This is a genomic window from Pseudomonas sp. FDAARGOS_380 (assembly GCF_002591235.1).
Taxonomy (GTDB): domain Bacteria; phylum Pseudomonadota; class Gammaproteobacteria; order Pseudomonadales; family Pseudomonadaceae; genus Aquipseudomonas; species Aquipseudomonas salmasensis.
This window is the reverse complement of the sequence record NZ_CP023969.1, coordinates 1368845-1426365: the sequence shown is the minus strand read 5'-3', so window position 1 is coordinate 1426365 and position 57521 is coordinate 1368845. Positions and strand designations below refer to the sequence as shown.

49 protein-coding genes, 1 tRNA gene and 1 pseudogene (2 of these 51 running past the window's edge) are annotated in these 57521 nt (G+C 60.2%); 34 read left to right on the top strand and 17 right to left on the bottom strand.

Annotated elements, in window-relative coordinates:
• Both CRN80_RS06810 and CRN80_RS06805 read left to right on the top strand, forming a co-directional pair.
• A protein-coding gene (locus CRN80_RS06810; protein WP_098949807.1) for an arsenic resistance protein crosses the window boundary here: on the top strand, nt 1–766 show its 3' portion. The gene continues 200 nt to the left of window position 1, outside the view; only the last 766 of its 966 coding nucleotides appear in the window; the start codon falls outside the window, past its left edge; it ends in the stop codon at nt 764–766.
• 87 nt (nt 767–853) lie between these two features.
• Nucleotides 854–2461: a glycosyltransferase family 39 protein gene (locus CRN80_RS06805; RefSeq protein ID WP_098949806.1), complete on the top strand. Its 1608-nt coding sequence runs from the start codon at nt 854–856 to the stop codon at nt 2459–2461.
• Nucleotides 2462–2497: 36 nt separating this feature from the next.
• On the opposite strand, the gene CRN80_RS06800 is transcribed toward CRN80_RS06805, so the two are convergent.
• Nucleotides 2498–3169 (bottom strand): hypothetical protein, encoded by a 672-nt coding sequence (locus tag CRN80_RS06800; protein ID WP_032894041.1) that lies wholly within the window; start codon nt 3167–3169, stop codon nt 2498–2500.
• A 163-nt stretch (nt 3170–3332) separates the two neighbouring features.
• Nucleotides 3333–4271 (bottom strand): LysR family transcriptional regulator, encoded by a 939-nt coding sequence (locus CRN80_RS06795; RefSeq protein WP_098949805.1) that lies wholly within the window; start codon nt 4269–4271, stop codon nt 3333–3335.
• A 101-nt stretch (nt 4272–4372) separates the two neighbouring features.
• On the opposite strand from CRN80_RS06795, the gene CRN80_RS06790 reads away from it, so the two are divergent.
• Genes CRN80_RS06790 through CRN80_RS06775 form a run of 4 tightly spaced genes read left to right on the top strand, consistent with a single transcriptional unit; the run spans nt 4373 to nt 9153 of the window.
• Complete coding sequence (locus CRN80_RS06790; protein ID WP_098949804.1) at nt 4373–5269, top strand: DMT family transporter; 897 nt, start codon at nt 4373–4375, stop codon at nt 5267–5269.
• Between the two features lie 58 nt (nt 5270–5327).
• Entirely contained in the window at nt 5328–5711 is a 384-nt protein-coding gene (locus CRN80_RS06785) for a cupin domain-containing protein (RefSeq protein ID WP_032894038.1), read from the top strand.
• A complete protein-coding gene (locus tag CRN80_RS06780) occupies nt 5708–7369 on the top strand; it encodes an acyl CoA:acetate/3-ketoacid CoA transferase (protein ID WP_098949803.1) in 1662 nt (553 codons plus the stop codon). Before CRN80_RS06785 ends, CRN80_RS06780 begins: the two co-directional genes overlap by 4 nt.
• Nucleotides 7370–7425: 56 nt before the next feature.
• Entirely contained in the window at nt 7426–9153 is a 1728-nt protein-coding gene (locus CRN80_RS06775) for an FAD/NAD(P)-binding protein (protein WP_098949802.1), read from the top strand.
• A 129-nt stretch (nt 9154–9282) separates the two neighbouring features.
• Here the strand turns inward: CRN80_RS06775 and CRN80_RS06770 are convergent.
• The 4 genes from CRN80_RS06770 to CRN80_RS06755 form a co-directional block, all read right to left on the bottom strand.
• Nucleotides 9283–9358: transfer RNA gene (locus CRN80_RS06770), tRNA-Phe, on the bottom strand.
• 103 nt (nt 9359–9461) lie between these two features.
• Entirely contained in the window at nt 9462–9734 is a 273-nt protein-coding gene (locus tag CRN80_RS06765; RefSeq protein ID WP_032894036.1) for an oxidative damage protection protein, read from the bottom strand.
• The gene (gene mutY / locus CRN80_RS06760) at nt 9731–10798 is read right to left on the bottom strand and encodes an A/G-specific adenine glycosylase (protein WP_098949801.1); all 1068 of its coding nucleotides are present in this window, start codon (nt 10796–10798) and stop codon (nt 9731–9733) included. Before mutY ends, CRN80_RS06765 begins: the two co-directional genes overlap by 4 nt.
• The gene (locus CRN80_RS06755) at nt 10795–13011 is read right to left on the bottom strand and encodes an AsmA family protein (RefSeq protein ID WP_098949800.1); all 2217 of its coding nucleotides are present in this window, start codon (nt 13009–13011) and stop codon (nt 10795–10797) included. The genes mutY and CRN80_RS06755 overlap by 4 nt, the downstream gene beginning before the upstream one ends.
• 326 nt (nt 13012–13337) lie before the next feature.
• Between CRN80_RS06755 and CRN80_RS06750 the strand changes: the two are divergent.
• From CRN80_RS06750 to CRN80_RS06720, 7 genes and pseudogenes are all read left to right on the top strand, one after another.
• Nucleotides 13338–14999 (top strand): annotated as a pseudogene (locus CRN80_RS06750) (OFA family MFS transporter).
• A 341-nt stretch (nt 15000–15340) separates the two neighbouring features.
• Nucleotides 15341–15937: an imidazoleglycerol-phosphate dehydratase HisB gene (gene hisB, locus CRN80_RS06745; RefSeq protein WP_003187781.1), complete on the top strand. Its 597-nt coding sequence runs from the start codon at nt 15341–15343 to the stop codon at nt 15935–15937.
• The gene (hisH, locus tag CRN80_RS06740; protein ID WP_003187782.1) at nt 15937–16575 is read left to right on the top strand and encodes an imidazole glycerol phosphate synthase subunit HisH; all 639 of its coding nucleotides are present in this window, start codon (nt 15937–15939) and stop codon (nt 16573–16575) included. The genes hisB and hisH overlap by 1 nt, the downstream gene beginning before the upstream one ends.
• Complete coding sequence (locus CRN80_RS06735) at nt 16576–16833, top strand: DUF2164 domain-containing protein (RefSeq protein ID WP_032900357.1); 258 nt, start codon at nt 16576–16578, stop codon at nt 16831–16833. It abuts the gene before it with no gap.
• A 39-nt stretch (nt 16834–16872) separates the two neighbouring features.
• Nucleotides 16873–17610 carry a 1-(5-phosphoribosyl)-5-[(5-phosphoribosylamino)methylideneamino]imidazole-4-carboxamide isomerase gene (gene hisA / locus CRN80_RS06730; protein ID WP_032894030.1) on the top strand — a complete coding sequence of 246 codons (738 nt, stop codon included), beginning with the start codon at nt 16873–16875 and terminating at the stop codon, nt 17608–17610.
• Between the two features lie 9 nt (nt 17611–17619).
• Entirely contained in the window at nt 17620–18390 is a 771-nt protein-coding gene (gene hisF / locus CRN80_RS06725; protein ID WP_003187786.1) for an imidazole glycerol phosphate synthase subunit HisF, read from the top strand.
• Between the two features lie 66 nt (nt 18391–18456).
• Nucleotides 18457–19212 (top strand): ABC transporter substrate-binding protein, encoded by a 756-nt coding sequence (locus tag CRN80_RS06720; RefSeq protein ID WP_098949799.1) that lies wholly within the window; start codon nt 18457–18459, stop codon nt 19210–19212.
• A gap of 103 nt (nt 19213–19315) precedes the next feature.
• Here CRN80_RS06720 and CRN80_RS06715 read toward each other — a convergent pair whose 3' ends face one another.
• The 4 genes from CRN80_RS06715 to gpmI form a co-directional block, all read right to left on the bottom strand.
• Nucleotides 19316–20089 carry a divergent polysaccharide deacetylase family protein gene (locus CRN80_RS06715; protein ID WP_098949798.1) on the bottom strand — a complete coding sequence of 258 codons (774 nt, stop codon included), beginning with the start codon at nt 20087–20089 and terminating at the stop codon, nt 19316–19318.
• 2 nt (nt 20090–20091) lie between these two features.
• Nucleotides 20092–21405, bottom strand: a complete 1314-nt coding sequence (locus tag CRN80_RS06710) for a S41 family peptidase (protein WP_032894023.1) — start codon at nt 21403–21405, stop codon at nt 20092–20094.
• A gap of 30 nt (nt 21406–21435) precedes the next feature.
• Nucleotides 21436–22731 (bottom strand): murein hydrolase activator EnvC, encoded by a 1296-nt coding sequence (locus tag CRN80_RS06705; protein WP_003187792.1) that lies wholly within the window; start codon nt 22729–22731, stop codon nt 21436–21438.
• A 258-nt stretch (nt 22732–22989) separates the two neighbouring features.
• The gene (gene gpmI, locus CRN80_RS06700; RefSeq protein WP_032894022.1) at nt 22990–24516 is read right to left on the bottom strand and encodes a 2,3-bisphosphoglycerate-independent phosphoglycerate mutase; all 1527 of its coding nucleotides are present in this window, start codon (nt 24514–24516) and stop codon (nt 22990–22992) included.
• A gap of 151 nt (nt 24517–24667) precedes the next feature.
• On the opposite strand from gpmI, the gene CRN80_RS06695 reads away from it, so the two are divergent.
• Genes CRN80_RS06695 through secB form a run of 3 tightly spaced genes read left to right on the top strand, consistent with a single transcriptional unit; the run spans nt 24668 to nt 25858 of the window.
• On the top strand, nt 24668–25081 hold the full coding sequence (locus CRN80_RS06695) for a rhodanese-like domain-containing protein (protein WP_098949797.1): 414 nt from the start codon (nt 24668–24670) through the stop codon (nt 25079–25081).
• Between the two features lies 1 nt (nt 25082).
• Nucleotides 25083–25337, top strand: coding sequence for a glutaredoxin 3 (gene grxC, locus CRN80_RS06690; protein ID WP_003187797.1), 255 nt, complete (start codon nt 25083–25085; stop codon nt 25335–25337).
• A 41-nt stretch (nt 25338–25378) separates the two neighbouring features.
• Entirely contained in the window at nt 25379–25858 is a 480-nt protein-coding gene (secB, locus tag CRN80_RS06685; RefSeq protein ID WP_032894017.1) for a protein-export chaperone SecB, read from the top strand.
• Nucleotides 25859–26030: 172 nt separating this feature from the next.
• Here the strand turns inward: secB and CRN80_RS06680 are convergent, their stop codons facing one another.
• Nucleotides 26031–26486 carry a tRNA (cytidine(34)-2'-O)-methyltransferase gene (locus tag CRN80_RS06680; protein WP_003171120.1) on the bottom strand — a complete coding sequence of 152 codons (456 nt, stop codon included), beginning with the start codon at nt 26484–26486 and terminating at the stop codon, nt 26031–26033.
• On the opposite strand from CRN80_RS06680, the gene CRN80_RS06675 reads away from it, so the two are divergent.
• The gene (locus CRN80_RS06675) at nt 26485–26925 is read left to right on the top strand and encodes a hypothetical protein (protein WP_098949796.1); all 441 of its coding nucleotides are present in this window, start codon (nt 26485–26487) and stop codon (nt 26923–26925) included. The two genes, CRN80_RS06680 and CRN80_RS06675, sit on opposite strands and share 2 nt — an antisense overlap.
• Nucleotides 26926–27370: 445 nt before the next feature.
• Here the strand turns inward: CRN80_RS06675 and ntrC are convergent, their stop codons facing one another.
• The 4 genes from ntrC to glnA all read right to left on the bottom strand — a co-directional run bounded on the left by ntrC (nt 27371) and on the right by glnA (nt 32392).
• Nucleotides 27371–28807 (bottom strand): nitrogen regulation protein NR(I), encoded by a 1437-nt coding sequence (gene ntrC, locus CRN80_RS06665; protein ID WP_003187806.1) that lies wholly within the window; start codon nt 28805–28807, stop codon nt 27371–27373.
• Nucleotides 28804–29889 carry a nitrogen regulation protein NR(II) gene (gene glnL, locus CRN80_RS06660; RefSeq protein ID WP_014716523.1) on the bottom strand — a complete coding sequence of 362 codons (1086 nt, stop codon included), beginning with the start codon at nt 29887–29889 and terminating at the stop codon, nt 28804–28806. The genes ntrC and glnL overlap by 4 nt, the downstream gene beginning before the upstream one ends.
• A gap of 361 nt (nt 29890–30250) precedes the next feature.
• Nucleotides 30251–30787 carry a chorismate mutase gene (locus tag CRN80_RS06655; protein ID WP_032894012.1) on the bottom strand — a complete coding sequence of 179 codons (537 nt, stop codon included), beginning with the start codon at nt 30785–30787 and terminating at the stop codon, nt 30251–30253.
• A 198-nt stretch (nt 30788–30985) separates the two neighbouring features.
• A complete protein-coding gene (gene glnA / locus CRN80_RS06650; protein ID WP_003187811.1) occupies nt 30986–32392 on the bottom strand; it encodes a type I glutamate--ammonia ligase in 1407 nt (468 codons plus the stop codon).
• A gap of 334 nt (nt 32393–32726) precedes the next feature.
• On the opposite strand from glnA, the gene thiI reads away from it, so the two are divergent.
• Together thiI and typA are read left to right on the top strand one after the other, a co-directional pair.
• Complete coding sequence (thiI, locus tag CRN80_RS06640; RefSeq protein WP_032894010.1) at nt 32727–34181, top strand: tRNA uracil 4-sulfurtransferase ThiI; 1455 nt, start codon at nt 32727–32729, stop codon at nt 34179–34181.
• Between the two features lie 139 nt (nt 34182–34320).
• On the top strand, nt 34321–36141 hold the full coding sequence (gene typA, locus CRN80_RS06635; protein WP_003187814.1) for a translational GTPase TypA: 1821 nt from the start codon (nt 34321–34323) through the stop codon (nt 36139–36141).
• Nucleotides 36142–36336: 195 nt separating this feature from the next.
• Here typA and CRN80_RS06630 read toward each other — a convergent pair whose 3' ends face one another.
• Nucleotides 36337–36771 carry a YkgJ family cysteine cluster protein gene (locus CRN80_RS06630; protein ID WP_003187815.1) on the bottom strand — a complete coding sequence of 145 codons (435 nt, stop codon included), beginning with the start codon at nt 36769–36771 and terminating at the stop codon, nt 36337–36339.
• A gap of 237 nt (nt 36772–37008) precedes the next feature.
• Between CRN80_RS06630 and CRN80_RS06625 the strand changes: the two genes are divergently transcribed.
• The 4 genes from CRN80_RS06625 to CRN80_RS06610 all read left to right on the top strand — a co-directional run bounded on the left by CRN80_RS06625 (nt 37009) and on the right by CRN80_RS06610 (nt 41790).
• Entirely contained in the window at nt 37009–39459 is a 2451-nt protein-coding gene (locus CRN80_RS06625) for a glycogen/starch/alpha-glucan phosphorylase (protein WP_032894008.1), read from the top strand.
• A gap of 245 nt (nt 39460–39704) precedes the next feature.
• Nucleotides 39705–40712: a class 1 fructose-bisphosphatase gene (locus CRN80_RS06620; RefSeq protein WP_032894007.1), complete on the top strand. Its 1008-nt coding sequence runs from the start codon at nt 39705–39707 to the stop codon at nt 40710–40712.
• A gap of 223 nt (nt 40713–40935) precedes the next feature.
• Nucleotides 40936–41190, top strand: coding sequence for a hypothetical protein (locus tag CRN80_RS06615; RefSeq protein WP_003187823.1), 255 nt, complete (start codon nt 40936–40938; stop codon nt 41188–41190).
• Between the two features lie 30 nt (nt 41191–41220).
• A complete protein-coding gene (locus tag CRN80_RS06610) occupies nt 41221–41790 on the top strand; it encodes a lipocalin family protein (protein ID WP_014716529.1) in 570 nt (189 codons plus the stop codon).
• Nucleotides 41791–41916: 126 nt separating this feature from the next.
• Here CRN80_RS06610 and CRN80_RS06605 read toward each other — a convergent pair whose 3' ends face one another.
• Entirely contained in the window at nt 41917–43281 is a 1365-nt protein-coding gene (locus CRN80_RS06605) for a formimidoylglutamate deiminase (protein ID WP_098949795.1), read from the bottom strand.
• Between the two features lie 147 nt (nt 43282–43428).
• On the opposite strand from CRN80_RS06605, the gene hutC reads away from it, so the two are divergent.
• The 11 genes from hutC to hutI form a co-directional block, all read left to right on the top strand.
• Complete coding sequence (hutC, locus tag CRN80_RS06600) at nt 43429–44139, top strand: histidine utilization repressor (protein WP_171905445.1); 711 nt, start codon at nt 43429–43431, stop codon at nt 44137–44139.
• Nucleotides 44136–44696 carry a HutD family protein gene (locus tag CRN80_RS06595; protein ID WP_098949794.1) on the top strand — a complete coding sequence of 187 codons (561 nt, stop codon included), beginning with the start codon at nt 44136–44138 and terminating at the stop codon, nt 44694–44696. The genes hutC and CRN80_RS06595 overlap by 4 nt, the downstream gene beginning before the upstream one ends.
• A gap of 937 nt (nt 44697–45633) precedes the next feature.
• Entirely contained in the window at nt 45634–47304 is a 1671-nt protein-coding gene (gene hutU, locus CRN80_RS06585; protein WP_014716533.1) for a urocanate hydratase, read from the top strand.
• Nucleotides 47305–47452: 148 nt separating this feature from the next.
• Nucleotides 47453–48898: a cytosine permease gene (locus tag CRN80_RS06580; RefSeq protein WP_032893998.1), complete on the top strand. Its 1446-nt coding sequence runs from the start codon at nt 47453–47455 to the stop codon at nt 48896–48898.
• A gap of 69 nt (nt 48899–48967) precedes the next feature.
• Nucleotides 48968–49933, top strand: coding sequence for an ABC transporter substrate-binding protein (locus CRN80_RS06575; protein ID WP_098949793.1), 966 nt, complete (start codon nt 48968–48970; stop codon nt 49931–49933).
• A gap of 71 nt (nt 49934–50004) precedes the next feature.
• Nucleotides 50005–50856: a proline/glycine betaine ABC transporter permease gene (locus CRN80_RS06570; RefSeq protein ID WP_003187838.1), complete on the top strand. Its 852-nt coding sequence runs from the start codon at nt 50005–50007 to the stop codon at nt 50854–50856.
• A complete protein-coding gene (locus CRN80_RS06565) occupies nt 50853–51677 on the top strand; it encodes a glycine betaine/L-proline ABC transporter ATP-binding protein (RefSeq protein WP_003187840.1) in 825 nt (274 codons plus the stop codon). Before CRN80_RS06570 ends, CRN80_RS06565 begins: the two co-directional genes overlap by 4 nt.
• A 137-nt stretch (nt 51678–51814) precedes the next feature.
• A complete protein-coding gene (gene hutH / locus CRN80_RS06560) occupies nt 51815–53323 on the top strand; it encodes a histidine ammonia-lyase (protein WP_098949792.1) in 1509 nt (502 codons plus the stop codon).
• A 26-nt stretch (nt 53324–53349) separates the two neighbouring features.
• Entirely contained in the window at nt 53350–54888 is a 1539-nt protein-coding gene (gene hutH, locus CRN80_RS06555) for a histidine ammonia-lyase (RefSeq protein ID WP_098949791.1), read from the top strand.
• Between the two features lie 162 nt (nt 54889–55050).
• Nucleotides 55051–56460: an amino acid permease gene (locus CRN80_RS06550; protein WP_014716540.1), complete on the top strand. Its 1410-nt coding sequence runs from the start codon at nt 55051–55053 to the stop codon at nt 56458–56460.
• A gap of 15 nt (nt 56461–56475) precedes the next feature.
• A protein-coding gene (gene hutI / locus CRN80_RS06545; protein ID WP_098949790.1) for an imidazolonepropionase crosses the window boundary here: on the top strand, nt 56476–57521 show its 5' portion. The gene runs 160 nt beyond the window's last position; the window shows 1046 of its 1206 coding nt (coding positions 1–1046); the start codon lies at nt 56476–56478; the stop codon falls past the right edge of the window.

The following is a 57521-nucleotide window of genomic DNA, read 5'->3' as shown; positions in this document are numbered from 1 at the left end:
TTTCCTGGCGGCCTTGCTGTTAGCCAATTTCATCCTGGTGCCCTTGCTGGTGTGGGGGTTGACCCGCGGCCTGGTGGAACGCCCGGCGTTGCTGGTGGGCGCTCTGCTGGTGTTGCTGACGCCCTGTATCGACTATGTGGTGGTGTTTACCCATATCGGCAAGGGCGATTCGCGGTCGATGCTGGCGGCAACACCGCTGCTGCTGTTGCTGCAACTGCTGTTGTTGCCGGTCTACCTGGGGCTGATGTTGGGCGAGCAATCCTCCGTGGTGGTGGCTGCAGGGCCTTTTGTCGAGGCGTTCGTGGGGTTGATTGTGGTGCCGATGCTTCTGGCGGTCCTGACCAGCGCTCTCGCGCGGCGTTCGAGCGCTATTGGACGTTGGAACAGTGCCTGGGCGTGGATGCCGGTGCCGGCAATGGCGTTGGTGTTGTTTGTAGTGCTGGCTTCGCACATCACGGCGGTGGTACGGGATATCAATTTGTTGCTGCCAGTCATTCCGGTCTACGTGGCCTTTGTGTTGCTGGCGCCGCTGATGGGCATTGTGGCTGCGCGGCTGTTCGCACTGCCAGCGTTGACGGCGCGGGCGGTGACCTTCAGTGCGTCGACCCGTAACTCGCTGGTGGTTTTGCCATTGGCGCTGGCCCTGCCGGAGGATGTGCGCGGCTTGGCCGCAACGGTGGTGATCCTGCAAACCCTGATCGAGTTGGTTGCCGAATTGCTCTACGTTCGCCTGATTCCGGCAGTGGTGTGGCCCACCAGTCGGTAACCGCGTGAATGTTCAGATCTGTTCAGGCGCCATTCAGGGGCGCGTTCGGCACCATACGCCAGCGCTTCCCACCTGACAGGTCACCCGATGGATCACCGCAACCGTTTTCGCCTGGAGTCACTGGGTATTTTCCTGGTCGCTCTCTTGTTATTCACAGTGGGCATCTGGGATCAGCAGCCCCAGGGTTTTGACGGGCGTTGGGCGCTGTTCATGCAGGAAATGTATCGCCATGGTGCGAGCCTTTTCCCCACCACCTACGGCCAGCCCTATGCGGATTACCCCGGCACCGCGACCTTCTTCAGTTATCTATTCGCCCGTTTGTTTGACGCGCCGAACCACTTGGCGAATGTGCTGCCCACGGCGCTCGCCTCGGCGGGGGTGATCGCGCTGATGTACCGCCTGCTGGCACCCTACAGCCGTGCCTGGGCGCTGCTGACGGTGCTGCTCACACTGCTCACCGCTCAGTTGCTCGAAAAGTCGCGCTCGGTGTGCCTGGACCAAATGGTCGCGTTGTTATGCGTGGGCAGTTTCTACCTGCTGCACACCGGCGAGCGCCTCGGGTCACGGCTGAGGCAACTGGCGGTGTTCCCGTTGTTCATCCTCGGGTTTGCGATACGTGGGCCGCTGGGGTTGATTGAGGTCTGCGCGGTGGTATGTGTGTATTGGGCGTTGGGCAAGCCGGGGGAGCGTGTCCGACAGGTGCTGACCCACGGCGTTATCGGCTTGGTGCTGCTCGCCGCGTGCTGGTGGCTACTGATGAAGCTTGCGCGGTTCAGCGGTGGTGATGCCTTTGCCGATGAAGTCTTCAAGATGCAAGTCGGTGGGCGTCTGGATGAGTCGGGTGAGCCGTTCTACTTCTATTTTCAACTGAGCTTGTACCGTTACTTTCCGGTGGTACCGCTGGCGTTTGCGACCCTGTTTGCGTTGCGCCATCGCTGGCCCGAGCGCTGGGCCAATGAGCACCTGCAATTGCTGGTGCGCCTTGGGGGCTGCGGCTTGATCATTCTGTTCGGCCTGTCGGTACCGCATTTCAAGCGTGCTTATTACATTCTGCCCATGGTGCCGATGTTCGCGGCGGTCGCCGCCTATGGGCTACTGCATGCGCAAGGCTGGCTGGTAGGCGTGCGCCGTGGCTACGAATGGCTGGTCGCGGCGCTGCCGACGTTGTGCGTGGTGGTGGTGTTTGTGTGTCGACACGCCTGGCACAAGCAGGGCTACTGGCCGCAGATTTCCTTGCCGTTGATGATCGGCGCGTTGGTGGTGCTGCAAGTTGCGGCGTTGCTGGCCTGGCGGCGAGCATGGCGGTTGGTGTGGCTCAGCCTGATCGCCCTGGCAGCACAATGGCTGTTGCTGGTGACGGTGATAGAGCCGGCCAAGGACCTGCAATTCGATACCCGGCGGTTTGTCAGCCAGGTGGAGGCGTTGCGCCAGGCGCAACCGGGCCCTTTGGTGTTTGTCGACCTGGCGCGAGATACCTGGGCGGTGCGCTACATGATGAACCTGGATCACGATGAACAGCCGCTGTTTGTCGGGCGTCACGAGCTTGAGAAACTGGCGGCGCTGCCCCGGCCCTCCTGGGTGATTGTGTCGCGCAAGGAGACTGCGCTGTTGAAGGGCTCGCCGGTGGAGCACTTGGCGCCGAGCTATCAGGGGCGCTTGAATGACAACCCGTTGATGGTGTTTTTGCTCAAGTAAGGTGGCCCTTTAGCAAAGGGCCCGCCGAGCAGATGATTATTTGCAGCGGAAGCTTTCAGGCATCGTGACCGTATAGTTGCGCTGCACACGGTCCTGGAAATTCAGGTTCTGCAAACCCTGCTGTACCAGAAAGGCTTCGACTTTGGCGGCTTGGCAATCGTCGTTATAGGACGACGCCCGTAGCAGGTAGACCGCACGCCTGCTCGCTTCATCGCGAGCCGTGACCCGGAAGGTAGTGAGCGTGGTGTAGCCGGTGCGCTCCGAGGTCCCTACCGGGCCGTAGGAGGTGTTTGGGGTGCTGGTGCAGGTCAGCTGGTCGGTCTTTTTCTTGTTCTTCTTGCATTGGGTGGTGGTGCTTTTTGCCACTTGCCCGTATTCGGTAGCGGTGTAGCGATACGTCACCTGCTTGCTGTCGACATCCAGGGTGACGGTCATTTTGATCGGCGCGTGGTTCTTGGGCAGCGTGGTATCGGTAAAGACATTGCGAAAGCCCTGGTCCTGCATGGCGCGGACCATATCGCGCAGGTAGTAGCGGGCATTGAGCGAGTTTTCATCGCTGCCGCCCGTGGAGGTCACCAACACGGTTGCCTGTCGGTCAAATTGATAATCGGGATCAGGCGTCGCGTTGATTGCTACGTCCAACTGCGTGGCACACCCACTGAGCAGGGCGGTCAGTATTAATAGGGTGCAAAGCAAGAAGCGGGTCATGAAAAAACCTTACAACTGAGAATTGGGTAAAGGCTGAACGATTGAACCCAGAGAAAAATAACCAGCACGGAGGATAAAAGCCTCATGGCTTTCCTCTGCCAATCGCAGGCACTAAGCCACTAAGGATACAGGGCCGCGGTCTTGGTCGTCATGGCACCCGTGGTTATTCAGCCTTCTGCGGGGCTGGCAACCATCCACCACCGTCTTCGAATTTCTCAATCAGGAAGTCCACAAAGACCCGCAACTTGGGCACGGCAAACTTGCTCGGCAAGAAAATCGCATGAATGCTGTCGCCGAAAGTGCCCTCTGCAATGTACTTGGGCAAAATCACGCTGAGGCTGCCCTTGCGCAGATCCTCGGCGATGGAGAACGTGGGCAGCAAGCCTATGCCCACACCTTCCATCACGGCCTGCCTCACAGATTCACTGCTGTTGACGCAGAAACGCCCTGATACGCGCACTTCGGTCACTTCGCCGTCGCGAATAAAACGCCAGGATGCTTCGCGCGCCAGACCATTGATCAAACAATTATGTGCGGCCAAATCACCGAGCGTGGCGATGGGGGAGTGGCTGCTTAAATAACCGGGTGTTGCACATAACACGTAGTCGAGTTTGGCTAAGCGTCGCGCTATAAAACTGTCAACGGGCGTACTGGTCAGACGTATCGCAATATCGAACCCTTCTTCGACAATATCCACATAGCGGTCGCTCAAAGAGAGCGTGACGCTGATATCGGGGTAGGCGTTGAGGAATTGCCCAACCAGGTTGCTCAAGTGGAGATTGCCAAAGGCAACCGATGTGGTGACCCGCAGGTGGCCTCGGGGCGCTGATTGCAAGCTCTCGACCGAGTTGAGTAATGCGCCGGTTTCCTCGGTAATCCGAACACCGTGCTGATAGGCAAGTTCTCCCGCTTCTGTGAGCGCAAGGCTTCGCGTGGTGCGGTTTAACAACTTGGCCCCGAGCGTTTCCTCAAGCCTGCGCATTTGTTTACTGACGGTTGAGGTGGTCGAACCGAAGAAACGGGCCGCTTTGGAGAAACTTTTCAGTTCGACAACTTTAACGAAAACAAAGACATCCGAAATATTTTCTGAGAAAGATTCCATTGTTTCTCCAGAGGACACAGGCTTGTTCTTTTTGGCCGTATTGTGCGCAGCGGGTGGGTTAAATACTTTGAATTCTCTAGCGGTTAAACCTTGGAGGATTCATGAAAGCCCTGACCAGAAGTTTCAATATTGCCCTGCCCGCCACTCTACTGCCTTTGCTCTTCATCGTCATGTGGAGTTCCGGTTATGTCGTTGGCAAAGTGGCACTCCCCTTTGTGGGGCCCTACACCCTGATCTTCATTCGCTTTGCCAGTGCGGCGCTGATCCTGCTGGGCGTGGCGCTTGCGACTAAAGCACCGTGGCCGAAAACCCGCGCTCAGTTCGGCCATCTGGTGGTGGTGGGCATCTTGATCCAGGCGCTTCAGTTTGCTGGCCTGTACATGGGGCTGGATCTGGGCGTGTCGGCTGCTGTGGCCGCGCTGATTGTCGGCACGATGCCGGTGTTTACCGCATTGGGCGCCACCCGGTTTCTTAACGAAAAAGTCAGTCGTGTCGAGTGGCTTGGCTTGGTGGGCGGATTGTTCGGTGTCGCCCTGGTGGTCTATGAACAGCTGGGTGTAAGTGCGACGGCGAGCCTGACAGGTTACTTGTGCGTAGTGCTGGCACTGGTTGGCATCACGGCCGGCAGCCTGTATCAGAAGAAATACTGCACCGGCATGGACTTGCGCACCGGCGGTTTTATTCAGTTGGCCACGGCCTCTTTCGTGATGTTCTTTCTCGCCGATCACTTTGAAAACCTCGCGGTTCAGTGGACCCCAACAATGATCTTCGCGTCCGGCTGGTTGTCACTGGTCAACTCTATTGGCGCTATCAGCATCCTCTACATTCTCATGCGCAAAGGTGAGGCGAGCAAAGTAGCAGGCCTGTTCCATCTTATTCCCGCAGTGACAGCCTTAATGGGCTTCGTATTCCTCGGTGAATCGTTCAGTACAATTAACGCCGTAGGTTTTGCGATTACCGCACTGGCTGTTTATGCGTGCACCCATGTCAAGAAGTGAACTCAACGTTTAACCCCCCCTATCTAACGCCTCTTTATCCAGCGAACAAGGAAGTATCATGCATACCGGACAAATCCTTAAAGATGTACTCAACGCAGTACGCAGCAAAGAAGCCTTGCCGTGGGTGCCCTATACCGCCAATGGCCGAACTAAGACCGATATCGTGCATTTGTACCAAGGCCCGGAAGTGGATGGCCCGTCGGCTGCCCTGGTACGTTATCAGCCGGGTGCCCGTACCCAGCGCCACCTTCATCCTGGCTACGAACTGATTTTCGTGCTCGATGGCGTGCTGCATAACGATGCCGGTGCACACCCAGCAGGCACGCTTGAAGTCTGCCCGCCTGACAGTGAGCATGCGCTGTGGAGCGATGAAGGCTGCACCTTCCTGGTGGTGTGGGAAAAGCCCGTGCAGACCGTTTCCCTGGCGCAGGCGCAGGCATGATGGGCGCCCTCAATAGCGGCTTCAACGTCCAGGCGGCCCCGGGAGCTGCGCTTGCAGCGGCCTCGTTCGGCAGTGATTACGTAATGGAGCCAAAGCGCGTCATCACCGCCAGCCAGGCGGCCGCCCTGGTACCCGATAACTGCACGATTACCACTGGGGGGTTCGGCAGTTGCGGGCACCCTGACTTGCTCACCGAAGCGCTGGCGGCGCGCTTTGCCGCTACCGCGCAGCCATCAGACCTGACCCTGGTTTTTGCGGCCGGTCAGGGTGACAAGGCCAGCCGTGGGCTTAATCAACTGGCTGTCAAAGGCCTGCTGAAAAAGGTGATCGGAGGCTACTGGGCCCTTGCCCCGTCGATAGGCCAGATGGCACTGCGTGGTGAAATCCAAGCGCACAACTGGCCTCAGGGCGTGATAAGCCACTTGTTCCGCTCAATCGCCGGGGGCAAAAGTGGGGTGCTCTCAGGGATCGGTTTGCACACCTTCATCGACCCCAGGCAGGAGGGGGGCAAAGTCGGCCCGGCTACGACTGAAGAGCTGATCTCAGTAGTAAACGTTGGGGGGCGTGAAGAACTTTTCTATCCGTCAATGCCCATCAATGTCGCCTTTTTGCGCGGAAGCCGAGCAGATGTCGACGGCAATATCAGCATGGAGGACGAAGCCAACTTTCAGGACAGCCTCGCCCAGGCGCAGGCCGTTCACAATTGCGGCGGTATCGTCATCGTGCAAGTGATGGAATTGGTCGACCGTAACTCGCTTGATCCTCAGACCATCCGTATTCCGGGGATCTTTGTGGATTATCTGGTTTTATCCACGCCAGACACGCATTGGCAAACCTACGGTGAGGTCAGAAACAACACCTATACCGGGCGTTCACGCTCTGATACCGCCGTCACGCCGTTACCGCTATGCGCCAAAAAAATCGTCGCGCGCCGAGCCTTGTATGAAATAGCCCGGTACAACGCGCCGATCGTTAACCTGGGTATTGGCACCCCGGAGTACATTGCAAGGGTCGCGAGCGAGGAGCGCTGCTCCGCCCATGTGCTTACTGTCGAGTCAGGGGTTATCGGCGGGACGCCTGCGCGCGGGCTGTCATTCGGCGCTTCGAGCAACCCTCAAGCGATTCTCGATCAAGCCAGCCAGTTCGACTTCTATGACGGTGGCGGAATCGATCTGGCCTTCCTCGGGTTTGGTCAGGCCGACAGCGGTGGCAACGTCAACATCAGTCGATTCGGCGGGCGGCTCAACGGTGTCGGTGGCTTTATCAACATTTCGCAGAGCGCCAAGCGCGTGGTGTTTTGCGGAACCTTCACGGCCGGTGGTTTGGAACTGGGGTTTGAAGCCGGACAATTAATCATTGAGCGTGAAGGGGATATCACCAAGTTTATTCAAGCCGTTGAGCACATGAGCTTCAATGCCGCCCATGCGCAATCACGCAACTGCCCGATTCTGTTCATCACTGAACGGGCTGTGCTCGTATTGAAAGACGGCCGCTTGATACTCAAGGAAGTTGCGCCGGGTATCGACATCGAGCGCGATATTCTCGCTCGCAGTACGGCCGATATTATCGTGGCTGACCACGTGGAGTTGATGCCTGCGTCGATTTTTCTCCATCAGCCGCTCTCTGTCACGGACAAGTACTGGCGTTCGCGTGACTAACTCATCATTTCATTGATGGCTCTTCATTCTTCGCACTACGCGTTTTGGAAAACACCATGAAAAAAATAACAATTGCCATAGTGGGCGGTGGTTCTGTCGGCGTTGCATATTTTACGCAACTCATTGATGAAGCTGTTCGTCAGGGGCTGAGTCATCATTTGGATGTGCTGATCTTTGAGTCACAGAAAACACCTGGGCCGGGTTATGCGTACCAGGACGACTTTGAGTGCAACTTGCTCAACACGCGAGCCGACGCCATGTCTGCGGTAGCAGGCGACAAGCGGCATTTTATTCGCTGGCTGGAACAGCATGGCGCAGATCAGGCGGTAGATTTTCCACAAACAGTCATCGACGATCACGCCTTCCTGCCGCGCAGCCTGTTCGGCAGATACCTGGCACATCAGTATGAGCAGACGATGGCCGTGGCCCGCGCCCATGGCATTAAGGTCACTGCAGTGACCTCAACCGTCACAGACTTGATCTCACTGTCTGACCAGCGCCCTTGCATTGATACCGAGAGCGGCGTGGCCTACGTGGCGGATCGGGTTGTCCTCAGCATGGGAAACCTGCCATCGACGCGGTTTACTCAGCTCAATGACGTGGCTGGCTTCGTGCGCACGCCATACCCAACCCGGGACATGGTGCGCAACATACCGGCCAACGCTTCGGTGTGTGTGCTAGGGACCGGGCTGTCGGCCATTGACACTGTGCTCTCACTGACAGAAGCCGGGCACCAGGGGAAAATTGTCATGGCATCGCGCACCGGCCGTCTGCCCAGTGTGCGCGGTACCTTTAATCGGCCTCATACACTGACTCATCTGACCCGGGCCCACATCGATAACTTCTGTGATGCAAATGGGGGCCAGCTCAAGCTGCATGACGTCTTTACGATGTTGCTACGTGAGATCGAGGAGGTTACCGGTGACGCCCTGGACTTGAAGCACATCATGAATTCGGGCGCTGGTGTGCTGGACTACATAACGTCCGAGATCATGCAGGCAGACAATGCCGAGCGTCTGTGGCAGTCGGTCATTTACTCGACCAACTCCATTATCGATTATGTCTGGCATCGCCTGTCTCGCGACGACAAGCAGGTATTCCAGACGACATTCGGCAGTCTCTGGTCTTCTTACCGAGTCTCGGTGCCGGTCAAAAATGCTCATAAGTTGCAGGCGTTGCTGAAGGCTGACCGAATACTGGTGCTCGGCGGCGTCAGGCAAGTCACTTACAACCAGGCTTCAAAGGTCTTTGAGACGCGCATTGACGACCGTCGCAGTGCATTTCGTACCGTCGTCGAGAGTGAGTATGTTATCAACGCCACCGGTTACTCCGTTCAGGTGGAACAGTCTGACGTGCCGCTCGTGGTGAATCTGCTCCGGCGCAAGTTGGCCAGGCCCAATGAGTTCGGCGGCTTTGAGTTGGACTTCGAGACAGGAAGGTTGGTGGGTGCAGCTGGTGAGGCCTGGCCTCATGTCTCGGTACTTGGCAGCCTGGCCGCTGGCACGTATTTCTGGACGAATGCGATGGACGTCAACGTCAGGTTGGCGCGGCGTCAGGTTGAAGATGCGCTCAGCGTATTGTCAGGCAGCATCTCTCACGCGGCGTTGCCTTCGGCGCGAGCGCCTCGTCGTCGCTCTGTCACTCGAAGAGGTCGTACGGCTTCTGCTTCGGCGAGCACCCGGCAGAATAGACGCTACGGCCTGAAGGCTGCTCAGGGGAACGCAAACGTGCTTGGGGTACCCGTGCGAGGGGAACTGGCGTCGCCGACGACGCAGTTGGTCTGAGGGCGCTTTGAGCCTGGCCATTTAAATCAAGCCCGCGCAGATCATTTGGGATGCGGGGCCTGAAGCCGGTTGAATCGCAGGCAATAAAAAACCCCAAGGAACATTGTTCCTTGGGGTTTCTCGGTATTTTGGTGCCCAGAGACGGAATCGAACCGCCGACACGGGGATTTTCAATCCCCTGCTCTACCGACTGAGCTATCTGGGCAACGGGGCGCATTAAACGGGTTTTTCAGGGGGTCGTCAAGCAAGTTTTCAAAAAATATTTAATTATTACCGTCGCTTACGTGCAGACCCCGGTTTTTGATCAATTATTGAGCAGGTGGGACGTAGCCTTCGGCCTGGGCGTATTCCTCGCCGGAAAAGAACTTGTCCATTTCGCCCTGCAGGTATTTGCGGTCTTCGGCGTTCATCATGTTCAGGCGTTTTTCGTTGATGAGCAGGGTCTGGTGTTTTTGCCAGTCGCCCCAGGCTTTGGCTGAGACGTGGTCGTAGATGTCCTGGCCCTTGGCACCTGGGTAAGGAGGGCGTTCCAGGGCTGGCAGTTCTTCTTTGTACTTGCGGCACATAACGGTGCGGGTCATGACGAAACTCCTGCGTTCAATACATCGGCCGCGCGCTTCAGCAGTTTTTTCACCGGGGCGGCAAGGCCCAGGCGCGGCGGGGTGGCGAGGTTATACCAGAGCCAGTCGGCCTCGGCCACGTGATGGGCGGTTTCCTCGACCTGGACCAGCCAGGGTTCGATGGCCAACTGAAAATGGCTGAAGGTGTGGACCAGCCCGGGCAGTTCCTGATGCTTGCCCAGCGCCAGCGCGTGCTGGTTGGCGAGGTGATCCAGGTCTTGCAGGTCGTCCAGCTCCGGCAAGCTCCACAAGCCGCCCCACAAGCCCGTAGAAGGGCGACGGTAAAGCAGGATCGCGCCCTCGGCGTTGGCCAGCATCGGCATCAGCGTGCGCTTTTGCGGGATGGTCTTGCGCGGTTTGGGGATCGGGTAGCGGGTTTCCAGGCCCAGCATGTGGGCTTCGCAGGCTTTTTCCAGCGGGCAAAGCAGGCAACTGGGTTTGCTGCGGGTGCAGAGCGTGGCGCCCATGTCCATCATGGCCTGGGTGTAGGCGTTGACGCGGGTATGGGGCGTAAAGCGCTCTGCGGTGGCCCACAGCTGCTTGGCCACCTTGGGCTCGCCCGGGTAGCCCTCTTGTGCGGTAAAGCGCGCCAGCACGCGTTTGACGTTGCCGTCGAGGATCGGTGCGCGCAGGCCCATGCTCAGGCTGGCAATCGCGCCAGCGGTGGACAGGCCGATACCCGGCAGCTCGGTGAGCTTTTCCACGTCGCGGGGGAATTCGCCGCCGTGTTCGGCCACCACGATCTTCGCGGTCTTCTGCAGGTTGCGCGCCCGGGTGTAGTAGCCCAGGCCCGTCCACAGGTGCAGCACTTCATCTTCCGGCGCGGCGGCCAGGGCTTCGACCGTCGGCAAGGACGCCATGAACCGGTCGAAGTAGTTGAGCACGGTGCTGACCTGGGTCTGTTGCAACATGATCTCCGACACCCACACCCGGTAAGGGGTGATGCCCTGTTGCCAAGGCAGGTCGTGGCGGCCATGGCGGTCGTACCAGTCCAGCACCGCTTGTGAAAACTGCTCGTTTCTCATCGGTTGAACAGGCCTTTCAAAGCGTCTTTGAGCTTGGGGTTAACCTTGTCGAGTTTCTCTTCCAGCTTCTCGTTCAGGCGATTGCCGGCCGCCTTGAGGGCGACCTGGCCCAGGCCGTCCTTGTCCAGGCGGCAGGCCTTGGCGCCCAGCTCAAGCGGGCCACGGCAGCGCAGCGGCACCTCAATGCCCTGGAAGTTGGCGCCGACCTGGCAGGCCGGGTCCGGCACGTCGCGCTTGTCGCCTTCGACGATGATGCCCACGCGGTAGTCCATGCCCAGCACGCGCAAATCCACATCACCGTTGCCGTTGAGCGTGAGGCCCGGGATACGCACTTTCAGGTCGGGGTTGCTGGCCACGCCGTTACGGAACGTGAGGTTGCCGCGCAGTTCCTGGAAGGGCGTGTCCTTGCCGCCTGGGGTGGTGCTCAGGGTCTTGCGGTTGAGCAGGGCGATGCCGGTACACAGCTGCTGCTCGATGTTGGCATTGAGCAACACGCCGTTGTTGATCACGAGGCTGGCGGTACCGTTGAGGCTGTCGATCAGGGCTTTCTGGCTGTTGCCGCGGCCGCTGAGGTTGCTGTCGAGGGTGAGCTGGCCTTTGACCGGCGGGGTTTTCCCTTGGGCCTGCAGGATGCGTTCAACAGGCACCTGCTTGATGTGGCTTTGCAGGGCCAGCACGGGTGTGTCCTGGCGTACGTCAAGTGTGCCGTTGGCCTGGAACGTGCCGTTGTAGAGACCGCCGCTGAGAGTGTCGAGCTTGAGTTGCCCGTCGATGCCGGAAGCTTTGAGCACCGCGTTCTGAATGGGCAATTGGCTCAGGGTCAGCTCGCCAAAGGCCAGGTCTGCATTCACGTCCAGGCTGCGCAGGCGGGTCAGCGGCAGCAGTTTGTCGTTGCTCCAGGCGCCTTTGGTCGGCGCCTCCGGCAATGGCGTGTTGCCGCCTGCCGCCATGGCGCCGGCTTCGCTGCTCTGTACTTCGGCCTGGCGTGCAGCGGTTGCACCTTTGGCAGCTTCGGATTTGGCCGGCAAGTAGTTGTCGGCATTGAAGGTATCGGCCTTGAGCTGTACCCGCAGTGACTGCTTGGCGAAGTCCTCGACAGCGACACGGCCGCTGAAGGTGCTTGCATCGAGTTTCAGGTTCAGGTTTTCCAGGGCCACACTGGTGGGCGTGCCGTTGAGGCGGCTCACTAGCTCGACCTTGCTCAGGCTGCCCGGGGCCATCGCAGGCAATGGGTGGCCGACGCTCTCAAGAAACTTGGCCAGGTCAAACTGGGCGACCGACAGGGCGCCGCTGATCTGCGGGGTCTTGTCCAGGTCATTGGCCTTCAGTTCGCCCAAGGCGCGCAGTTGGTTGGCCGCCAGTTTCAGGTTGGTCCATTCGGCGACGTTGGCCGCCAGGTCCACCAGCAGTTGGCCCTGGGTGGAGAAGCTCACCGTCTTGCCTTGCAACGGCTCACCAGTGGCCTCGCCGCTAAAGCGCATGTCTTCGAACTGGTAACGCTTGAGCGCGCGCTGGATGCGCAAGTTGCCGTTCAGCTCAGTCTTGACCCGCATCAGCGGCTGGTTGCTGCCCAGGAAAGCCGTGAGTTTCAGCGGGATGCTGGCGCCTTCGTGGATGGCACCGGCACTCAACTGGATGCTTTCGGCACTCAGCTGCTTGCCGGTCTGTTCATCGGTGTATTCGACGCGGGCGTTGTTGATGGTCAGGCTGTCGATGTCCAGGCGGATCGGCTGCGGTGGCTTTTCCGGCTTGGTTTCCGCCACGGGCTCGACCGGCGCGGGAGCGGGGGTACCTGTGGTTTCGTCAGGCAGGTTCTTGCCGATGTCTTCCCAGTTACCGTGGCCCTGCTTGTCGCGGTTCAGGCGCAGGTTCAGGCCTTCGACACGCACATCGCTCATCTGCACTTCGCGGCGCAGCAGTGGCAGTACGCGTACCGACAGGCCGAGCATCTGCAAGTCGGCGAAAGGTTGGGTGGGTGCGGTCAGGGTCGCGACGCTGGCCTCGTGCAGTTCCAGGCCCAGCCAGGGGAACAGGCTCCAGCCGATATCGCCATTGAGCGTCAGCTCGATGTGGGCCTTGTCGCGGGCTATCTGGCGAACTTCTTCTTTGTAGTCGTTGGGATCGAAAAGGTGGGTCAGGGCAAAGCCGAGCGCCACAATGATCAGCAACAGCCCGAGAAGTACCAGACCCAGGATTTTGCCGAACGCTTTCATGGGCGAGTCCTTGTATGTCGATTTCAAAATTTAGCCGCAGAGTATAACGCTCGACGGCCCGCGTCAGTTCACGGATCGTTACATTGTATCCATGGGCGCGGAAATAGGATTTTGACGTCAGAAAAATACAGATAATCCAAAAAGGTAGTGGCAATCTGATTTTTCTCACATCCACTGGTGCTAATCTCTGCACGTTCGTCCGCCTTCTGCGACTTAAGGTCGCGCCTAAAGGGAAGTTCCACTCAACAAAACGGCCACGCTTTGCGTGCAAGGCCGAGGGAGAGAGCGCCTGACGGACGCATACCAATAACTGGGGGAAACACCAAATGAGCACTAGCACTGTGGCCGGCACTGACGCCGCACAGCCTGCGTTCCTGTCCAAGGAGCGCATCATCGCCAAGCCGGGCTTCAACCGCTGACTGGTTCCACCGGCCGCCCTGGCCATCCACCTGTGCATCGGCATGGCCTATGGTTTCTCGGTGTTCTGGCTGCCGTTGTCCAAGGCGCTGGGTATCACCGCGCCAGTGGCCTGCGCGCCGGACATGAGCTTCATCGCCCAAGTCTTCTCGTCCCAATGCGACTGGCCCATCTCCATGCTGGGCTGGATCTACACCCTGTTCTTCATCTTCCTGGGCTGCTCCGCAGCGATCTGGGGCGGTTGGCTGGAACACGCCGGGCCGCGCAAGGCCGGGGTTGTCTCGGCACTGTGCTGGTGTGGTGGCCTGCTGATCTCGGCCCTGGGTATTTATACCCACCAGATCTGGCTGATGTGGATCGGCTCCGGGGTCATTGGCGGTATTGGCCTGGGCCTGGGCTATATCTCGCCCGTTTCGACCTTGATCAAGTGGTTCCCGGACAAGCGTGGCATGGCCACCGGCATGGCGATCATGGGCTTTGGCGGCGGCGCGATGGTGGGTGCACCTTTGGCCGCAGCACTGATGGGCCATTTCTCTTCGCCGACCAGCGTCGGTGTATGGCAGAGCTTTGTGGTGATGGCGGCGATTTACTTCGTGTTCATGATCGGTGGTGCACTGCTGTATCGCGTTCCGCCAACCGGCTGGAAGCCTGAGGGCTGGACCGCGCCAGCGAAGAAAGCCAGCAATGCGATGATCACTCACCGCCATGTGCATGTGAATGTTGCGTGGAAAACCCCACAGTTCCGTCTGGTATGGCTGGTGCTGTGCCTGAACGTCTCGGCCGGTATCGGCATCCTCGGCATGGCTTCGCCACTGCTGCAGGAAGTGTTCGGCGGCAAGTTGCTGGGTGTCGATGTGCCATTTGGTCAATTGGATGCGGGCCAGTTGGCGTCCATTGCGGCCATCGCCGCTGGCTTTACCGGTCTGTTGAGCTTGTTCAACATCGGTGGCCGGTTCTTCTGGGCGTCGTTCTCTGACTACCTGGGGCGTAAAAATACCTACTTCGTGTTCTTCGCCCTGGGCTTTGCCCTGTATGCGCTGATCCCGAACCTGGGGCACCTGGGTAACGTGGCGCTGTTCGTGGCGGCGTTCTGCATCATCCTCTCCATGTACGGCGGTGGTTTTGCCACAGTTCCGGCCTACCTGGCCGACCTGTTCGGTACCCAGATGGTTGGCGCGATCCACGGTCGCCTGTTGACCGCTTGGGCCGCTGCGGGCGTGTTGGGCCCGGTGCTGGTGAACTACCTGCGTGAATACCAGTTGAGCATCGGCGTTGAACGCGCCGCGGCCTACGACATCACCTTGTACATCCTCGCCGGCCTGCTGGTGCTGGGCTTTATCTGCAACCTGCTGGTGCGCCCGGTGGCCGACAAGTACTTCATGACTGATGCAGAACTTGCCGCCGAACAGGCGCTGGGCCATGACAAAGGTGCCGATGCGAGCACCGTGCTGGAGTGGAAAGCCTCCGCCGCCAGCAAGCCGCTGGCGATTGCCGCGTGGCTGGTAGTGGGTATTCCGTTGGCGTGGGGTGTGTGGGTGACCCTGCAGAAGACCGCAGTACTGTTCCACTAACACTGCAAACCCTTGTGGGAGGGGGCTTGCCCCAATGCATTACCCTCTGTAGGAGCGAGCTTGCTCGCGAAAAACGTCAACGATAAAGCGCGGTTTCTGAATGAACGCGGCGCCTGTGAGTTTTTCGCGAGCAAGCTCGCTCCTACAGAGTCTTAGGTGACTGGCATTGGGGCAAGCCCCCTCCCATATTGGTTTCCCAGGTTTTCAGGGGCTGTGCTTCACATGTATGCACATGTCTATCCCCGACACTCCATCAGTCTTATCCCCTTCGTTGTTTCTGTTTAGCGCCCGCGCCCCTATAATGGCTGCCTTTTTCGCCCAATGATTTTGCGGAGCTGGTGATGGCCGAACGTAAGGCATCTGTCGAGCGCGACACTCTGGAAACCCAGATCAAAGCCTCGATCAACCTGGATGGCACCGGAAAGGCCCGATTCGATATCGGTGTACCTTTTCTTGAGCACATGCTGGACCAGATCGCCCGTCACGGGCTGATCGACCTGGATATCGTCGGCAAGGGCGACCTGCACATCGACGACCACCACATGGTGGAAGACGTGGGCATCACCCTCGGCCAGGCGTTTGCCAAGGCCATCGGCGACAAAAAAGGCATCCGTCGCTACGGTCATGCCTATGTCCCGCTGGACGAAGCACTGTCCCGTGTGGTCATCGACTTCTCCGGTCGCCCGGGCTTGCAGATGCACGTGCCTTACACCCGCGCGAATGTGGGCCGTGGCTTTGATGTGGATTTGTTCCAGGAATTCTTCCAGGGCTTTGTCAACCACGCACTGGTCAGCCTGCACATCGACAACCTGCGCGGCACCAACACCCACCATCAGATCGAAACCGTGTTCAAGGCTTTCGGCCGCGCGTTGCGCATGGCTGTGGAAGTCGATGAGCGCATGGGCGGGCAAATGCCGTCGACCAAGGGCGTCCTGTAATGCAGACGGTCGCGGTTATCGATTACGGCATGGGTAACCTGCACTCGGTGGCCAAGGCCCTTGAGCATGTAGGCGCCGGCAAGGTGCTGATCACCAGCGATGCCAACGTGATTCGCGAAGCCGACCGCGTGGTGTTCCCCGGGGTTGGCGCGATTCGCGATTGCATGGCCGAGATCCGCCGCCTGGGCTTTGACAGCCTGGTGCGCGAGGTCAGCCAGGACCGCCCGTTCCTCGGCATCTGCGTGGGCATGCAAGCCTTGCTCGACAGCAGTGAAGAGAACGGTGGTGTCGACTGCATCGGCCTGTTTCCGGGCCAGGTGAAGTTCTTCGGCAAAGACCTGCATGAAGAGGGCGAGCACCTCAAAGTTCCGCACATGGGCTGGAACGAAGTGCGCCGCACCGTCGACCACCCGCTGTGGCACGACATTCCGGACATGGCGCGTTTCTACTTCGTGCACAGCTACTATATCGCCGCCGGTAACCCGCGCCAGGTGGTGGGTGGCGGGCATTACGGCGTCGATTTTGCCGCCGCGCTGGCCGATGGTTCGCGTTTTGCCGTGCAGTTTCACCCGGAGAAGAGCCATACCCATGGCCTGCAATTGCTGCAGAACTTCGCCGCGTGGGATGGTCGCTGGTAAATGGCCAGGAAACCGAAGCAGCCGATCTTGAACCTCGCGCCCGAGCAGGAGCGTGAGGCTACCGACAAGATCAAGCGATTCATGGAGGACCGTTTCGAGCTCAAGCTGGGCTCGTTCGAGGTCGCCGAAATTCTTGAGCTGTTCACCACCGAAGTGGCGCCGCATTATTACAACAGGGCGATTTTCGACACGCAGACGCTCCTTAAAGAAAGGTTCGAAAGCATCGAAAGCGACTTGTGGTCGCTTGAGAAACCCTGATTTCCCAAGCATTGCTGAATATCGAATAAGGTTTGCCAGATGCTGATTATCCCCGCTATCGATCTCAAGGACGGCGCTTGTGTCCGCCTGCGCCAAGGCCGCATGGAAGATTCCACCGTGTTCTCCGATGACCCGGTGAGCATGGCTGCCAAATGGGTAGAAGGGGGCTGCCGTCGTCTGCATCTGGTGGACTTGAACGGCGCCTTCGAAGGCCAGCCGGTCAATGGCGAGGTGGTCACCGCCATCGCCAAGCGCTACCCGACCCTGCCGATCCAGATCGGCGGCGGTATCCGTTCCCTGGAAACCATCGAGCACTACGTCAAAGCGGGCGTGAGCTACGTGATCATCGGCACCAAGGCCGTGAAAGACCCAGCCTTCGTCGCCGAAGCCTGCCGCGCTTTCCCGGGCAAAGTGATCGTAGGCCTGGATGCCAAAGATGGTTTCGTCGCTACCGACGGCTGGGCTGAAATCAGCACCGTGCAGGTGATCGACCTGGCCAAGCAGTTCGAAGCCGACGGCGTGTCTGCCATCGTTTATACCGACATCGCCAAAGACGGCATGATGCAGGGCTGCAATGTGCCCTTCACCGCAGCCCTGGCAGCGGCCACCAAGATCCCGGTGATCGCTTCCGGCGGCATTCACAACCTGGGTGACATCAAGTCGCTGCTGGACGCCAAGGCCCCCGGCATTATTGGTGCCATCACTGGCCGTGCGATTTACGAAGGTACCTTGGACGTCGCCGAAGCCCAGGCTTACTGCGATGCCTACAACGGCTGAGGACTGACCATGGCGCTGGCCAAACGCATCATCCCTTGCCTGGACGTCGACAACGGTCGCGTGGTCAAGGGCGTCAAGTTCGAGAACATCCGTGACGCCGGCGACCCGGTGGAAATTGCCCGTCGCTACGATGAGCAAGGTGCCGACGAGATTACCTTTCTCGACATCACCGCCAGCGTCGATGGCCGCGACACCACGCTGCATACCGTCGAGCGCATGGCCAGCCAGGTGTTTATCCCGCTGACCGTGGGCGGCGGCGTGCGCACCGTGCAAGACATCCGCAACCTGCTCAACGCCGGTGCCGACAAGGTCTCGATCAACACCGCCGCGGTGTTCAACCCCGAGTTTGTCGGCGAAGCCGCGCAGCACTTCGGCTCGCAATGCATCGTGGTGGCTATCGACGCCAAGAAGGTGTCCGGCCCGGGCGAAACCCCGCGCTGGGAGATCTTCACCCATGGCGGGCGCAAGCCTACCGGGCTGGACGCGGTGGAGTGGGCGATGAAGATGGAAGGCCTGGGCGCCGGTGAAATCCTGCTGACCAGCATGGACCAGGATGGCATGAAAAACGGCTTCGACCTGGGCGTCACCCGCGCCATCAGCGATGCCCTGGGCATTCCGGTGATCGCATCGGGTGGGGTGGGCAACCTGCAGCACTTGGCCGATGGCGTGCTTGAAGGCCACGCCAGCGCAGTGCTGGCGGCGAGTATTTTCCACTTTGGCGAATACACAGTACCCGAGGCCAAGGCCTACATGGCCGCACGCGGTATCGTCGTGCGCTAAACGCTGCTGGACACCATGGCAGGCTCGCGGCACTCTCTGCGCTTGCCATGGATTCCGGTAGCCTTCATGTTCAAACACCTGCTGCTCGCCCTCGCCAGTTCCTCCATGCTTATGGTGGCTACGGCACACGCCGAACAACCGTCTGACGCCTCCCTGGTGCTGCTGACGGAAAATTTCCCGCCCTACAACATGGCGAAAAACGGCAAGAACTTCGCCAAGGACGAGAATATCGAAGGCATCGCCGTAGACATCATGCGCGAAACCTTCAAGCGCGCCGGCATTTCCTACAACCTGACCCTGCGTTTCCCTTGGGAGCGAATCTACAAGCTCGCCCTGGAAAAACCCGGTTACGGCGTGTTTGTGATGGCGCGGTTGCCAGACCGTGAAGCCTTGTTCAAATGGGTCGGCCCCATCGGCCCGGACGATTGGGTGCTATTGGCCAAGGCCGACAGCAAGATCCAGCTGCAAAACCTTGAGCAGGCGCGCCGATACAAGATCGGCGCCTACAAAGGCGACGCCATTGCCGAAAGCCTGGACAAGCAGGGGCTCAAGCCGATTGTCGCCCTGCGTGACCAGGACAATGCGCAAAAGCTCATGGAAGGCCAGATCGACCTGTGGGCCACAGGCGACCCTGCCGGGCGTTACCTGGCGCGGCAGGTGGGGGTGAACGGGCTCAAGACGGTATTGCGCTTCAACAGTGCGCAGCTTTACCTGGCGTTGAACAAGGACGTGCCGGATGAGCTGGTGGCCAAGCTTCAGTCCGCGCTGGACCAGTTGCGTGAAGAAGGCCGTATCGACCAGATCATGGCCAACTACCTGTAGGAGCGAGCTTGCTCGCGAAGGACGTCAACGATGACGCGGGTATCCAGGGGGTACGCGGCGGTCTCAAGTTTTTCGCGAGCAAGCTCGCTCCTACAGGGGGGCGTCAGCGATAGATGCCGTTCTTGCCATGCCCGGCCATCGCCCGGTTACTGCGCACGCTGATCATCAACTTGATATCGATCCACTCCACGCCCTGTGCCTTGAGCTTGGGCAATTCGCGCTCCAGCACCGCCAGCGTCTGTGGATAAGGATGCCCGATCATCACCGCCGAGCCCTGCTTGTGCGCCAGCTTGATTGCGGTTTGCAGCTGCGTGGTAATCGCCGCTTCGGTGCGTTCGTCATCGAGAAAAACATCCCGCGACACATGGGCCAAACCGATCTTCTGCGCTTCGGCGGCGGCGACGGTCTGCGCGCTGGTGCGGCTGTCGACGAAGAACTTGTGGCGCCGTTGCAACTCACTCATCAGCCAGGTCATCGCCACCGGTTGTGCGGTCATGCGGCTGCCCATGTGGTTGTTGATGCCTGCCGTGTAGGGCACGGCATCGAACGCGGCATCCAGGCGCTTGCCCAGTTCTTCGATGGACAGCTCCGGGTGCCAGGCGAAGGGGCCGGTGGCCGGGTCCATGGGCATGTGCAGGATCACGATCTTGCCAGCCTTGTGGGCCTCACGGGCGAATTCGGCGGCGTGGGGCGTGTCCGGCATGATGGCGGCGGTCACCGGGCCGGGTAGCGCGAGCACGCGGCGATCCCGAGGCAGGTTTTGCCCCAGGTCATCGATGATCAGTGTCAGGTAGGCTTTGTGCGGTTCGCTGGCAGGGGCCGCTTGAGCGACCCCTGCCAGGCTGCACAGCACAGCGATGATCAGGGCAAGACGCATGATCAACGGCTGCGGGTGATGCTCAAGCCCTTGAGCAGGCTGAGTGCCTGGGCCAGTTGGTAGTCATCGTCCTGGGGCATCGGCTTGGCCTTGGCGCGGCTGCCGGTTGGCTGGTCGGCGCCGCCGTTGCCATTGCCCAGGTGACCTTGCAGGTCGGCTTCTTTGTAGTATTCGCCATCGATCTCGTTGGTGATCTTGGCGCGGCGTACTTCGATGTCCGGCACGATGCCCTGGGCCTGGATCGAGCGGCCGTTGGGTGTGTAATACAGCGCCGTGGTGATCTTCAGCGCACGCTCGTTGTTCAGCGGCAATACGGTCTGCACCGAGCCTTTGCCGAAGCTGGTGGTGCCCATCAGCACACCGCGCTTGAGGTCTTGCAGGGCGCCGGCGACGATTTCCGAGGCCGAGGCGCTGCCGCCGTTGATCAAGACCGCCAGTGGCACGTTCTCGCTGAGGTCGTTGCCGGTGGCCGAGAAGCGCAGCTCGGAGTTGGCGATACGGCCCTTGGTGTAGACGATCAAGCCCTTGGTGACGAAGTGGTCGACCACCTCGACCGCCGACTGCAACACGCCGCCTGGGTTGTTGCGCAGGTCAAGCACGATGCCGTTGAGCTTCTTGCCGTTGTCTTTGCGCAGCTTGGCCAGGGCCTTGGCCACTTCGTCGCCGGTCTTGACCTGGAACTGGGTGATACGGATGTAACCGTAGCCCGACTCCAGCAACTGGCTCTTCACGCTCTTGACCGTGATGGTCGCGCGGGCCAGGGTCACGTCAAACGGGTTGCCGCCGTCGCGCACCAGGGTCAGGGTGATCTTCTGGCCGAGCTTGCCGCGCATCTTGTCGACGGCTTCGGTCATGGTCTGGCCGCGGGTCGGCTGGCCGTTGATCTTCACGATCAGGTCGCCGGCCTGGATACCGGCCTTGGACGCCGGGGTGTCGTCGATAGGCGAGACCACTTTGATCTGGCCGTCTTCGGAGCCCACTTCGATGCCCAGGCCGCCGAACTCACCGCTGGTGCTTTCCTGCAGCTCGGCGAAATCTTCCGGGCCCAGGTAGGCGGAGTGCGGGTCGAGGTTGCTGAGCATGCCCTTGATGGCATTTTCCAGCAGGGCCTTGTCGTCTACGGGTTCGACATACGCTGCCTTGATCCGGTCCATGACCTCGGCAAAGGTGCGCAGCTCGTCCAGCGGCAACGGCGCCTTGGTCGTCGCAGCCATGGCGGGTACAGCCGGTGCGGCCTGGTCGGCAAAAGCCAGAGGCGCGCCGATCACCAGGGCGATCGTCAGGGCCAGCGAAGTGAGGCGGGACAAATGCAGCATGTCGAACGAACTCCTAATGTAGATGCGACCCTATCCTTGGGACCGGCACCATTGTGCAGGGTCGCTCGGGCGGCCCTGCTGACGAATAGCGAAGTACAGCGCCGGGGTGTCCTGGCCACCACTGTTACCGACAGTGGAGATGGATTCACCGGCTTTTACAACATCACCTGCCGACTTGAGTAATGTCTGATTGTGGCCGTAAAGGCTCAAATAGCCATTACCGTGGTCAAGAATCACCAGCAAACCGGCGCCCCGCAACCAATCGGCAAACACCACGCGCCCACCGTGCACGGCGTGGACCTGGCTGCCGGCAGAGGCGCTGATCATCACGCCATCCCACTTGGCACGGGTGTCATCGCCACGGGTTTCCCCAAAGCGTGCCAGTAATCGACCATCAACCGGCCATGGAAGTTTGCCGCGCGCTGAAGCAAAAGGGCCGCCGAACGACTCGCCACTGCTGGAAACCAGCGGGCCAGGCGCTGCACGCGCCGGTTTGCGCGGGGCTGGAGCGTCGGTGGTGGCAGCCAGTTCGGCCTCACGCTGACGCTTTTTTTCGGCTTCCTGCTGGGCGATCAGCGCTTTTTGCCGCGCTTCTTCGGCCTCGCGTGCCTGGCGGGCCAGGGTTTCTTCGATGGTCTTGAGCACTTTGGCCAGGTCGGCCTGATCCTGCTCGCGGGCCTGCAACTTGGCGTCGCGGGCTTTTACGTCGCTGTTGAGCTTGGCCAGGGCCTGCTGGCGTTCCTTGCGTACTTTATCGAGCTGGTCGCGCTGGGTGTCCAGGGCGGTTTTCTGGTCGAGCAGCTGGGATTGCTGGTCGGCGATTTCCTGTTCGACATTGGCCAATTGGCGCAGGGTTTCGTTAAACCCCTTCAATTGCGCCAGGCGCGCCTGGCTCAGGTAATCGTAATAGGTGAGGGTGCGGGCGAATTTTTCCGGGTTCTGCTGGTTGAGCAGCAGCTTGAGGTACTCCTGGCGGCCGCTCTGGTAGGCGGCACGGGCCTGGATCGCGATCAGACGTTGCTGTTCAACGCGTGCGCTCTGGAGTTTTTTTTTCTCAGCGTCGAGTCGCTCCAGTTCCGACTCGCTCTTCTTTAGTTCTTTTTGCAGCTCCTGGACCTGCTTCTCCAGCTTGCCCATCTCGGTTTCCGTGCCGCGCAGGTCTTTCTGCACCCCGGATTTTTCTTCCTGGAGCTTGCCGAGCAGCTTTTTCAGCTCGGTAATGTCCTGACGCGTAGCGTCCAACTGTTGTTGGGTTTGTGCACGCTCATCGGCAAACGCCGGTTGGAGCAGGCAGACAAGAGCAAGGGTTATCAAGGCGCGAAGCATAGAGGCGGGCGACACCAGGGGAAAAGGACGGCCTAGTATGCCCGCCAAGCGCTGCAAAAAAAACGCCCAATTGGGGCTGGCGGGCAAGATAGGCGCCGAGTGGCGATGGTATGGCGAAAAGACATCTACCAAACACCACAAAACCAATGTGGGAGCGGGCTTGCCCGCGATTGCGGTGGGTCAGCGACATAGATGTCGACTGATTAGCCGCTATCGCGGGCAAGCCCGCTCCCACACTGTTTTGTGGCGTACTTTGGATCAGATCAGGATCGAGGTCCCGGTCATCTCCTTCGGCTGCTCCAGCCCCATCAGTTTCAGCATGGTCGGCGCCACATCCGCCAGCACGCCACCTTCACGCACTTTCAGGTCACGTTTGCCGACATAGATGAACGGCACCGGCTCGGTGGTGTGCGCGGTGTGCGCCTGGCCGGTGGATTCGTCGGACATCTGCTCGCAGTTGCCGTGGTCGGCGGTGATCAGCGCTTCGCCGCCGACTTTATCCAGCGCGTCGACGATGCGGCCAACGCACAGGTCCAGGCATTCAACCGCCTTGACCGCCGCTTCCAGGTTGCCGCTGTGGCCAACCATGTCGCCGTTGGCGTAGTTGACCACGATTACGTCATAGCGCTGGTTTTCAATGGCGTCGACGATCTTGTCGGTGACTTCCGGTGCGCTCATTTCCGGCTGCAGGTCGTAGGTCGCGACTTTTGGCGACGGGATCAGGATGCGCTCTTCGCCAGGGAACGGCTCTTCGCGGCCACCGGAGAAGAAGAACGTCACGTGGGCGTATTTCTCGGTTTCGGCGATGCGCAGCTGGGTCTTGCCGTTCTTAGCCAGGTAGTCTCCCAGCACGTTCTCCAGGCTGCCCGGGGCGAAAGCCGACGGGGCCGGGATGTTGGCGGCGTATTGGGTGAGCATGACGAACTCGACCTTTGGCTGGCGAGCGCGTTCGAAGTCCTTGAAGCCTTCATCGACGAACACATGGCTCAGCTCGCGGGCACGGTCGGCGCGGAAGTTCATGAACACCACTGCGTCGCCATCTTCGACCTTCACCGGCTCGCCGATGGTGGTGGCCTTGACGAATTCATCGCTCTCGCCACGGGCATAGGCCGCTTCCAGGCCTTCCTGGGCGGTGGCTGCGTTGAATTCGGCCTGGCCGTCGACGATCAGGTTGTAGGCCTGGGAGACCCGGTCCCAACGGTTGTCACGGTCCATGGCGAAGTAGCGGCCCACCAGGCTGGCGATGCGGCCTTTGCCCAGGGCAGCGAAGGTGGTGTCCAGCAGTTCGATGGAGGATTGCGCGCTTTTGGGCGGCGTGTCGCGGCCGTCGAGGAAGGCGTGCAGGTAGATTTTGTCAGCGCCGCGCTTGAATGCCAGTTCAGCCATAGCGACCAGGTGATCCTGATGGCTGTGTACGCCGCCGTCCGACAACAGGCCCATGAAGTGCACGGCCTTGCCGGCGGCAACGGCTTTATCGACCGCCGCGCAGATGGTCGGGTTCTCGAAGAACTCGCCATCGCGGATCGCTTTGGTGACACGGGTGAAGTCCTGGTACACCACTCGTCCGGCGCCGAGGTTCATGTGGCCGACTTCCGAGTTGCCCATCTGGCCGTCCGGCAGGCCCACGTCCATGCCGGAACCTGAGATCAAGCCGTTGGGCACGGTGGCGGTCAGACGGTCCAGTACCGGCTTATTGGCCGAGTAAACCGCGTTGTCGTGGTGGCTTTCACTGTGTCCGAAGCCATCGAGAATTATCAGGACCAAAGGTTTAGGCGTGGTAGTCATAGATCCTCTCGCGGCGCTAATAAAGGAAGACAATTGAAAAGGGAGTGGCAGTTTAAAGCGAAGTTCCAACCACGTCACCGCTTTACGGGGGTTGGCCCCCCCTGGCGGCTGTGTATACTTACCGCCATTTTAACGCCCTGGAACCTCCTTGATGGTTGATCACCTGATTGCATTTGCCACTGCCCACTACCTGCTTGTGGGCGCCTTCGTCATCCTGCTGGCGCTGCTGATCGCTCATGAACTGAGCCGCGGTGGTCGCAGCCTGAGCACGTCGGAGCTGACCGCGCTGGTCAACAAGGATGAGGCCGTCGTCGTCGATATTCGCCCGGCCAAGGATTATGCCGCCGGCCATATCGTGGGCGCCCTGAACATTCCCCAGGACAAGCTGATGGCGCGCCTGGGCGAACTGGAAAAGCACAAGGCCAAGACCATCATCCTGGTCGATGCCCAGGGCCAGCACTCCGGCGCCCACGCCCGCGAGATGCTCAAGACCGGCTTCACCGCCGCCAAGCTGTCCGGTGGTATCAGCAGCTGGCGTGGCGATAACCTGCCGTTGGTGAAGTGATATGAGCCAGGTTGTCGTGTATTCCAGCGATTGGTGCCCTTACTGCATGCGGGCCAAGGCCTTGCTTGAGAAAAAGGGCGTTGCCTTCGAAGAGATCAAGGTCGATGGCAAGCCCCAGGTGCGCGCCGAAATGGCCCAGAAGGCTGGCCGCACGTCGGTCCCGCAGATCTGGATCGGCACCCGGCACATCGGTGGTTGCGACGACCTGTTTGCCCTGGAGCGCGCCGGTAAACTTGATGCGCTGCTGTCCGTCTGACTCCTAAACCCTTAAGAACCCAAGATAAAGAAGGATCTGCGATGACTGATCAACAGAACACCGAAGCAGCAGAAGCTCAAGGCCCACAGTTCTCGCTGCAGCGGATCTATGTGCGTGACCTGTCGTTCGAAGCGCCAAAAAGCCCGGCCATCTTCCGTCAGGAATGGACCCCAAGCGTTGCGCTGGACCTGAACACTCGTCAGAAATCCCTGGAAGGTGACTTCCACGAAGTGGTGCTGACCCTGTCGGTCACCGTCAAGAATGGTGAAGAAGTTGCTTTCATCGCTGAAGTGCAACAGGCCGGTATCTTCCTGATCCAGGGCCTGGACGAAGCGTCCATGAGCCACACCCTGGGCGCGTTCTGCCCGAACATCCTGTTCCCGTATGCCCGTGAGACCCTGGACAGCCTGGTCACCCGTGGCTCGTTCCCGGCACTGATGCTGGCGCCGGTGAACTTCGATGCCCTGTACGCCCAAGAGCTGCAGCGCATGCAACAGGAAGGCGCGCCAACGGTTCAGTAAGCCTTCGATGTATAAAAAAGCGCCATCACAGGCGCTTTTTTTATGTACTGCTCACGCCTGTAGGAGCGAGCTTGCTCGCGAAGAGCGTCAACGATGACGCAGCGCTATCAGGTAGCCCACATTGCCTGTTGGTTTTTCGCGAGCAAGCTCGCTCCTACAGGGAGAATGGGGGTTACTTGAAGCCCAGTTGGCGCCAGCCTTCATAGACGGCGACGGCCACGGTGTTGGACAGGTTCAGGCTGCGGCAGCCTTCACGCATCGGCAAGCGCAGGCGATGGCCATCGGGCAATGCGTCAAGCACCTCGGCCGGCAGGCCTCGGCTCTCGGGGCCGAACAGGAACGCGTCGCCCTCGGCAAAGCTGGCATCATGAAACGGCCGCGAGCCCTTGGTGGTGAACGCGAACAGCCGTGGGTGGCCCAGGCTCTCCAGGCAGCTGGCGAGGTCGGCATGGCGCTTGAGGGTGGCGTACTCGTGGTAGTCCAGCCCGGCACGGCGCAGGCGCTTGTCGTCCATGTCAAAGCCTAAAGGCTCGATCAAATGCAGGTGGCAGCCACTGTTGGCGCACAGCCTGATAACGTTGCCGGTATTCGGCGGAATTTCTGGTTGAAAAAGGATGACGTGAAACATGCACGGCTCCGAAGGCAAAGATGCGCTGCATTCTACCCCCGAAGACGACCCGAGACCGAAGCTATTGCCGAGGGTGTTGGGCTCATTGGCGATTGTCGGCTTGATGATTGGCTTGATGATCGGCCGCTTGACCACCCCCGAGCCGCTTGAGCTGCAGCAGGTAGAACCTGCGGCGGATGGTTTGGTGGTGTGGTTCAACAATGAACCCAAGCTGCACGGCGAGCATATCGACGGCACCGTGGCGTTGCTGTTTGACGCCCAGGGCAAGGCAGCCAGCGGGCAGCTCAAGGTCAATGACAAGGACGTGAATTGGCGCATACGCAAGACCGATGCTGGCTTACTGCTGAACCTGGTAGCGGCCCGGCCGTTGCGTGGGGAGTGGAGCGGTGCAGAGGTCGATGGCCGCTGGCGGCTGGAGATCCATCTCCACGAGCAATAAAAGAGGGAGTTCCCGGCCTGCCTGTACCAGGGCTCCCAAAACGGGGTGAAGCCTGAGGCTTCGGTGTTAAAGAGGGGATTCTCGGCCTGCCTGTACCAAGGTCCCCGAAACTGAGTAGTACAAGGGGTATTGCAGGGGGCGTGCCAAAACTTGCAATTGCTGCTTGAAAAAAATGCCAAAAAGCGCAAGGCCCCGGAATACGGGGCTTTGGTAGGTGCTGCGGTTATGAACGTCGTAGCAAAAGCGCTCTGTGAGGTTTCGGGTCTGTGCTCAATGCCGGTTCATCGTGCATTGAAGCGGTGCACAGTCTGCAGGCATTGCACAAAACAAATGTGGGAGCTGGCTTGCCTGCGATGGCGGTGTGTCAGCCCTAGATTGGGTGACTGACACACCGCCATCGCGGGCAAGCCCGGCTCCCACACTAGACCTTCAGCGGTCTTGGGATTCAGGCCTCATCACCCTCGTCATCATCCCCACCATCCACCTTCATCCCCAATTCCTTGATCTTGCGCGTCAGGGTATTACGCCCCCAACCCAGCAGCACGGCGGCATCGCGACGACGGCCGGCAGTGTGCTTCAACGCAGTCTCGATCATGATCCGCTCGAACGCCGGCACGGCGCTGTCCAGCAGGTTCGACTGGCCGCGTGCCAGGGCCTGGTCAGCCCATTGGCGCAGCGCCTGTTCCCAGTTGGTCACGGGGGCCGAGTCCTGCGGCAGACTCAGCAGCTCCGGCGGCAGGTCGCTGATGTGCACTTCGCGCCCGGACGCCATCACGGTGATCCAGCGGCAGGTGTTCTCCAACTGGCGCACGTTGCCGGGCCACGGCAGGTTCTTGAGGTATTCCTCGGTCTCGCTCTTGAGCAGCTTGGGCTCCACGGCCAGCTCCAGGGCGGCGCGGCTGAGGAAGTGGCGGGCGAGGGTGGGGATGTCTTCGCGACGGTCCGACATGCGCGGGATGTGGATGCGGATCACGTTGAGGCGGTGGAACAAGTCCTCACGGAATTTACCCGCATGCACCAGGGTTTCCAGATTCTGGTGGGTGGCCGCGATGATGCGCACATCCACCTTGACCGGCGTATGCCCGCCCACGCGGTAGAACTCGCCGTCAGCCAGCACGCGCAGCAAGCGAGTCTGGGTATCGGCAGGCATGTCGCCGATTTCGTCGAGGAACAGCGTGCCGCCGTCCGCCTGTTCAAAGCGCCCTCGACGCAGGTTGGCCGCGCCGGTGAACGCGCCTTTTTCATGGCCGAACAGCTCGGACTCCATCAAGTCCTTGGGGATCGCCGCCATGTTCAGCGCGATGAACGGCGAGGCCGCCCGTGGGCTGTGGCGGTGCAGGGCATGGGCCACCAGTTCTTTACCGGTCCCGGATTCGCCGTTGATCAGCACGGTGATGTTGGAGTGGCTCAAGCGCCCGATGGCGCGAAACACTTCCTGCATCGCCGGCGCTTCCCCGATGATTTCCGGGGTGCGGGTCAGGGTCGGCGGGGCTTCCTGGTTCTGTTGTTCCTGGGCATGCTGGTTGGCGCGCTTGACCAGCGCCACCGCCTCATCCACGTCGAATGGCTTGGGCAGGTATTCAAAGGCGCCGCCCTGATAAGACGCGACAGCGCTGTCCAGGTCCGAGTGGGCGGTCATGATGATCACCGGCAAACGTGGGTGCTGCTCGCGAATGCGCGCCAGCAAGTCCAGGCCACTGGCGCCAGGCATGCGAATGTCGGAAATGATCACGTCCGGCTGCTGGCGTGCCAGGCGGCTCATCACCCCATCGGCGCTGTCGAAGCTCTGGGTGGTCATGCCTTCTTGTTGCAAGGCTTTTTCGAGGACCCAGCGGATAGAACGGTCGTCGTCGACGATCCAGACAGTTTCACTACGGCTCATGTCGTGGGGGCTCCTTGTTCCAATGGCAGGAAGATCGAGAACGTGGTGTGGCCAGGGTGGCTCTCACATTCGATCAGGCCCTGGTGCTGGCTGATGATGTTCTGGGTAATGGCCAGGCCCAGCCCGGTACCGTCCGGGCGGCCGCTGACCATGGGAAAGAAGATGGTTTCCTGCAGCTCCGCAGGAATGCCGGGGCCGTTGTCGATGATCTCGACCTTGGTCACCAGGCGATGGCGCACATGGCCGATGGTGAACTGGCGCAGAGCGCGGGTACGCAGGCTGATGCGGCCCAGGCGCAGCTCGTTCTGGCTGCTGATGGCCTGCATGGCGTTGCGCACGATATTGAGTACCGCCTGGATCATCTGCTCGCGGTCGATCAACACGTCGGGAATGCTTGGGTCGTAGTCGCGCACCAAGGTGATGCAGCCCTGGCTTTCGGCCTCGACCAGTTGGCACACGCGCTCCAGCACCTCATGCACGTTGGTCATCGCCAGGGACGGCAGCTTGTTGGAGCCCAGCATGCGGTCGACCAGGTTACGCAGGCGGTCGGCTTCCTCGATGATGACGTTGGTGTAGTCCTTGAGGTGCTCGTCCGGCAGCTCGCGGGACAACAACTGTGCCGCGCCGCGAATACCGCCCAGCGGGTTCTTGATCTCATGGGCGAGGCCGCGCACCAGCATTTTGCTGGTTTCCTGCTTGGACAGCTGCGCTTCCTCCTTGGTGATGCGCAGCAGGCGGTCGCGGGGGTGGACTTCGAGCAGCAGCAGGGTCGCGCCATTGCTCAGGATCGGCGTCACGGCGTAATCGACGGTCAGCGTCTGCCCGGTCAGCGCGGTGAGCATCGCTTCGCGCTTGGTGAACGGGTGTGCCTGCTCCACGGCCTGGCGCAAAGAACTCAAGGCTTCGGCCGACTCGGTGAACAATTCGCTGATGAACTGCCCATGGCTGCGCTGGCCGCTGATGGCCAGGAGCATCTCCGCCGCCGGGTTCATGTACTCAAGGCGCAGGTCGGCATTGAGCAGGATGGTCGCGGTGGTCAGGTTGTCGAGTAACAAACGGTGCAGTGCATCGCTGATGGTCATCGGGACCTCTTTTGGAGCAAGGCGCGGGCTTGAGGCACACGCTGATACAAGGAAAATGCAAAAACCAAACCAAGGCTCCGAAAAGAAGCGCTAATGCCCTGAAATAAGGGGTTCAGGCGCGAAACTGTGGCGTTCTGCCAGCTTGAACGGGAAGTTTCGAACCAAAATGGGCTGGGCAATTGAGAAGGGTGCAGGCTATCGCACCAATATAGTGCGGTTTTATGAAGGTTGTTCAGCAACTGAAGATTTAAGGCAAATCGCAGTCAGTGTGGGAGCTGGCTTGCCTGCGATAGCGGTGGCGGATTCAACACCGCTATCGCAGGCAAGCCAGCTCCCACATTTTTAATTGGGTTTGCAGGCACTAGTTTTTGTAAATGCACAGCTCGGCGGTGGCGCGGATCATCGCCAGTTGGCGCAGCGGATCGTTCAGCGGTTCGTGCACGGCCTCGGCGAGCCATTGGGGGCATTTGGGGTCGGTGCGCAGGGGTGTGAAGTCGGCCAACTGCTGCAGCAGCCTTTTTTGCAGCTCGTCCAATCGCGGGCGGATCTGCTGGACCAAGTCCGGGCGCGGGTCGTCGGGCGCCTTGCCCTGGAACTGCCAATCCGACAGGTGGGTGTATTGCACCAGTTTGTTGGCTTCGATCTGGGCGGCGAAGAACTGCTCGGCAGCGGTCGGGTCCAGCTTGTAGCTCTGCGCCTGGGCAGTGACGCTGGCGATCACCTCTTGTTCGCGCTTCTTGTCCTCCACGGGCTTGTGGCTGTCCCATTTGCTCAGTGCTACCTGGTCGGCAATCTCCAGGCGTTCGGCGATGCTGTTGAGCAAGGGGTCGAGCGTAGGCGGCGCGGCGTTTGCTGTGGCACTGGCCAATAGCAGGGCAAAGACGAGTCGATGTTTCAAGGGCGATCCTCTGTAGGAGCGAGCTTGCTCGCGAAGGTCGCTAACGATAACGCGTCAATGTTGAAAAAAATGCGGTGTCTTGGCGTTTTTCGCGAGCAAGCTCGCTCCTACAGGAAGTGCGGTGAATAATCTCAGGCAAAAAAAAGACCTCCCGAAGGAGGCCTTTTTCATCACGCTACCTTAAGCAGCGCTACCGGATCAGCAGCTGTAGTACAGCTCGTATTCCAGTGGGTGTACGAAGGTGCGTACTTTGATTTCTTCTTCGCTTTTCAGGGCGATGTAAGCGTCGATGAAGTCGTCGCTGAAAACGCCGCCTTTGGTCAGGAACGCACGGCCCTTGTCCAGCTCTTCCAGGGCTTCTTTCAGGCTGCCGCACACTTGTGGGATCTCTTTGGCCTCTTCAGGCGGCAGGTCGTACAAGTTTTTGTCGGCGGCGTCGCCAGGGTGGATCTTGTTCTGGATACCGTCCAGGCCGGCCATCATCAGGGCGGCGAAGGCCAGGTAAGGGTTGGCAGCCGGGTCCGGGAAGCGTGCTTCGATACGACGGCCTTTAGGGCTGTTGACGTAAGGAATACGGATCGAGGCAGAGCGGTTGCGTGCCGAGTAGGCCAGCATCACCGGCGCTTCAAAACCTGGGACCAGACGCTTGTAGGAGTTGGTCGACGGGTTGGTGAAGCCGTTCAGGGCCTTACCGTGCTTGATGATGCCGCCGATGAAGTACAGGGCGGTATCGGACAGGCCGGCATAGCCTTCGCCAGCGAAGGTGTTCTTGCCGTCTTTGGAAATCGATACGTGAACGTGCATGCCCGAGCCGTTATCGCCGTACAGCGGCTTAGGCATGAAGGTAGCGGTGCGGCCATAGGCATCGGCAACGTTGTGCACGCAGTATTTCAGGGTTTGAACTTCGTCAGCCTTCTTCACCAGCGTGTTGAATTTCACGCCGATTTCGTTCTGGCCGGCAGTCGCCACTTCGTGGTGGTGAACTTCAACGGTCTGGCCCATTTCTTCCAGTGCGTTGCACATGGAGGTACGGATTTCGTGGTCGAAGTCGAACGGTGGTACTGGGAAGTAGCCGCCTTTCACGCCTGGACGGTGGCCTTTGTTGCCGCCTTCCACGTCCTGGTCGGACATCCACGAGCCTTGCTCGGAGAAAATCTTGAACATGGAGCCGGAGATATCGGATTTGAACTTCACCGAGTCGAAGATGAAGAACTCTGGCTCAGGGCCGAAGAATGCGGTGTCGCCGATACCGGTGGACTTCAGGTATTCCTCGGCACGGTGGGCGATGGCGCGTGGGTCGCGGTCATAGCCTTGCATGGTCGAAGGTTCGATGATGTCGCACACCAGGATCAGGGTTGGCTCTTCGGTGAACGGGTCGAGTACGGCTGTGCTGTCGTCAGGCAGCAGGATCATGTCGGAGGCTTCGATGCCTTTCCAGCCGGCGATGGAGGAACCGTCGAACATCTTGCCGACTTCGAAGAAGTCATCTTCCAGCGCATCGCGAGCCGGCATGGTCACGTGGTGCTGAGTGCCTTTTGTGTCCGTGAAGCGCAGATCAATCCATTTAACGTCATGATCTTTGATGAGTTGAACCGACTTCGACATGGTGTCCTCCGGGTGGCTTCGGGCTTGGGTAGTGGAGTTAGCCCTTAGAATTTGGGTGATGCCGGCGCGGATACTCCGCCAAGGCAACCTGCCTCACAAGAGAGCAAATTGCATGCCAGTGCGCCAACATGGCCGTTTTGCCTCAAAATGGCCCCTATAACGGTGCAATCGGCAAAAACGGCATAAATCGCGCACTGCAATGTAGCGTTTATTTGGGTAAATGACCCGTTTTGGTGCGTTGCATGTGCAATGCATATTAACTGGTTAAACCTTGAGCGATTTCCGCTATAATCCGCGCCCCCCTTTTTCAGCAGGCCCGGCGCGCGCTGTTTCCATGAAATTAATCGTTAAAGTCTTCCCCGAGATCACCATCAAGAGCCGACCGGTACGGACGCGTTTCATCCGTCAGTTGGCCAAGAACATCCGTGCCGTGCTCCGTGACCTGGACCCGGCTGTGGTGGTGAACGGCGTGTGGGACAACCTCGAGCTGGAAACCCGCATTACCGACGCCAAAGCCTTGAAGGACATGACCGAGCGCCTGAGCTGCATGCCGGGCATCGCGCATTTCCTGCAGGTGGATGAGTACCCGCTGGGCGACTTCGACGACATCACCGAAAAGTGCAAGCAGCACTACGGCAGTGCGCTTGAAGGCAAGATTTTTTCGGTGCGTTGCAAGCGTGCCGGCAAGCATCCGTTCAGCTCCATGGACGTCGAGAAATACGTCGGCAGCAAGCTGCGTCGCGAGTGCGGTGCCGCTGGAATTTCCCTGAAAGCGCCACAAATTGAAGTGCGCATGGAAATTCGCGACCAACGGTTGTTTGTGATCCACAGCCAGCACAACAGCATCGGCGGCTACCCGCTGGGCGCCCTGGAACAGACCCTGGTATTGATGTCCGGCGGTTTCGATTCCACGGTGGCGGCCTACCAGATCATGCGTCGCGGCCTGATGAGCCACTTCTGCTTCTTCAACCTGGGCGGGCGTGCACATGAATTGGGCGTGATGGAAGTCGCTCACTTTATCTGGAAGAAATACGGCAGCTCCCAACGCGTGCTATTTGTAAGCGTACCGTTCGAGGAAGTGCTGGGCGAAATTCTCGGCAAAGTCGATAACAGTCATATGGGCGTAGTATTGAAGCGTATGATGTTGCGCGCTGCGTCCAGAATCGCCGATCAATTGCAGATCGACGCCCTGGTGACCGGCGAAGCGATTTCCCAGGTTTCCAGCCAGACGCTGCCTAACTTGTCGATCATTGACTGCGTGACCGAGAAGCTGGTGCTACGCCCGCTGATCGCCAGCCACAAGCAGGACATCATCGACCTGGCAGAGCAAATCGGCACCGCCGACTTTGCCAAGCATATGCCTGAATACTGCGGGGTCATTTCGGTGAACCCCAAGACTCACGCCAAGCGTCACCGCGTGGAGCATGAAGAGAAAGAATTCGACATGGCGATTCTGGAGCGTGCGCTCGAGAACGCCAAGCTGGTCCCAATCGATCGGGTGATCGACGAGTTGGGCCAGGATGTAAAAATCGAAGAAGTCAGCGAAGCCCTGGCCGGCCAGATCGTCATCGACATCCGTCACCCGGATGCCGCTGAGGATGAGCCGCTGGAAATCGCTGGCATCGACGTGCAAACGCTGCCGTTCTACGCACTGAACGCGCGTTTCAAGGAACTGGATAACAGCCGTCAGTACCTGTTGTATTGCGACAAAGGCGTGATGAGTCGCCTGCATGCCCACCATTTGCTCAGTGAGGGGCATGCCAATGTGCGCGTTTATCGACCGAGCTAAGAGCCCGGGGCTGTTTGCCTGTGGCCTGCGTCACCGGCCCCCCGACTCTGCCGTCAAGCTGTAACGGCAAGGCCTGACTCTACTGTTAATCGCTGCCACGACCTGTCAGCACACCGAATCCTCTGATCGAGATACACAAGTGATCGAAAATCTACGTAACATCGCCATCATTGCTCACGTTGACCATGGTAAAACCACCCTGGTAGACAAACTCCTGCGTCAATCCGGCACCCTGGAGCGCAACGAGCTCAACGACGAGCGCGTGATGGACTCCAACGACCAGGAAAAAGAGCGCGGTATTACCATCCTGGCAAAAAACACCGCTATCAACTGGAACGGCTACCACATCAACATCGTGGATACCCCGGGCCACGCCGACTTCGGCGGCGAAGTAGAACGCGTAATGTCGATGGTTGACTCCGTTCTGCTGCTGGTTGACGCTCAAGACGGCCCTATGCCGCAAACCCGTTTCGTGACCAAGAAGGCTTTCGAAGCCGGCCTGCGTCCGATCGTGTGCATCAACAAGGTTGACCGTCCAGGCGCGCGTCCGGACTGGGTTCTGGACCAGATCTTCGACCTGTTCGACAACCTGGGTGCTACCGAAGAACAGCTGGACTTCCAAGTCATCTACGCCTCGGCCCTGAACGGTATTGCTGGTCTTGACCACACCGACATGGCTGAAGACATGACTCCGCTGTACCAGTCGATCGTCGACAACGTACCAGCACCGAAAGTTGACCGTGAAGGCCCGTTCCAGATGCAAATCTCGGCACTGGACTACAACAGCTTCCTGGGTGTTATCGGCGTTGGCCGTATCGCTCGTGGTAGCGTCAAGCCGAACACCCCGGTTGTCGCTATCGGCGCTGACGGCAAGAAGCGTAACGGTCGTATCCTGAAGCTGATGGGTCACCACGGTCTGCACCGTGTAGACGTTGAAGAAGCTTTCGCTGGCGACATCGTCTGCGTGAGCGGTATGGACTCGCTGTTCATCTCCGACACCCTGTGCCAGCCGGACAACGTCGAGGCGATGAAGCCTCTGACCGTTGACGAGCCAACCGTTTCCATGACCTTCCAAGTAAACGACTCGCCTTTCTGCGGTAAAGAAGGCAAGTTCGTGACCTCCCGTAACATCAAGGAGCGTCTGGACAAAGAGCTGCTGTACAACGTTGCTCTGCGCGTTGAAGAAGGCGACTCGGCTGACAAGTTCAAGGTCTCCGGCCGTGGTGAGCTGCACCTCTCGGTACTGATCGAAACCATGCGTCGCGAAGGCTTCGAAATGGGTGTTGGTCGTCCGGAAGTGATCATCCGTCAGGTTGACGGCGTGAAGCAGGAACCGTTCGAAAACGTCACCATCGACACCCCTGAAGAATCCCAGGGCAAGGTCATGGAAGAGATGGGCCTGCGTAAGGGCGACCTGACCAACATGGTGCCGGATGGCAAAGGCCGTGTGCGTCTGGAATACAACATCCCTGCTCGCGGTCTGATCGGTTTCCGTAACCAGTTCCTGACCCTGACCAACGGTGCTGGCATCCTGACCTCGATCTTCGATCGCTACGACACCATGAAGTCCGGCGACATGTCCGGCCGTCAGAACGGTGTTCTGGTATCGGTAGAAACCGGCAAGGCGCTGACCTACTCCCTGGAAACCCTCCAGGCGCGTGGCAAGCTGTTCGTTGAACACGGTCAAGAGATCTACAACGGCCAGATCGTTGGTCTGAACAGCCGTGACAACGACATGGGCGTCAACCCAACCAAAGGCAAGAAGCTCGACAACATGCGTGCTTCGGGCAAAGACGAAACCATCGCTCTGGTTCCACCTGTTCGCTTCACCCTGGAACAGGCCCTGGAATTCATCCAGGACGACGAGCTGTGCGAAGTCACGCCTAAGTCGATCCGCCTGCGTAAGAAGATCCTGGACGAAGGCGAGCGTACCCGCGCTGCCAAGAAAGCCAAGAACTGAGTTAACTCAGGCTGAATGAAAAACGCCCCCGGTCGAAAGGCCGGGGGCGTTTTTTTATGCCCGCAGGTTTTGTGGTGACTGTGCCGGCCTCATCGCGGGCAAGCCCGGCTCCCACATTTTGGATCTGTGAATACATTCAAATGTGGGAGCTGGCTTGCCTGCGATGAGGCCCTTGAGGGCACTACAAAATCCGGATCAGAACTTGTCGAGGGTCTTGAAGTTGGTCTCGCGCACCACTTCCTTGGGCTTGTACGCACAATACCCCGGCCGCGGCCCGATTTTCGGGTGGTTGCGGCAGGTATCCGGGCGTTTGTCATAAATAGTGCAAAAGCGCGTCTTACGATCCAGGTACAGGCAGTCGTTGTTGCTCATGCGCTGCAGGGTGAAAATTTCGGACTTGTTGTTGTACCGCTCGACGATGCCTTCTTTCTGCAAACGCTTGGCGATGTTCTTCGGCGGATCGCCGCGCTCGAACTCATCGACGATGCCAATGCGGATCAGGTCCTTGATCTTCACCTCCACCGGCAGCGTGCAGCAGCTGGACACGCAACCACCGCACATATGGGCGGAGTATTTCTGCCAGGTCTCTAGACGGTCGAGTTCCGCGGCGGCGATCAGTTGAGGCTTCATCAAGGTTCCAAGGTGGGGCGTTATCCGGGCGCGCGATCATACCGGGATTGGTGGTTTTTTGAACAATATTTTGCAGGTTTCAGCTCAAAGGTTTGGCCAGGGCCTGATCGGGCACGACCCCTGCATCAAATTCAGCCACAGACCAATGAGTTAAAAAACTGCCGAACCAGCGCGTCTACCGTCTGTCAGACCGACTAGGCTCTAGCAACTCCTTCAATCTCGCCCGAGGTCGCACCGATGTCTCAGGAACCGCTTGCACGAGAAGCAGAGGTAGCCGCATTCCGCGATGCTGTCTTGACCAAGCTCACCTACGCGGTGGGCAAGGACCCGGATCACGCCTTCGACCATGACTGGTTCGAAGCCATTGCCCTGGCCGCCCGCGACCAGATGGTCGATCACTGGATGGACCACACGCGGCGTATCTATCGCAAAGGCCAGAAGCGTGTTTATTACCTGTCCCTGGAATTTCTCATCGGCCGTCTGCTCTACGACAGCCTGAGCAACCTGGGGGTGCTGGAGATCGCTCGCGAAGCGCTGTCGGAGCTGGGCGTCGACCTGGAACGCATCCGCCTGCTGGAGCCCGACGCGGCGCTCGGCAATGGTGGCCTGGGCCGTCTGGCGGCGTGCTTTATGGAAAGCATGTCGACCCTCGGCATTGCTGGCCACGGCTATGGCATCCGTTATGAACACGGCCTGTTCCGCCAGGCGATTGTCGACGGTTGGCAGCAGGAACAGACCGAGCGCTGGCTGGATTTCGGTAACCCTTGGGAATTTGAACGCGCCGAGGTGATTTACCCGATCGGCTTTGGCGGCAGCGTCGAAACCGTGGCGGACGCCTCCGGCAAGATGATCCAGGTGTGGTCGCCCAACGAAACCGTACGTGCCGTTGCCTATGACACGCCGGTCGTCGGCTGGCGCGGCGCCAGCGTCAACACCCTGCGCCTTTGGCGTGCGCGGGCCGTAGAAGACCTGCACCTGGAGCGCTTCAACGCCGGTGACCATTTGGGCGCTGTCGCCGAAGTGGCCCGTGCCGAAAGCATCTCCCGAGTGCTTTACCCGGCGGACAGCACCGAAGCAGGGCAGGAACTGCGCCTGCGCCAGGAATATTTCTTCGTCTCCGCGTCCCTGCAAGATTTGCTGCGCCGCCACAAGAACATGCACGGGTCGGTATTGAGCCTGGGCGAACACGCCGCCATCCAGCTCAACGACACCCACCCGTCCATCGCCGTGGCCGAGTTGATGCGCCAGTTGGTCGACCTGCATGACATTCCCTGGGAAGCCGCGTGGGATGTCACCGTCGAGACCCTTTCGTACACCAACCACACCCTGCTGCCCGAAGCGCTGGAAACCTGGCCTGTCGGTTTGATGGAGCGCATGCTGCCGCGGCACATGCAGATCATCTACCTGATCAACGCCCAGCACATCGACTCGCTGCGTGCCAAAGGCATCCACGACTTTGATGTTTTGCGCGCTGTGTCGCTGATCGAAGAGGACAACGGCCGCCGCGTGCGCATGGGCAACCTGGCGTTCCTGGGCTCCCATAGCGTCAACGGCGTGTCCGGTTTGCATACCCAGTTGATGCGCAGCACGGTGTTCTCCGAACTGCACAAGCTCTACCCCGAACGCATCAACAACAAAACCAACGGCATTACCTTCCGCCGCTGGCTGTACCAGGCCAACCCCAAGCTGACCGATATGCTGGTGGAGGCGCTGGGCCCGGACATTCTCGATCAGCCCGAACAGCGCCTGATCGAGTTGGAACCCTTTGCCGAGAAGCCGGCCTTTCGCAAAGCATTTGCTGAGCAGCGCCTGCACAGCAAACGCGCCCTGGCGCAGATCATCCATGAGCGCCTGGGCATTGCGATCAACCCGGCGGCGATGTTCGACGTGCAGGTCAAGCGTATTCACGAGTACAAGCGCCAACTGCTCAACCTGCTGCACACCGTGGCGCTGTACCAGGCGATCCGTGCCGAGCCGGGCATCGACTGGGTGCCTCGGGTGAAGATCTTTGCCGGTAAGGCGGCGGCCAGCTACCACCAGGCCAAGCTGATCATCAAGCTGACCAACGACATCGCCCGCACGGTCAACAACGACCCGACCGTGCGCGGTCTGCTCAAGGTGGTGTTCCTGCCCAACTACAACGTCAGCCTGGCGGAAAGCATCATTCCGGCAGCGGATTTGTCGGAGCAGATTTCCACCGCCGGCTTCGAAGCGTCGGGCACCAGCAACATGAAGTTCGGCCTCAACGGTGCGCTCACCATCGGCACCATGGACGGCGCCAATGTGGAGATGCACGAGCGGGTCGGCGCCGAGCACATGTTTATCTTCGGTCTCAGTGCCCAGCAGGTGGAAGCTCGCAAGCATGCCGGCGAGTTCAGCGCCGGGCCGGACATCGCCGCGTCCCACCGTTTGAACGACGTGCTGCAAGCCATCCGTGGCGGGGTGTTTTCGCCGGATGACCCGGGGCGTTATGTGGGCCTGATCGATGGGCTGATCGACTACGACCGCTTCCTGGTGTGTGCCGACTTTGACGCCTACTGGGACGCCCAGGCGCGGGTCGAAGCGCATTGGCACGACTCCAAGGCCTGGTGGCGCTCGGCGGTGCTCAACACGGCGCGCATGGGTTGGTTCAGCTCGGACCGCACCATCCGCGAGTACGCCACCGAGATCTGGAAAGCCCTCGACTAACTGATACCCCTGTAGGAGCGAGCTTGCTCGCGAAGAGCTCCAACGATAACGCGTGCTTGCTGAATGAACGCGGCGCGTGTGAGTTTTTCGCGAGCAAGAACTAGGCGTCCCCCTCGCTCCTACAGAGGTGTCGTTGCTCCGTTGCGTGAACTCTATTGGCGTTAAATCCTCTGATTAGAGGAAATCAGCCCCGACTCGCGCTAAACTGCGCGGGTTTTTAGCCCCCCCATTCTCCGGAGCCGTCCATGTCCCGCGTTACCTTGAGTCGCTATTTGATCGAGCAGACCCGCAGCAACAACACGCCTGCCGATCTGCGCTTCCTTATCGAAGTGGTGGCGCGTGCTTGCAAGGAAATCAGCCACGCCGTTTCCAAAGGCGCACTGGGCGGTGTCCTGGGCAGCATGGGCACTGAAAACGTGCAGGGCGAAGTGCAGAAGAAGCTGGACGTGCTGTCCAACGAAATCCTGCTCGAAGCCAACGAATGGGGCGGCCACCTGGCCGGCATGGCGTCCGAAGAAATGGACAATGCCTACCAGATCCCAGGCAAATACCCGAAGGGCGCATACCTCTTGGTATTCGACCCCCTGGACGGTTCGTCCAACATCGACATCAACGCACCGGTTGGCACCATCTTCTCGGTACTGCGGTGCCCCAACGAATACCTGAGCCAGAACGAAGCCCTGAACGAAAAGGCCTTCCTGCAGCCAGGCACTGAGCAAGTCGCTGCCGGCTACGCAATCTACGGCCCACAGACCATGCTGGTGCTGACCCTGGGCGATGGCGTCAAAGGCTTTACCCTGGACCGTGAAATGGGCAGCTTCGTACTCACCCACGAAGACATTTCGATTCCTGCTTCTACCCAGGAATTTGCCATCAACATGTCCAACCAGCGCCACTGGGAAGAACCGGTGAAGCGCTACGTAAACGAGCTGATGGAAGGCGAAGAAGGCCCGTTGAAGAAGAACTTCAACATGCGCTGGGTGGCCGCGATGGTTGCCGACGTGCACCGCATCCTGACCCGTGGTGGCCTGTTCATGTACCCACGCGACAGCCGCGAGCCCTCCAAGCCAGGCAAGCTGCGCCTGATGTACGAAGCCAACCCGATGTCGTTCCTGGTTGAACAGGCAGGCGGTGCTTCCACCGACGGCCACCAGCGTATCCTCGACATCCAGCCGGAAGGCCTGCACCAGCGTGTGGCGGTGTTCCTGGGTTCGAAAGAAGAAGTTGAGCGCGTGACGGCTTATCACAAGTAGGAGCGAGCTTGCTCGCGAAAAGCTGACAGGCAACGCGGGCATCCAGACAGCCCGCGTCATCATTAACGTTCTTCGCGAGCAAGCTCGCTCCTACCCTGGGCCCCGAAACGTTTCAGCGTTTTCGGGGCTTTTTTGTTTTCGCTCGTCGGGAACCAGACACCCCTTTTCCCTTCTAAGCTTCTGGCAGATACCCCAGCTGCTTTGTCTCTCCAGGAGCTTATCCATGTCTATACGCCGTCTCGCCCTGCTGGCTTTTTGCGTGCTCTTAGCCGCTTGCAGCAAGGTCACCCAAGAAAACTACCAAAAGCTCTCAGCCGGCATGGCCAAGGCCGAGGTGGAGTCGTTGCTGGGCAAGCCAACCGATTGTTCCGGCGCACTGGGCATGTCCAGCTGCACCTGGGGCGATAAAAACAGCTTTATCAGCGTGCAGTACGCCGGTGACAAAGTTCTGATGTTTTCCGGGCAAGGCCTGAAGTAAACCGGGGCGCGAGCCTGCGGGAGAAGAAGAATGATGCGTTTTGTTTTGTTCCTTTGCGCCAGCCTGTTTTTGGCGGGCTGTGCCAGCCATTCTGGCGATGATCTGCAACCCAAGACGGCGAGCAACGTCAACCTCAAGCGTTACCAGGGCACCTGGTATGAGTTGGCCCGGTTGCCGATGTACTTCCAGCGCAACTGTGCGCAATCCGAAGCCCGCTATACCTTGCTGCCTGATGGTGACATGTCGGTGTTCAACCGCTGCCTGACGCCTGAGTGGAAATGGCAAGAAGCCAAAGGCACGGCAACGCCGCAGGTGCCAGGCAAGACCGACAAGCTGTGGGTGGAATTCAATAACTGGTTTACGTCACTGTTGCCGGGCGTTGCCAAGGGCGACTACTGGGTGTTGTACGTCAGCGATGACTACAAGACCGCCATCGTCGGCAGCCCGAGCCGGCGCTATATGTGGATCCTGTCGCGCACGCCGACGGTGAGTGCCGATACCCGCGAAGACCTGCTGAGCAGGGCGCGACAGCAAGGGTACGACACCACGCGGCTGATCTGGCGTACGTCGGACAAGCAGATGGCAAAGTCCTCTCAGTAATCCTGAGTAGCCTCAATCCAATGTGGGAGCTGGCTTGCCTGCGATAGCATCAACCCGGTGTAACTGATGCACCGAGTTGTCTGTATCGCAGGTAAGCCAGCTCCCACAGTTGTTATGGATTGGCCGTTAGTGCAGCAAGTCCTTCAGGACCTGGGTGAATGCCTGGCGGCTGTCTTCTTCGCCAGCATGATGCCCGTCTCGCACCACCCACTTGCCATTGACCAGTACATCGCGCACTTGCCGATCACCACCGGCAAATAGCCAGCGGTTGAGAATCCCATCCTCACTGGCCGTCGCCAGGTACGGGTCGTTACCGTCCAGCACAATCCAATCCGCACGCTTGCCCACTTGCAGCCGACCAATCGGCTGGCCCAGCGCTTGTGCGCCACCGTCCAGCGCAGCATCGAACAGCGTGCGACCCACCATCGGTTGGTCACTGCGGTACAGCCGATTACGCCGCTGATCACGCAGGCGCTGGCCGTATTCCAGCCAACGCAATTCTTCCACCACACTCACTGATACATGGCTGTCGGAGCCGATACCCATGCGCCCACCTTGGGCGAGGAAGTCCACCGCCGGGAATATCCCATCGCCCAGGTTGGCTTCGGTGGTCAGGCACAAACCGGCAATCGCTCGGCTGTTGGCCATGCGGGTGACTTCATCGGCATCGGCATGGGTGGCATGCACCAGGCACCAGCGTTCATCCACCTCGACATTGTCATACAGCCATTGCAGCGGGCGCTTGCCGCTCCAGGCCAGGCAGTCGTCGACTTCTTTTTGCTGTTCAGCGATGTGGATATGTACCGGGCAGGCCTTGTCACTGGCGGCCAGCACGGTGTGGATTTGTTCGGGGGTTACGGCGCGCAGGGAATGGAAGCACAGGCCCAGTTGCTGCGCTGGTTGTGCCGCCAGAATGGGCTGCAAGCGGGCTTGCAGGTCCAGGTAGTGTTCAGTGCTGTTGATAAACCGTCGCTGGCCTTCATTTGGCGCCTGGCCGCCAAAGCCTGCGTGGGTGTAGAGCACCGGCAGCAAGGTCAGGCCGATGCCGCTGCTGGCCGCCGCCTGGCTGATCTGGCGGGACAGTTCCGTACGGTCGGCGTAGGGCTGGCCGCTGAGATCGTGATGCACATAATGAAACTCGGCCACCGAGGTGTAGCCGGCCTTGAGCATTTCGATATACAGCTGGCGCGCGATGACCTGTAACTGCTCGGGGTTGATCTTGCCGACCATGCGGTACATCAAATCGCGCCAGGTCCAGAAACTGTCATTGGGGTTGCCGGCCACTTCGGCCAAGCCTGCCATGGCACGTTGGAAGGCATGGGAATGCAGGTTCGGCATGCCCGCCAACACCGGGCCCTTGAGCCGTTCGGCGCCTTCTGCACTGGCATTGGGCTCAACCTTTGTCAGCAGGCCATCGGCGCTGACTTCAAGACGTACATCGTTGGCCCATCCATTAGGCAGCAGTGCGCGTTCGGCAAAGAAAGCGGACATGATCAAGGCACCCCGGTCGTGTGTTTATTTGTATATACATATACAGACGTTTGCCTGCTCGGTAAACTCCGGCAATCTATGCATCTTTTTCCCCCGCAAGGATTCCCTGTGCCGACTCCGCCCGCCAACTCTTCGCTGGCTGCCCACATGGACGAAAGTCCGGCGCCCTTGTATGCCCGCGTCAAACAGATGATCAGCCAGCAGATCCTCAACGGCAACTGGCCGCCCCATTACCGCGTGCCGTCGGAAAGCGAGTTGGTCAGCCAGTTGGGCTTCAGCCGCATGACCATCAATCGCGCCCTGCGCGAGCTGACCGCCGAAGGTTTGCTGGTGCGCATGCAAGGCGTCGGTACGTTCGTGGCTGAGCCTAAAAGCCAGTCAGCCCTGTTTGAAGTGCACAACATCGCCGATGAAATCGCCTCCCGCGGGCATCGGCACACCTGCCAGGTGATCACCCTGGGCGAAGAGGCCGCCGGCTCCGAGCGCGCCGTTGCCTTGGAAATGCGCGAAGGCGGGCGGGTGTTTCACTCGTTGATCGTGCATTACGAGAACGACATTCCCGTGCAAATCGAAGACCGTTTCGTCAACGCCCTGGTCGCGCCGCAATACCTGCAGCAGGACTTCACCCAGCAAACCCCCTACGCCTATTTGAACCAGGTCGCGCCGTTGACTGAGGGTGAGCATGTGGTTGAGGCGATCCTCGCCGATGCCGCCGAGTGCAAGTTGTTGCAGATCGAGCCGAGCGAGCCGTGCCTGTTGATTCGCCGACGCACCTGGTCGGGGCGCCAGCCGGTGACGGCGGCGCGGTTGATCCACCCCGGTTCCCGTCATAGCCTGGAAGGACGTTTCAGCAAATGAGTACTGTGAAAGTCTGGCGCGCCGCCGACTACGTGCGCATGCCGTGGAAAAACGGTGGCGGCAGCACTGAAGAAATCGCCCGTGATGCGGGCACCGGCCTGGATGGATTTGGCTGGCGCCTGTCGATCGCCGACATCGCCGAGTCGGGTGGCTTTTCCACTTTCGCCGGCTATCAGCGCGTGATCACGGTGATCAAAGGCGCTGGCATGGTGCTGACCGTAGACGGTGAGGAGCAACGTGGGTTGTTACCGCTGCAGCCGTTCGCGTTCAAGGGCGAAAGCCAGGTGTCATGCCGTTTGATCACCGGGCCGATTCGCGACTTCAACCTGATCTACTCGCCACAGCGTTACCATGCACGCTTGCAGTGGGTGGATGGCGTGCAGCAGTTTTTCAGCACCGCGCAGACGGTGCTGGTGTTCAGCGTGGCGGATGAAGTGAAGGTGCTGGGCGAGAAGCTCGGTCACCATGATTGCCTGCAAGTGGACGGTAACACGGGCCTGCTGGATATCTGCGTCACTGGCCGCTGCTGCATCATCGAACTGACCGCGCGCGGTTAAAAACTGTGGGAGCTGGCTTGCCTGCGATAGCCATAGGTATCTACACAACTTTAATGCGACGCATGACCTGTGGAGAGGAAGCTTGCTCCCGTGACGGCCCCGGCGGCCAGCGCATATTTACCTGACGCCCGGCGATCCAAATGTGGGAGCGGGCTTGCTCGCGAAGGCGGCCTGGCAGTCAACACAGTTGGATTGTGTACATATCCATTGCTGCGGTAACGGCTACTTAGGGTTCCGCCCTGACGGCGGCTCACTTTTGAACAGCGCAAAAGTAAGCAAAACGCTCTTGCCCCACCACTCGGCACCTCGCTTAGGCTCGGTGTGCCCGTAATCCGCCAGTGATTTGGGGGGCCGCCGCCACGCGCCATCCATGGCGCGGGGCGGCTAAACCGGCATCCCTGCCGGTTTACCCCCCAAATCCCTGTCGAATTCCGGCCAGCGTGGTTTAACGGGGCGCCAGAGATCAAAAGCAGATCAAGAGCAAGATCAAGAGCGACTCGCTTCGCATCGTGGTTACCGTCTGCTGCTACAGCCCACAAAGTTGTGTAGATACCTATGCTGCGATAGCGGTGTATCAGCCTAGGATGTGCTGGCTGACACACCGCTATCGCAGGCAAGCCAGCTCCCACATTGTTTTTGTATTACTCACACAATCTGTTTCCACTCCGCGCACCAATTTGTTACCGAATGCCCCAGCGTGACGCAAAGCTTCGCTGTCGTGACAAATCCTCTCTGCTGTAAAACGCCTCCGTAAGAAATTTCATCAAACCTCCAAGCCTTGATTATCAAGGCTTGCGCGCAGCTGCGAAAAAAATCTGCAGGGCTCAGTTCAAAAGTTGGCCGCTTGATTGCATATGCTTGTACATACAAGTAAGGATGTGTGCGTAAGACCTCGCACCATCCATGTCCGCGCATCGATCGCCGAGGAGTCCTAGCTGTGACCAAGCCTACAAAATACCGTGACGTCGAAATCCGCGCCGCCCGCGGTAACAAGCTCACCGCCAAAAGCTGGCTGACCGAAGCGCCGCTGCGCATGCTGATGAACAACCTCGACCCGCAAGTGGCCGAGAACCCCAAGGAACTGGTGGTGTACGGCGGTATCGGCCGCGCGGCGCGCAACTGGGAGTGCTACGACCAGATCGTCGAGAGCCTCACCAATCTGAACGATGACGAAACCTTGCTGGTGCAATCCGGTAAGCCGGTCGGCGTGTTCAAGACCCACAGCAACGCCCCCCGCGTGCTGATCGCCAACTCCAACCTGGTGCCGCACTGGGCCAGCTGGGAGCATTTCAACGAACTGGATGCCAAGGGCCTGGCCATGTACGGCCAGATGACCGCCGGCAGTTGGATCTACATCGGCAGCCAAGGCATCGTTCAAGGCACCTACGAAACCTTCGTCGAAGCCGGCCGCCAACACTACAACAGCGACCTGACCGGTCGTTGGGTGCTCACCGCCGGCCTCGGCGGCATGGGCGGTGCGCAGCCATTGGCCGCGACCCTCGCCGGCGCCTGCTCGCTGAACATCGAGTGCCAACAAGTCAGCATCGACTTCCGCCTGAACAGCCGTTACGTCGACGAGCAGGCCACCGACCTCGACGACGCCCTGGCGCGCATCGCCAAGTACACCAAGGAAGGCAAGGCCATCTCCATTGCGTTGCTGGGCAACGCCGCAGAGATCCTGCCAGAACTGGTCAAGCGTGGCGTGCGCCCGGACATGGTCACCGACCAGACCAGCGCCCACGACCCACTCAACGGTTACCTGCCGGCCGGCTGGACCTGGGACGAATACCGCGCTCGCGCCAAGACCGAGCCGGCCGCCGTGATCAAGGCCGCCAAGCAGTCGATGGCCGTACACGTCAAAGCCATGCTCGAATTCCAGAAGCAAGGCATCCCGACCTTCGACTACGGCAACAACATCCGCCAGATGGCCCAGGAAGAAGGCGTGGAAAACGCGTTCGACTTCCCAGGTTTCGTACCGGCCTACATCCGCCCACTGTTCTGCCGTGGCATCGGCCCGTTCCGCTGGGCGGCGCTGTCTGGTGACCCGCAGGACATCTACAAGACCGACGCCAAAGTCAAAGAACTGATCCCGGACGACGCCCACCTGCACAACTGGCTGGACATGGCTCGCGAGCGCATCAGCTTCCAGGGCCTGCCGGCACGTATCTGCTGGGTCGGCCTGGGCCAGCGTGCCAAGTTGGGCCTGGCGTTCAACGAAATGGTGCGCAGCGGCGAGCTGTCCGCGCCGGTCGTGATCGGCCGTGACCACCTGGACTCCGGCTCGGTCGCCAGCCCGAACCGCGAAACCGAAGCCATGCAGGACGGCTCCGACGCTGTGTCCGACTGGCCATTGCTCAACGCCTTGCTCAACACCGCGAGCGGCGCCACCTGGGTCTCGCTGCACCACGGGGGTGGTGTGGGCATGGGCTTCTCCCAGCACTCAGGGATGGTGATTGTCTGCGACGGTACTGACGAAGCGGCCGAGCGGATTGCCCGCGTGCTGCACAACGACCCGGCGACCGGGGTGATGCGCCATGCCGATGCGGGTTACCAGATTGCTATCGACTGCGCTAAAGAGCAGGGCCTGAACCTGCCGATGATCAAGTAACGGCTGGCGTAGAACCTGTGGGAGCTGGCTTGCCTGCGATGCAGACGACGCGGTCTGACAGTAAGACCGAGGCGATGCTATCGCAGGCAAGCCAGCTCCCACAGAAGAGCAAGATGCATACAAAACAATCCATCAGAGGTTGAACAACATGGCTGCAAACGACACCACCCCGTTGATCGAGAAACGTTCGATCGACTACATCCCGGAAGCGGAAAGACATGGTCGTCTATTCAGTCAATTCACCCTGTGGATGGGTGCCAACCTGCAGATCACTGCGATTGTCACCGGGGCGTTGGCCGTGGTGCTGGGCGGTGATGTGTTCTGGTCGTTGATCGGCTTGCTCATCGGTCAACTGATCGGCGGTGGCGTCATGGCGCTGCATGCGGCGCAAGGGCCCAAGCTTGGCCTGCCGCAGATGATTTCCAGTCGGGTGCAGTTCGGCGTGTATGGCGCGGCCATTCCGATTGTGCTGGTGTGCTTGATGTACCTGGGCTTTACCGCCACCGGTACCGTGCTGTCGGGCCAGGCGCTGGGCCAGTTGTTCGGGGTCAGCGACAGCGTCGGCATCCTGATCTTCGCCAGTGTCATCGTGCTGGTTACGGTGCTGGGTTACCGCGTGATTCACTTCATCGGCCGGGTCGCCAGCCTGATTGGCGTGGTTGCTTTTGTGTACCTGTTCAGCCGCCTGATGAGCCAGACCGACGTTGGCGCGCTCCTGCAAATCCGCCACTTCAGCTGGAGCAGCTTCCTTTTGGCCGTGTCACTTGCGGCCTCCTGGCAGATCGCCTTCGGCCCTTACGTGGCGGACTACTCGCGTTATCTGCCGAGCCGCACGTCATCGGTGAAAACCTTTCTGGCTGCTGGCGCAGGTTCGGTCATCGGTGCCCAAGTGGCGATGGTTCTCGGCGTGTTTGCCGCGGCCATGTCCAACGGGCAGTTTGCCGGCCACGAGGTGGCGTACATCGTGGGCTTGAGCGGCACGGGGGCCACCGCTGCGTTGCTGTACTTCAGCATCGCGTTCGGCAAGGTCACCATCTCGACGCTCAATTCCTACGGCAGCTTCATGTGCATCGCCACTATCATCAGCGGCTTTCGTGGGCGCCTGGAAGTCACGCGTCTGCAGCGTCTGGTGTTCGTGCTGTTGATTGTCGGCACGGCCACGCTGATCGCGTTGCTCGGCCAGCACTCATTTCTCGGTGCATTCAAGTCGTTCATCCTGTTCCTGTTGGCGTTCTTTACGCCCTGGAGCGCGATCAACCTGGTGGATTACTACTGCATCACCCGCGAGCGTTATGACGTGCCAGCGCTGGCCGACCCGAACGGTCGCTACGGCCGCTGGAACCTGCTGGGCATCAGCGTCTACGTATTCGGCGTGCTGGTGCAGTTGCCGTTCATCTCCACCAAGTTCTACACCGGCCCCTTGGTGGCCGCGCTGGGGGATGTGGATATCTCCTGGATCATCGGCCTGGTACTGCCGGCGGCCCTGTATTACGTGTGTGCAAAAAAATGGCACGGCACGGTACCCGATCACCTGATCCTGCCAAAAGAGCAGGGCGCTTCACCCATAACAAACGAGCTGGCTACACAAGCCTGATGGGACGTGGACAGGGCAGGACGCCTACTGACTGCCGTAATCCATTTCATGATTGGGAGCGTCACAACAATGACTATGAATAAGACCTTGCTGGCTACGTTGTTCGCCGCTGGCGTGCTGGCAAGCGCCGGCGCCCAGGCGGCCGGCTGGTGTGAATCCGGCAAGCCGGTGAAATTCGCCGGCCTGAATTGGGAAAGCGGCATGTTGCTCACCGACATCCTGCAAACCGTGCTGGAAAAAGGCTACGACTGCAAAACCGACAGCTTGCCGGGTAACTCCATCACCATGGAAAACGCCCTGGGCAGTAACGACATCCAAGTGTTCGCCGAGGAGTGGGTAGGCCGCAGCGAGGTCTGGAACAAAGCCGAGAAGGCCGGCAAAGTCGTCGGTGTCGGGGCTCCGGTGGTCGGCGCGGTCGAAGGTTGGTACGTGCCGCGCTATGTGATCGAAGGCGACGCCAAGCGCAAGCTGGAAGCCAAGGCGCCGGACCTGAAAAACATCGCCGACCTGGCCAAATACGCCTCGGTGTTCAAGGATCAGGAAGAGCCGTCCAAAGGCCGCTTCTACAACTGCCCGGCCGGCTGGACCTGCGAGCTGGACAACAGCGAAATGCTCAAGAGCTACGGCCTGGAAAGCACCTACACCAACTTCCGCCCGGGCACCGGCCCGGCGCTGGATGCGGCGGTGCTGTCGAGCTACAAACGCGGCGAGCCGATCCTGTTCTACTACTGGTCACCGACGCCGCTGATGGGCCAGGTCGACCTGGTCAAGCTGGAAGAAAAGCCCGGCGTGGATAAAACCGTGAGCATCAAGGTCGGCTTGTCCAAGACCTTCCACGAGCAAGCCCCGGAACTGGTGGCCGTGCTGGAAAAGGTCAACCTGCCCATCGACCTGCTGAACCAGAACCTGGGCCGCATGGCCAAGGAGCGGATCGAGTCGCCGAAACTGGCGAAAATATTTCTCAAGGAACATCCTGAAGTCTGGCACGCCTGGGTGAGCGAAGACGCAGCCAAGAAAATCGACGCGGCCTTGTAGGTCAAGGGTGCACGGCTACCCTCAAGGGTGGCCGGGCGGCTGGCCACAACCCACTGGATCGAGAGCACGATATGTTTCCTGAGAGTTTTACCTTTTCCATCGCCGACTGGGTCAACGGTTGGGTGGACGCACTGGTCACCAACTACGGCGATGTGTTCCGGCACATCTCCGACACGCTGCTGTGGGCCATCGTCAACCTGGAAGGCCTGCTGCGCGCGGCGCCCTGGTGGCTGATGCTGGCCATCGTCGGCGGTATTGCCTGGCACGCCACCCGCAAGGTGGTGACCACGGCGGTGATTGTCGGCTTGCTGTTCCTGGTGGGCGCGGTTGGCCTGTGGGACAAGCTGATGCAAACCCTGGCATTGATGATGGTGGCCACGGTGATCTCGGTGTTGATCGGCATACCCCTGGGCATCCTGTCGGCGCGCAGTAATCGCCTGCGCTCGGTGCTGATGCCGCTGCTGGACATCATGCAAACCATGCCCAGCTTCGTGTACCTGATCCCGGTGCTGATGCTGTTCGGCCTGGGCAAGGTCCCGGCGATTTTCGCCACGGTGATCTACGCCGCGCCGCCGCTGATTCGCCTCACAGACCTGGGCATACGCCAGGTCGATGGCGAAGTCATGGAAGCTATCAACGCCTTCGGTGCCAACCGTTGGCAGCAACTGTTCGGCGTGCAATTGCCGCTGGCGCTGCCAAGCATCATGGCCGGTATCAACCAGACCACCATGATGGCGCTGTCGATGGTGGTGATCGCCTCGATGATCGGTGCCCGTGGCTTGGGTGAAGACGTGCTCGTCGGCATCCAGACCCTCAACGTTGGCCGTGGCCTTGAAGCCGGGCTGGCGATCGTGATTCTTGCAGTGGTCATCGACCGCATTACCCAGGCTTATGGCCGCCCACGGCATGAGGCGAGCAAATGACGACTGTCAGCAAAATCGAAGTCAAAAACGTCTTCAAGATTTTCGGCGCGCGCGCCCAGGATGCGCTGGCCATGGTCGGCCAGGGCAAGACCAAAGACCAGGTACTGGCCGAGACCGGTTGCGTGGTCGGCGTGAATGACCTGTCCCTGAGCATCGGCACCGGTGAGATCTTTGTGATCATGGGCTTGTCGGGTTCGGGCAAATCCACCCTGGTGCGCCACTTCAACCGCCTGATCGACCCCACCAGCGGCGCGATCCTGGTGGACGGCGAAGACATCCTGCAACTGGACATGGAAGCCCTGCGCCAATTCCGTCGGCACAAGATCAGCATGGTGTTCCAGAGCTTCGGCCTGCTGCCGCACAAGAGCGTGCTCGACAACGTTGCCTACGGCCTCAAAGTGCGTGGCGAGACCAAGCAGGTCTGCGCCGAACGTGCGTTGCACTGGATCGAAACCGTGGGCCTCAAAGGCTACGAAAACAAATACCCGCACCAGTTGTCCGGCGGCATGCGCCAGCGCGTGGGCCTGGCTCGCGCCTTGGCGGCCGACACCGACATCATCCTGATGGACGAAGCCTTCAGCGCCCTCGACCCGTTGATCCGCGCCGAGATGCAAGACCAGTTGCTGGAGCTGCAAAAGACCCTGCACAAGACCATCGTATTCATCACCCACGACCTCGACGAGGCCGTGCGCATCGGCAACCGCATTGCGATCCTCAAGGACGGCAAGCTGATCCAGGTCGGCACCCCGCGAGAGATTCTGCACTCGCCGGCGGATGAGTATGTGGACCGCTTTGTTCAGCGGCGGGCGGCGGTGGTCTGATCCGGGCTGTGTGGTGAGGCTGCTGGCGCTTTCGCGAGCAAGCCCGCTCCCACATTTGGAATGCATTCCCCCTGTGGGAGCGGGCTTGCTCGCGAAGAGGCCGGCAATGCTGCCTAAGAATTGAAGAAGGTATAAAGATGTCCCAGGCAACCAAAATCATCATCGCCGACACCCCAATGCGCTGGCAGGACGTCACCGCCGTTGCCCGTCACGGCGCCGTGCTCGAACTCTCCGGCCACGCCTGGGCGCGCATCGACAATGCCCAAGCCATCGTGCAGCGCATCGTCACCAGCGGCGAGCGCGCCTATGGCGTCAACACCGGCCTGGGCGCGCTGTGCAACGTCTCGCTCAAGACCGAGCAACTGAGCCAACTGTCGCGCAATACGCTGCTGAGCCATGCCTGTGGCGTCGGCCCGGTGCTCAGCGATGAGCAAACCCGCGCGATCATCTGCGCGGCGATCATCAACTACAGCCACGGCAAGTCCGGCCTGCATCCGCAGGTGGTGCACGCGCTGCTGGCGCTGCTCAACCACGGCATCACCCCGCAAGTGCCGTCCCAAGGCTCGGTGGGGTACCTGACCCACATGGCCCATATCGGCGTGGCCCTGTTGGGCGTTGGCAATGTGAGCTACCGCGGCCAGATCGTCACGGCGCAACACGCGTTACAGGCTGAAGGCTTGCAGCCGGTGGTACTCGGTGCCAAGGACGGCCTGTGCCTGGTCAATGGCACGCCGTGCATGACCGGCCTGAGTTGCCTGGCCCTGGCCGATGCGCATCATTTGCTGCAATGGGCCGACGTGATCGGTGCCATGAGTTTCGAAGCCCAGCGCGGCCAAATCGACGCCTTCGACGAAGAAATCATTGCTCTCAAGCCGCATCCTGGCATGCAGCAAGTAGGTATCAACCTGCGTGCCCTGCTCGACGGCAGTGAGGTGATTGCCAGCAGTAAAGGTATTCGCACCCAGGACGCCTTGAGCATTCGCTCGATCCCGCAGATTCACGGCGCGGCCCGCGACCAGGTGGAACACGCCACGCGCCAGATCGAGACCGAACTCAACAGCGCCACCGACAACCCGCTGGTGCTGGGCACGCCGGACAATTACCGCGTGGTGTCCCAGGCCAACCCCCACGGGCAGTCCGTCGCGATGGCGGCCGATATGCTCGCCATCGCCATGGCCGAGATCGGCTCGGTGGCCGAGCGCCGCCTGGACCGCCTGGTCAACCCGCATGTCAGCGGCCTGCCAGCCTTTCTGGTGAGCAACCCGGGCGTCAACTCCGGGATGATGATCGTGCAGTACGTCGCCGCGTCGTTGTGTGGGCAGAACCGCCAGTTGGCGCAACCTGCCGTGCTCGACAACTTCGTCACCTCGGGCCTGCAGGAAGACCACTTGAGCATGGGCACCAATGCCGCGCTCAAGCTGCACCGGGTGCTGGCCAACGTCACCCAGATTCTTGCCATCGAGTACCTGCTGGCGGCCCAGGCTTTCGAGTTTCTCAAGGACCAGCGCTTCGGCGCCGGTACCGACCGCGCCTGGCGTCTGCTGCGCGAAGTGGTCCCCGCCTATGAGCAGGACCGCTGGCTGGCGCCGGATATTGCCGCCGCTGCCCAGCTGCTTAAAGACACTGCATTACCGAATTTGCACTGAACACCTAAGAACAATTCACAAGGAGAATGAATGTGACTGCGCTAAACCTGATTCCAGGCCAACTGAGCCTCGCCCAACTGCGTGCCATCTACCAGCAGCCAGTAACCCTCCGCCTGGATGACAGCGCCTCGGCCCAGATCGAAGCCAGCGTTGCCTGTGTGGAGCAGATTCTCGCCGAGAACCGCACCGCCTATGGCATCAACACCGGTTTCGGCCTGTTGGCCTCGACCCGCATCGCCAGCGAAGACCTGGAAAATCTCCAGCGCTCCCTGGTGCTCTCCCATGCTGCTGGCGTCGGTGAGCCGATCAGCGATGCGCTGGTGCGACTGGTCATGGTGCTCAAGGTCAACAGCCTGAGCCGTGGTTTCTCCGGGATTCGTCGCCAGGTGATCGACGCGCTGATCGCGTTGATCAACGCCGAGGTGTACCCGCACATTCCGCTCAAGGGTTCGGTCGGCGCCTCCGGTGACCTGGCGCCGCTGGCGCACATGTCCCTGGTACTGCTTGGCGAAGGCAAAGCGCGCCACAACGGCGAATGGCTGGAAGCCACCGAAGCGCTGAAAATCGCCGGCCTCACGCCGCTGACCCTGGCCGCCAAAGAAGGCCTGGCCCTGCTCAACGGCACCCAGGTGTCCACGGCCTATGCCCTGCGTGGCCTGTTCGAAGGCGAAGACCTGTTCGCCGGTGCCCTCGCGTGCGGCGGCCTCACTGTGGAAGCGGTACTGGGTTCGCGCTCGCCGTTCGATGCGCGTATTCATGCGGCGCGTGGCCAACGTGGTCAGATCGACTCGGCAGCGGCCTATCGCGACCTGCTCGGTGAGAGCAGCCAGGTGTCCCAATCGCACCAGAACTGCGACAAGGTACAAGACCCGTATTCCCTGCGTTGCCAGCCACAGGTTATGGGCGCCTGCCTGACTCAATTGCGCCAGGCCGCCGAAGTGCTGGTGGTAGAAGCCAACGCAGTGTCGGATAACCCGCTGGTCTTCGCCGCCGAGGGCGACGTGATTTCCGGTGGCAACTTCCACGCCGAACCGGTGGCCATGGCTGCCGACAACATGGCGCTGGCCATTGCCGAAATCGGCTCCCTGAGCGAGCGCCGGATTTCGTTGATGATGGACAAGCACATGTCGCAACTGCCGCCGTTTCTGGTGGGCAATGGCGGGGTGAACTCCGGTTTCATGATCGCCCAGGTGACTGCCGCCGCGCTCGCCAGCGAGAACAAGGCGCTGGCCCATCCCCATAGCGTCGACAGCTTGCCGACCTCGGCCAACCAGGAAGACCACGTGTCCATGGCCCCGGCTGCGGGCAAGCGTTTGTGGGAAATGGCCGAGAACACCCGAGGCATCCTCGCGGTGGAATGGCTCGCGGCGTGCCAGGGCCTGGACCTGCGCGACGGCCTGAAGACCTCGCCCAAGCTGGAAAAAGCCCGTGGCATCCTGCGCGGCAAAGTGGCGTTCTATGACAAGGACCGTTTCTTCGCCCCGGACATCAACGCCGCCAGCGAACTGCTCGCCAGCCGCTGCCTGAATGAGCTGGTGCCGGCCAAGTTGCTGCCAAGTCTCTAACACGCCGCCGCCCCCACTGTAGGAGCGAGCTTGCTCGCGAAAATCGCCAACGATTACGCGTTAAACCTGACACACATCAGCGCTCTCAGGTTTTTCGCGAGCAAGCTCGCTCCTACAGGTGAGGGCGCGTTTTTCTCGGATAAGAATAATTAGGGAAGAGAAATGCACCAGCCAGAAAAAGGTTTGAAACGCGGGCTCAACGCCCGACATATTCGCTTCATGGCCCTGGGTTCCGCGATCGGCACCGGGCTGTTCTATGGCTCGGCCTCCGCCATCCAGATGGCCGGCCCGGCCGTGCTGCTGGCCTACCTGATCGGCGGCGCCGCCGTCTTCATGGTGATGCGCGCCCTCGGCGAGATGGCCGTGCACAACCCGGTGTCCGGCTCCTTCGGCCACTACGCCAGCACCTACCTGGGGCCGATGGCCGGGTTTATCCTCGGCTGGACCTACGCCTTTGAAATGATCATCGTCTGCCTTGCCGACGTTACCGCGTTCGGCATCTACATGGGCTTCTGGTTTCCCGAAGTGGCCCGTTGGGTCTGGGTGCTGGGCATCGTGTTTTTGATCGGCGGCCTGAACCTGTGCAACGTCAAAGTCTTTGGCGAGATGGAGTTCTGGCTGTCACTGCTCAAGGTCGGCGCCATTGTGGCGATGATCCTCGGCGGCTTCGGCATCATGTTGTTCGGCATTCACTCGGCAGGCGAAACCCAGGCCAGCGGCCTGAGCAACCTGTGGGCCCACGGTGGCTTCATGCCTAACGGCATCGGCGGGTTGATTGCCTCGTTTGCGGTGGTGATGTTCGCCTTTGGCGGCATCGAAATCATTGGCATCACCGCCGGTGAAGCCAAGGACCCGCAGCGCGTGATCCCCAAGGCAATCAACGCGGTGCCGCTGCGTATCCTGCTGTTCTACGTGCTGACCCTGTTCGTGTTGATGGCGATCTACCCGTGGCCGCAGATCGGCAGCCAGGGCAGTCCGTTCGTGCAGATCTTCAGCAACCTGGGGATTGGCTCGGCGGCGACTATCCTCAATATCGTGGTGATCTCGGCGGCAGTGTCGGCGATCAACAGCGACATCTTTGGCGCCGGCCGCATGATGTACGGCCTGGCTCAACAAGGGCAGGCGCCCAAGGGCTTCGCGCAATTGTCCAAACAAGGCGTGCCATGGATGACCGTGGTGGTCATGGGCGCCGCCTTGCTCGGCGGTGTGGTGCTCAACTACCTGATCCCGGAAAACGTGTTCCTGCTGATCGCTTCGATTGCCACCTTCGCCACCGTGTGGGTCTGGCTGATGATCCTGTTTACCCAGGTCGCCATGCGCCGCTCCATGACCAAGGCGCAGGTCGCCGAACTGAAATTCCCGGTGCCGTTCTGGCCCTATGCGCCGGCAGCGGCCATTGTGTTCATGCTGTTTGTGTTTGGTGTACTCGGTTACTTCCCGGACACCCAGGCGGCGTTGATGGTGGGCGCCGTGTGGATCGTGCTGCTGATCATCGCCTACTGGCTGTGGGTCAAGCCTGCCGCCGGGCAAACGGCCAAGGTCGATTACGACCCGGTCTTGTCTCATCGATAACTTAGGGAGGCGTTGATGAAAACGCTTTGGCAACACTGCCACGTCGCAACCATGGCCAATGGCAAATACTCGATCATCGAGGATGCCGCCATGGTGACTGCCGGCTCGCTCATCGAGTGGGTCGGCCCCCGCAGCCAGGCGCCGACGGCGGATTACGCCCAGGTGCATGACTTGCAAGGCGCGTGGGTCACCCCCGGGCTGATCGACTGCCACACCCATGCGGTGTTTGGTGGTAATCGCAGCGGCGAATTCGAGCAGCGCCTCGAAGGTGTCAGCTACGCCGAGATCGCGGCCAAGGGCGGCGGCATTGCCAGCACTGTGCGTGCCACGCGTGCAGCGACGGAAGATGAATTGTTCCTGAGCGCTGAAAAGCGTCTGCGCAGCCTTTTGCGTGACGGCGTGACCACCGTGGAAATCAAGTCCGGCTACGGCCTGGACCTGGCCAACGAACGCAAGATGCTGCGCGTGGCCCGGCGCCTGGGTGAAGCACTGCCGGTCAGCGTGCGCGCCACCTGCCTGGCCGCCCATGCGTTGCCGCCGGAGTACAAGGACCGCGCCGACGACTACATCGAGCACATCTGCAGCCAGATGCTGCCGGCCCTGGCCGCCGAGGGGGTGGTGGATGCGGTCGATGCCTTCTGTGAGTACCTGGCGTTTTCCACTGAACAGGTCGAGCGGGTGTTCAAGGTTGCTCAGCAACTTGGCCTGCCGGTGAAGCTGCACGCCGAGCAACTCTCGTCGTTGCACGGCTCAAGCCTGGCGGCGCGCTACCAGGCGCTGTCGGCCGACCACCTGGAATTCATGACCGAAGAAGACGCCATCGCCATGGCCGCTGCCGGCACCGTCGCCGTGTTGCTGCCGGGGGCTTTTTACTTCCTGCGTGAAACCCAACTGCCGCCCATGGAGGCCCTGCGCAAACACGGCGTGAAGATCGCCATCGCCAGCGACCTCAACCCCGGCACCTCGCCGGCGCTGTCGGTGCGGCTGATGCTGAACATGGCCTGCACCCTGTTCCGCATGACCCCGGAAGAAGCCCTGGCCGGCGCCACGCAACACGCGGC

Excerpts from the sequence above, each read along its gene's own strand:
- CRN80_RS06805 (WP_098949806.1), top strand. The coding sequence starts at position 854 with ATGGATCACCGCAACCGTTTTCGCCTGGAGTCACTGGGTATTTTCCTG.
- CRN80_RS06800 (WP_032894041.1), bottom strand. The coding sequence starts at position 3,169 with ATGACCCGCTTCTTGCTTTGCACCCTATTAATACTGACCGCCCTGCTC.
- CRN80_RS06795 (WP_098949805.1), bottom strand. The coding sequence starts at position 4,271 with ATGGAATCTTTCTCAGAAAATATTTCGGATGTCTTTGTTTTCGTTAAA.
- CRN80_RS06790 (WP_098949804.1), top strand. The coding sequence starts at position 4,373 with ATGAAAGCCCTGACCAGAAGTTTCAATATTGCCCTGCCCGCCACTCTA.
- CRN80_RS06785 (WP_032894038.1), top strand. The coding sequence starts at position 5,328 with ATGCATACCGGACAAATCCTTAAAGATGTACTCAACGCAGTACGCAGC.
- CRN80_RS06780 (WP_098949803.1), top strand. The coding sequence starts at position 5,708 with ATGATGGGCGCCCTCAATAGCGGCTTCAACGTCCAGGCGGCCCCGGGA.
- CRN80_RS06775 (WP_098949802.1), top strand. The coding sequence starts at position 7,426 with ATGAAAAAAATAACAATTGCCATAGTGGGCGGTGGTTCTGTCGGCGTT.
- CRN80_RS06765 (WP_032894036.1), bottom strand. The coding sequence starts at position 9,734 with ATGACCCGCACCGTTATGTGCCGCAAGTACAAAGAAGAACTGCCAGCC.
- mutY (WP_098949801.1), bottom strand. The coding sequence starts at position 10,798 with ATGAGAAACGAGCAGTTTTCACAAGCGGTGCTGGACTGGTACGACCGC.
- CRN80_RS06755 (WP_098949800.1), bottom strand. The coding sequence starts at position 13,011 with ATGAAAGCGTTCGGCAAAATCCTGGGTCTGGTACTTCTCGGGCTGTTG.
- hisB (WP_003187781.1), top strand. The coding sequence starts at position 15,341 with ATGGCCGAACGTAAGGCATCTGTCGAGCGCGACACTCTGGAAACCCAG.
- hisH (WP_003187782.1), top strand. The coding sequence starts at position 15,937 with ATGCAGACGGTCGCGGTTATCGATTACGGCATGGGTAACCTGCACTCG.
- CRN80_RS06735 (WP_032900357.1), top strand. The coding sequence starts at position 16,576 with ATGGCCAGGAAACCGAAGCAGCCGATCTTGAACCTCGCGCCCGAGCAG.
- hisA (WP_032894030.1), top strand. The coding sequence starts at position 16,873 with ATGCTGATTATCCCCGCTATCGATCTCAAGGACGGCGCTTGTGTCCGC.
- hisF (WP_003187786.1), top strand. The coding sequence starts at position 17,620 with ATGGCGCTGGCCAAACGCATCATCCCTTGCCTGGACGTCGACAACGGT.
- CRN80_RS06720 (WP_098949799.1), top strand. The coding sequence starts at position 18,457 with ATGTTCAAACACCTGCTGCTCGCCCTCGCCAGTTCCTCCATGCTTATG.
- CRN80_RS06715 (WP_098949798.1), bottom strand. The coding sequence starts at position 20,089 with ATGCGTCTTGCCCTGATCATCGCTGTGCTGTGCAGCCTGGCAGGGGTC.
- CRN80_RS06710 (WP_032894023.1), bottom strand. The coding sequence starts at position 21,405 with ATGCTGCATTTGTCCCGCCTCACTTCGCTGGCCCTGACGATCGCCCTG.
- CRN80_RS06705 (WP_003187792.1), bottom strand. The coding sequence starts at position 22,731 with ATGCTTCGCGCCTTGATAACCCTTGCTCTTGTCTGCCTGCTCCAACCG.
- gpmI (WP_032894022.1), bottom strand. The coding sequence starts at position 24,516 with ATGACTACCACGCCTAAACCTTTGGTCCTGATAATTCTCGATGGCTTC.
- CRN80_RS06695 (WP_098949797.1), top strand. The coding sequence starts at position 24,668 with ATGGTTGATCACCTGATTGCATTTGCCACTGCCCACTACCTGCTTGTG.
- grxC (WP_003187797.1), top strand. The coding sequence starts at position 25,083 with ATGAGCCAGGTTGTCGTGTATTCCAGCGATTGGTGCCCTTACTGCATG.
- secB (WP_032894017.1), top strand. The coding sequence starts at position 25,379 with ATGACTGATCAACAGAACACCGAAGCAGCAGAAGCTCAAGGCCCACAG.
- CRN80_RS06675 (WP_098949796.1), top strand. The coding sequence starts at position 26,485 with ATGCACGGCTCCGAAGGCAAAGATGCGCTGCATTCTACCCCCGAAGAC.
- CRN80_RS06680 (WP_003171120.1), bottom strand. The coding sequence starts at position 26,486 with ATGTTTCACGTCATCCTTTTTCAACCAGAAATTCCGCCGAATACCGGC.
- ntrC (WP_003187806.1), bottom strand. The coding sequence starts at position 28,807 with ATGAGCCGTAGTGAAACTGTCTGGATCGTCGACGACGACCGTTCTATC.
- glnL (WP_014716523.1), bottom strand. The coding sequence starts at position 29,889 with ATGACCATCAGCGATGCACTGCACCGTTTGTTACTCGACAACCTGACC.
- glnA (WP_003187811.1), bottom strand. The coding sequence starts at position 32,392 with ATGTCGAAGTCGGTTCAACTCATCAAAGATCATGACGTTAAATGGATT.
- thiI (WP_032894010.1), top strand. The coding sequence starts at position 32,727 with ATGAAATTAATCGTTAAAGTCTTCCCCGAGATCACCATCAAGAGCCGA.
- CRN80_RS06630 (WP_003187815.1), bottom strand. The coding sequence starts at position 36,771 with ATGAAGCCTCAACTGATCGCCGCCGCGGAACTCGACCGTCTAGAGACC.
- CRN80_RS06625 (WP_032894008.1), top strand. The coding sequence starts at position 37,009 with ATGTCTCAGGAACCGCTTGCACGAGAAGCAGAGGTAGCCGCATTCCGC.
- CRN80_RS06620 (WP_032894007.1), top strand. The coding sequence starts at position 39,705 with ATGTCCCGCGTTACCTTGAGTCGCTATTTGATCGAGCAGACCCGCAGC.
- CRN80_RS06615 (WP_003187823.1), top strand. The coding sequence starts at position 40,936 with ATGTCTATACGCCGTCTCGCCCTGCTGGCTTTTTGCGTGCTCTTAGCC.
- CRN80_RS06610 (WP_014716529.1), top strand. The coding sequence starts at position 41,221 with ATGATGCGTTTTGTTTTGTTCCTTTGCGCCAGCCTGTTTTTGGCGGGC.
- CRN80_RS06605 (WP_098949795.1), bottom strand. The coding sequence starts at position 43,281 with ATGTCCGCTTTCTTTGCCGAACGCGCACTGCTGCCTAATGGATGGGCC.
- hutC (WP_171905445.1), top strand. The coding sequence starts at position 43,429 with ATGGACGAAAGTCCGGCGCCCTTGTATGCCCGCGTCAAACAGATGATC.
- CRN80_RS06595 (WP_098949794.1), top strand. The coding sequence starts at position 44,136 with ATGAGTACTGTGAAAGTCTGGCGCGCCGCCGACTACGTGCGCATGCCG.
- CRN80_RS06580 (WP_032893998.1), top strand. The coding sequence starts at position 47,453 with ATGGCTGCAAACGACACCACCCCGTTGATCGAGAAACGTTCGATCGAC.
- CRN80_RS06575 (WP_098949793.1), top strand. The coding sequence starts at position 48,968 with ATGACTATGAATAAGACCTTGCTGGCTACGTTGTTCGCCGCTGGCGTG.
- CRN80_RS06570 (WP_003187838.1), top strand. The coding sequence starts at position 50,005 with ATGTTTCCTGAGAGTTTTACCTTTTCCATCGCCGACTGGGTCAACGGT.
- CRN80_RS06565 (WP_003187840.1), top strand. The coding sequence starts at position 50,853 with ATGACGACTGTCAGCAAAATCGAAGTCAAAAACGTCTTCAAGATTTTC.
- hutH (WP_098949792.1), top strand. The coding sequence starts at position 51,815 with ATGTCCCAGGCAACCAAAATCATCATCGCCGACACCCCAATGCGCTGG.
- hutH (WP_098949791.1), top strand. The coding sequence starts at position 53,350 with ATGAATGTGACTGCGCTAAACCTGATTCCAGGCCAACTGAGCCTCGCC.
- CRN80_RS06550 (WP_014716540.1), top strand. The coding sequence starts at position 55,051 with ATGCACCAGCCAGAAAAAGGTTTGAAACGCGGGCTCAACGCCCGACAT.